The following is a 56,382-nucleotide window of genomic DNA, read 5'->3' on the forward strand; positions in this document are numbered from 1 at the left end:
ACCAGGCCCGCCAGGACCGTGACTGGGCGGCCGCCGATGCTGCCCGTGACGCCCTGACCGCTCTTGGTATTACCCTGGAAGACGGCCCACAGGGCACCAGTTGGCGAAAAGCCTGACATTAAAAAAGCCCGGCAGTGCCGGGCTTTTTTTCAGGCAAAAAGGGCCTGGGCTTCGGCAAAGCCAAAATGGTGTTGGTCCATCAAGGGCCAGCGGCCAAGGCTCAAGGCCTGCGCCGCCATGGCATCAAGTAGCCCCAGTACCGCGAGCATTGGCCCAAGGCCCAGGCTGACCCGGGTTACCCCCAGTGAAAACCAATCACCGGCACTGCGGCCGGGCAGGGCCATCAGGTTGATTGGCAAGGGGCTTGCCGCTACCAGCGCTTTGATATCGGCGGGGTTGCTCATGCCCGGCACAAACAGCATATCGGCGCCGGCCTGTTGGTAGGCGCTTGCCCGGCTAAGGGTCTCTTCAAGGGCGCTCTTCGCGCCCAGCAGGTAGGTGTCGGTGCGGGCATTGATAAAAAGTGCCAGGCCAAAGCGCTCCGCGGTATCTCTTGCCAGGGTCAGGCGCTGGCACTGCGCTGCGGCGCTGAGCAGCCCCTGGCCCGGCAGGCTGTCTTCGAGGTTAATGCCAACAGCGCCGGCCTCCAGCACCGCTTCAACCGTTGCTTTTAGGTCGTCATAGCCGCTTTCAATATCAACGCTGACCGGCAGGCTGGTGCCTTGGATGATTGGCGCAAGAGAAGTCAGCATGGCGCCAAGGGTCAGTTGCTGGCCGTCCGGCGATCCCTGGCTGTAGGCCATGGCGGCGCTGCTGGTGCCGAGGGCCAAGTAGCCGTTTTTTTCAAAAAGCCGGGCACTGGCGCCGTCCCACACCCCGGGTAGCAGCAGCGGCTGCTGGTGATGTTGGCGAAAGGTGTTGGCCAAGGCCTGCTGGCGGTGATGGTGCATTGCATCTCTCCTTCATCAATGGGCCTATATGATGAAAAAGCGCGGTGTGGCGGGCTTGCCCTTTTCGGACCTGCATTAAAAAAGAGGCCAAGGCCTCTTTTTTACTGGTTACATGCGGGCGCCGCAGTGGCGGCAAAAGTGCGAGTCAGGCTCATGGCCGCCGCGGCCACATTGATGGCAGGTTTTGCTATAGCGCTGGCGGGCCAACTCGTTGGTTAAAATGCCGGTGGGCACGGCAATCACCGAGTACCCCAGCAGCATTACGATAGACGCCAGCGCCTGGCCAAGGGGCGTGTGCGGGCTGATATCGCCATAGCCCACTGTGGTCATGGTAACGATGGCCCAGTACATGCTGCGCGGGATACTGGTAAAGCCGTTCTCGGGCCCTTCGATAAGGTACATCAGGGCGCCAAAAACGGTGACGGTGCCTAAAAGAGAAGCAAAAAACACGAATATTTTGGGGCCAGATTGCACCAGGGCCTGCACCAGCCGCTGGGAGGCGGTGGAGTATTCCATCAGCTTTAAGATCCGAAACACCCGCAGCACCCTAAGGATGCGCACGATAAGCAGGGTGTTGGCACCGGGGATCAGCAGCGCCAGGTAGGTGGGGATAATGGACAACAAATCCACCAGCCCGTAAAAGCTGAACAGATAACGCCAGCGGTTGGCGCAGCAATAAAGGCGGGTTAAGTATTCGAGGGTGAAAAGGCCGGTAAAGAACCACTCGGCCGCGGCCAGCTCCACCCGCCAATGCTGGTGAATACCGGCCACCGAATCGAGCATTACTGCCAGTACGCTAAAGACGATGGCAAGGATAAGGCACAGATCGAAAGCACGCCCGGCAGGCGTGCTGTATCCAAAGATGATTTCGTTGAGCTTTTCCTTAAGCGTCATGAAAACGTTCGCACGCCTCCAGGGTGTTTTCCATCAGGGTAGCCACCGTCATCGGGCCAACGCCACCGGGGACCGGGGTGATAAAGCTGGCCCGCTTGGCCGCTTCTTCATAGCCCACGTCGCCGCGCAGTTTGCCGTCGCTTTGGCGGTTGATGCCCACATCAACCACGATGGCGCCGTCTTTCACCCAGTGGCCGGGAATAAACTCAGACTTACCTACCGCTACCACCAGGATGTCGGCGCGGCGTACATGGGCTTCCAAATCTTGGGTAAAGCGGTGGCAGGTGGTGGTGGTGCAGCCGGCCAGCAGCAGCTCCAGGGTGGCGGGGCGGCCAACGATATTGGAGGCGCCGACAATCACCGCGTGTTTGCCATGAGGCTGGTAATCGATGGATTCCAACAGGGTGATGATGCCCTTGGGCGTGCAGGGGCGCAGCACCGGAATGCGCTGCGCCAGGCGGCCAACGTTATAGGGGTGGAAACCGTCCACGTCTTTGTCGGGGCGAATTTGCTCAAGCACCTTGGTGGCGTCGATACCGGCAGGCAAGGGCAGCTGCACCAGGATGCCGTCAATGCTGGTGTCACTGTTGAGCTCGTCAATCAGGGCCAGCAGTTCTGTTTCGGTGGTGGTGGCCGGCAGGTCAAAGGATTTGGATAAAAAGCCCACTTCTTCACAGGCGCGGCGTTTGGAACCCACATAGACTTCGGAGGCGGGGTCGGAGCCAACCAGCACCACCGCCAGGCCGGGTTGACGTTTTCCCTGAGCCAGGCGCTGGGCAACGGCATTTTTTACCTTTTCACGAACAGAAGCAGCAACCGCTTTGCCATCGATGATTTGAGCAGACATGCAGCAATAATCCTTGAGGAAATCGTTTTAGTGGGCTTGGGCGGCGCTATTGTCTCAAAGAATAGGGGCTTAGGCCATGCTCTCGTGGCGGTTGACCGGGCCCTGGCATATTTGTATGATGCGCTCCGCTTTTCAGGCCTTGTACTGTGTGTCTGAAGGATTTGCGCCCTTAGCTCAGTTGGATAGAGCAACGGCCTTCTAAGCCGTGGGTCACAGGTTCGAATCCTGTAGGGCGTGCCATTTAGGTATTTATGGTGGGCGTAGCTCAGTTGGTAGAGCCCCGGATTGTGATTCCGGTTGTCGTGGGTTCAAGTCCCATCGTCCACCCCATTCCTTGCTTTGTTTTTCCTCCTTAAACGATCCTTGGTAAGCTCTTCGGCTGTTGCCCTGACGCCGGCCTGCCATGCTGCACATTCGTTTTCTCAATGCCATCAACCAGCTTCCTGCCGAGCAGTGGAATGCCTTGCTTGGCGATACCGATTATCCCTTTATTCAGCACGGCTTTTTATCGGCGCTGGAGCAAAGTGGCGCCGTAGGCGAGGGCACCGGCTGGCAGCCTCATCATCTGTTGGTGTGGGACGGCGAGTCGCTGGTGGCCGCCATGCCCCTTTATCTTAAAAGCCACAGCTACGGCGAATATGTCTTTGATCAAGGCTGGGCCCAGGCCTACCAGCAACATGGTCTGGGCTATTACCCCAAGCTAGTGGCTGCCATTCCTTTTACCCCGGCGCTCGGCCCAAGGGTGCTTTCAAGGCATTGGTCAGGTGAGCTTGCCGAGGCAATTAACCAGGGGCTGGTTAATGAAGCCCAGCGCCTGGGGGCTTCGTCCTGGCATGTGCTCTTTGATAAAGACGCGCGGCTGGCCGGTGAGAGGAGTCAGACCCGCGAAGGGGTGCAGTTTCACTGGTTTAACCGGGGCTATAAAAGCTTTGAGGATTTCCTGGCTACCTTTAAGTCCAGAAAGCGCAAAGCGGTGAATAAAGAACGCCATCTTGCCTGTGAAGGGCTTGAGGTTCGCACCCTTGAAGGAAGCGACATCACCCCGGCGCTCTGGCATCGGTTCTACCTTTTCTACCAGCGCACTTACCTTATTCGAAGCGGCCACGGTGGCTACCTAAGCGACGCCTTTTTCCACCAGTTGGGGGCGGCGCTCCCCGCGCAGCTATTGCTGGTGGCGGCTTTTGACGGCGATGAAATAGTCGCGGCGTCTTTGTTCTTAAAAGACAGCACCACCCTTTATGGCCGTTACTGGGGCGCCCTTGGCGATTTTGACCGCCTGCATTTCGAATGCTGCTATTACCGAGGCATTGAGTATTGTATTCGCCACGGCCTTGCCCGCTTTGATGCCGGCGCCCAGGGTGAGCATAAGGTGGCGCGCGGTTTTGAACCTGTGGTGACCCAGTCACAGCATTGGCTGGCCCACCCAGGCTTTTTTGAGGCGGTCGGCGATTTTGTGGCAGAAGAAAAAGCGGCCCTTGCCGATTACCGCGACGCCCTCACAGAACAGCTACCTTATCGCCAGCCAGAGCCCTGAAACCCTGCATTGTTGCAGAATTGACCAGCTTTGTTGCCCCTTCCTCGACTCTCCCGAAAACCGCCGCTATAATGGCGCGTCATTCTGTATGCCACATGTCGGCCAGGCCTTGATTTGCCTGGGCCGCACGAACATTGAAGCAGGGCAAAGACCGTGCTTTTTAGCTAGAAAAGGCGCTGCACCGGCTGCGCCGATGATCACATTATCGAGGTAAAACGATGCAAGTTTCTGTTGAAACGATTAAAGGCCTGGAGCGCCGCCTGACCATCACTGTGCCGGCTGACACCATTGACAGCGCCGTTGAAGCCGGCCTGCGTGAAGAAGCCAAACGCGCCAAGGTTGATGGCTTCCGTAAAGGCAAAGTACCGGTCAGCATCATCAAAAAACGTTACGGCGCCGCCGTACGTGGTGACGTAACCCAGCGCGTTGTTGAGCGTCATTTCATCGACGCCATCGTCAAAGAAAAACTGAACCCGGCTGGTGCCCCCCGCTTTGAAATCACCAAAGACGAAACCGGCAGCGATTTCGAGTTCACCGCCACTTTCGAAGTCTACCCAGAAGTAGAACTCAAAGGCCTGGACACGGTAGAAGTAGAAAAGCCGGCCGTTGAGATCAAAGACGAAGACATGGCTAAAATGCTGGAAACCCTGCAAAAGCAGCACGCCAGCTGGGTTGAATCCGACAAAGCCGCCGCTGACGGCGACCGCGTGACCATCGATTTCGTTGGCAGCATCGACGGCGAAGAGTTCGAAGGCGGCAAAGCCGAAGGCTTCCAGCTGCAACTGGGCCAAGGTCGCATGATCCCCGGTTTTGAAGACGGCATCATTGGCAAGAAAGCCGGTGAAGAGCTGGTTTCCGAGGTGACTTTCCCCGAGGACTACCACGCTGAGAACCTCAAAGGCAAAGCCGCCAGCTTCGCCATCAAGGTCAGCAACGTTGAAGTTCAGGAACTGCCTGAGCTGACCGACGAGTTCGCTACCCGCTTTGGTATCGCCGAAGGCGGCATCGATGCGCTGAAAGCCGAAGTGCTCAAAAACATGGAGCGCGAGCTGAATAACGTGCTGCGCAACAAGGTAAAAGAGCAGGTTCTGGACGGCCTTATCAAGGCTAACGACGTAGAAGTGCCTGCCGCCCTGATTGCCCAGGAAGTTGACAACCTGCGTCGCCAGGCCCTGTCTCGCTTCGGTGGCAACGTTAACGCCAACAACCTGCCCGAGCTGCCGGCTGAACTGTTCGAAGAACAAGCTCGCCGCCGCGTCCAGGTTGGCCTGCTGCTGGGTGAAGTTATCCGCAGCGAAGACATCAAAGTTGACGATGCCCGCGTTCAAGAGCTGATCGCCAACCAGGCTTCTGCTTACGAAGATCCGGCTGAAGTTATCAAGTACTTCAACGAGAACAAGGAAACCATCGAACAGATGCGTAACCTGGCTCTGGAAGAACAAGCCGTTGACGCCATCCTGGCCAAGGCCAAGGTTTCCGAAAAAGCGGCCGCTTTTGATGAAATCATGAACAACGGAAACCAGGGCTAATCCCCGTCCGTTGACTTGCTTTAATAAAGCGACGTTATAATGGCTCGAGCAACCCTCGAGCCATTTTTCATTTCAGGAACCTTAATGAAGCTAACCGCCGAGAACGACATCATGAACGCCCTGGTGCCCATGGTCATCGAACAGACCGCACGTGGGGAGCGCTCCTTTGATATTTACTCCCGCCTGTTGAAAGAGCGGGTGATCTTCCTGACCGGCCAGGTTGAAGATCACATGGCCAACCTTATCGTGGCCCAGCTCCTGTTCCTGGAGTCAGAGAACCCTGAGAAAGATATCCATATCTACATCAACTCTCCGGGGGGCTCTGTTACGGCCGGCATGGCGATTTACGACACCATGCAGTTCATCAAGGCCGATGTCAGCACCGTTTGTATCGGTCAGGCCGCGTCCATGGGCGCCTTCCTGCTGGCTGGCGGTGCCAAAGGCAAGCGCCACTGCCTGCCCAATGCCCGGGTGATGATCCACCAGCCGCTGGGCGGTTTTCAGGGCCAGGCGTCGGATATCGAGATCCACGCCAAGGAAATTCTGTTTATCAAAGATCGCTTAAATCGCCTGCTGGCAGACCACACCGGGCAGCCGCTAGACACCATCACTCAGGATACTGACCGCGATCGCTTCATGACCGCCGAGCAGGCCAAAGAGTACGGTCTTATTGATTCTGTGCTTGCCAGCCGCTGATTCGGTCGTATCCTACAATTAAGTGAAAGCCGGGCAGGGACGACCTTGAAACCTGCACAGCAAGAGGTAACCAATGACTGAAAGCACTAAAGGTGGTGGCGACGGCAAACTGTTGTACTGCTCCTTTTGCGGTAAGAGCCAACACGAAGTCCGCAAGCTGATTGCGGGCCCGTCGGTTTTTATCTGTGACGAATGCGTGGACTTGTGTAATGACATCATTCGCGAAGAGATAAAGGAAATCGCCCCACGCCAGGCCAAGGACAGCCTACCTGTGCCAAAAGAGATCCGTAATCACCTGGATGATTTCGTGATTGGCCAGGAGCACGCCAAAAAGGTGCTGTCCGTTGCCGTCTACAACCACTATAAAAGGTTGCGTAACCCCAGCCACGATGACGTGGAGCTGGGTAAGAGCAACATCCTGCTGATTGGCCCGACCGGCTCCGGTAAAACCCTGCTGGCCGAAACCCTGGCCCGTTTGCTGGACGTGCCTTTTACCATGGCCGATGCCACCACCCTGACCGAAGCCGGTTATGTGGGTGAGGATGTTGAAAACATCATCCAGAAACTGCTGCAAAAGTGCGATTACGATATCGACAAGGCCCAGCGCGGCATTGTTTATATCGATGAGATTGACAAGATCTCCCGCAAATCCGACAACCCCTCCATTACCCGCGACGTGTCCGGTGAAGGGGTGCAGCAGGCGCTTTTGAAACTGATTGAAGGCACCGTGGCTGCGGTTCCGCCTCAAGGCGGCCGTAAGCACCCGCAGCAAGAGTTCTTGCAGGTCGATACCTCCAAGATCCTCTTTATCTGCGGCGGCGCTTTTGCCGGCCTCGATAAGATTGTTGATGCCCGTACCGCCACCTCCAAAGGCATCGGTTTTGGTGCCGAGGTGAAAGGGGATAAAGACAAGGCCTCCATCTCCGAGCTGTTCCGTAAGGTTGAGCCCGAAGATCTGGTTAAGTTTGGCCTTATTCCCGAGTTCATTGGTCGTCTGCCGGTGGTTGCCACCCTGGACGAACTGGATGAAGCGGCGCTGGTGCAAATCTTGTCTGAGCCGAAAAACGCGCTCACCAAGCAGTATCAAGCCCTGTTCAGCCTGGAAGGGGCGGAGCTGGAGTTCCGTGACGATGCGCTCAAAGCCATCGCCCACAAGGCCATGGTACGCAAAACCGGTGCCCGGGGCCTGCGCTCCATCGTTGAGGGTGTGTTGCTCGACACCATGTATGAGCTGCCCAGCCTCGACAACGTAGACAAGGTTGTGGTGGACGAAGCGGTTATCCGTGGCGAGTCCAAGCCCATCCTGATTTACCGCTCCGAAGAAAAAGTCGCCTCATCTAACTGATTGGGCGGTATCAGAAAAAAACGAGGCTTTTGCCTCGTTTTTTTTCTTGAAATTTGTGAACGGCGTCCCCATCTTGAGCCTATCAGCCTCCCCTGGAGATCCGCATGACTCTAGAGCGTTCAGAACGCATTGAAATTCCCGTACTGCCACTGCGAGACGTGGTGGTCTATCCCTACATGGTGATCCCCCTTTTCGTGGGCCGCGACAAGTCTGTGAACTGCCTGGAAGCTGCCATGGCCCAGGACAAGCAAGTGTTCCTGGTCGCGCAAAAAGATGCTGAGCAGGACGACCCCGAGCTGGACGACATCTACCCCGTAGGGACTGTCGCCACCATTTTGCAAATGCTCAAACTCCCCGACGGCACCGTCAAAGTGCTGGTGGAGGGTAACCAGCGGGCCCAGATCAACAGCCTTGAAACCGCCGACGACTACCTACACGGCGAAGTCACCTTCCTGGAATCTACCCCCATCGAGGATGAAGAACAGGAAGTGCTGGTGCGCACCGCCATCAACCAGTTTGAAGGCTACATTAAGCTCAATAAGAAGATCCCGCCGGAGGTGCTCACCTCTCTGAGCGGTATCGATGAGCCGGCGCGCCTGGCCGACACCATGGCCGCCCACATGCCCATCAAGCTTGAAGACAAGCAGAAGGTGCTGGAGATCATCCCCGTGGGTGAGCGCATCGAGTACCTGCTGGGGCTGATGGAAAGCGAAATCGACCTGCTGCAGATCGAAAAGCGCATCCGTGGCCGCGTCAAAAAGCAGATGGAAAAGAGCCAGCGCGAGTACTACCTCAACGAGCAGATGAAGGCCATCCAGAAAGAACTGGGTGAGCTGGAAGACGCGCCGGACGAATTTGAAGGCCTGCAAACCAAGATTGACGAAGCGGGCATGCCCGAAGAAGTCAAAACCAAGGCCACCAGCGAGCTGTCCAAGCTCAAGATGATGTCGCCCATGTCGGCCGAGGCCACCGTGGTGCGTTCTTACATCGACTGGCTGGTGTCAGTGCCCTGGTCCAAAAAAACCAAGGTCAAAAAGAACATCGCCAAGGCTGAAGAAGTGCTGGACGCCGATCACTTTGGCTTGGAGAAGGTCAAAGAGCGCATCCTCGAATACCTGGCGGTGCAAGCCCGTTCTGCCAAGCTCAAAGGGCCCATCCTGTGCCTGGTGGGACCGCCGGGGGTAGGTAAAACCTCCCTGGGCCAGTCCATCGCCAAGGCCACCGGCCGCAAATATGTGCGGGTAGCTCTGGGCGGGGTGCGTGACGAAGCGGAGATCCGTGGTCACCGCCGCACCTACATCGGCTCCATGCCTGGCAAGCTTATCCAGAAGATGGCTAAGGTTGGCGTGCGTAATCCGCTGTTCTTGCTCGATGAAATCGACAAAATGGCGTCCGATATGCGCGGCGACCCGGCCTCAGCCTTACTGGAAGTGCTGGACCCGGAGCAAAACGGCACCTTTGCCGACCACTACCTGGAAGTGGATTACGACCTATCCGACGTGATGTTTGTGGCTACCTCCAACTCCATGAACATTCCCGGCCCGCTGTTGGACCGTATGGAAGTTATTCGTCTGTCCGGTTACACCGAGGACGAGAAGCTCAATATCGCCCGTAACCACCTGCTGCCAAAACAAATTGGCCGCAACGGATTAAAGAAAGGCGAATTGGAAGTCGCTGATAGTGCCATTATCGGCATTATTCGCTACTACACCCGCGAAGCCGGTGTCCGTAACCTCGAGCGCGAGCTTTCTACCCTGTGCCGCAAGGCCGTGAAGAAGCTGCTGCTGGAAAAGGACACCACCAAGGTGCTCATCGACGGTGACAACCTGCACAACTTCCTGGGCGTAATGCGTTTTGATTACGGCCGCGCCGACGACGAAAACCGGGTAGGGCAGGTAACTGGCCTTGCTTGGACCGAAGTGGGCGGCGATTTGCTGACCATCGAGGCGGCCAGCGTGCCCGGCAAAGGTAAGCTCACCTACACCGGCTCACTGGGAGATGTGATGAAAGAGTCCATCCAGGCCGCCATGACGGTGGTGCGTTCCCGGGCGGATAAATTGCGTATCAACGGCGACTTTAACGAGAAGCGTGATATTCATATCCACGTGCCCGAAGGTGCCACGCCAAAAGACGGCCCTTCTGCCGGTATCGCCATGTGCACCGCGCTGGTTTCCAGCCTGACCGGTAACCCGGTGCGTGCCGATGTGGCCATGACCGGGGAAATCACCCTGCGCGGTGAAGTGCTGCGCATCGGTGGCCTGAAAGAAAAACTGCTTGCTGCCCACCGCGGTGGTATCAAGCATGTCCTGATCCCGTACGAGAATGAACGGGACCTGGAAGAAATCCCGGAAAACGTCAAGCAGGACCTGGTTATTCATCCGGTAAAATGGATTGACGAGGTGCTGAAACTGGCGTTAGCCGAGGATCCGGCGGGCTTTTCACCACAAAGTGCGGCCTGATGATGACTTTTTGCGTCAGAGGGCTTTTCACTGGTGTCCGCTCTGGTATAGCCTAGGTTTGGTCGCTAGGCTGGAGGGCCTGTTCTGTCAGGGTTTGCCGACTCAACAAGCATACTTTTGTATGCTTGCACTAGACAGACAGGCTTGATATAAAAACCTCCGCTAGGCCGCAGTTTCTGGGAGATTTTAACTGCGGAGCAAAAATAACAATTGAAGGGGATGATATTGTGAATAAATCACAACTGATCGATAAAATTGCCGCAGGTGCTGACATTTCCAAAGCTGCTGCTGCTCGTGCACTGGACGCGTTTACTGACGCTGTAACCGAATCCCTGAAAGACGGTGATTCCGTTGCTCTGGTCGGTTTTGGTACTTTCGCTGTTCGTGAGCGTGCTGCCCGTTCTGGCCGCAACCCTCAGACCGGCGCTACCATCAATATCGCCGCTGCTAAAATCCCGTCCTTCAAGGCCGGTAAAGCGCTGAAAGACTCCGTAAACTAAGACGCCTTGCAGGGCGCGCCTCAAGGTTTCGCCTTGGCGCCCAAGGATGTGAGGAGTGGTAGTTCAGTCGGTTAGAATACCGGCCTGTCACGCCGGGGGTCGCGGGTTCGAGTCCCGTCCACTCCGCCAAAGCCAAAGGGCGCATCATCAAGGTGATGCGCTTTTTTTATATAAGAGAGAAAACACAACATGATGGAACAGAAGCGGGAAGGATCGCAGAGCTGGGTAGTGAAAATTATCCTCGGGCTCATCATCCTTTCCTTCGCCCTGACCGGTGTTTATTCCTATCTCAGAGGCGGCCCTGGCGCCAATGCCGCAGCCGAGGTTAATGGTCAATCCATCAGCCGCACCGATCTGGAGAGAGCCTACCAGAACGAGCGCGCCCGCATGGAATCCCAAAGCGGTGACATGTTCAAACAGCTGTCTGGCAACGAAGCCTTTATGCAGCAGCTGCGCCGTGGCGCCCTGGAGCAATTGGTTAACCAGCACCTGGTGGCCGACGCCATCAGCCAGATGGGCCTTAGGGTTTCTGACGAGCAGGTAAAAGAAGCCATTCGCGGCATCGAAGCCTTCCAGGACAACGGCAAGTTCGATAACGACCGTTATCTTGCCGTGCTGCGCAACCAAGGGCTAAACCCCAGCAAGTTTTCCGAAATGATGCGTGCCGATCTTGCCCGTCAGCAGTTTGTTGAAGGCATTCTGGCCACCTCTTTTGTGCTGCCTGATGAAGCCAAAGCCCTGTACGCTGCCAGCCGCCAGACCCGTGATATAGACAGTGTCACCGTCAAAGTGGCGAGCTACCTGGACAAGGTCGCAGTCAGCGACGACGAAATCAAAGCTCGCTACGACAGCGAGCCGCAAGGCTACATGGCCCCTGAGAAGGTGGCGCTGGATTACGTAGAGCTGTCTGCCGACAACCTGGCAAAAGACATTCAGGTTAGCGATGACGAGATTGGCGCTTATTACAACGACAATCCCAACCAGTTCAAACGCCCTGAACAGCGCCGTGCGTCGCACATTCTGTTCACCGGCGACGATGCCGAGGCCAAAGCCAAGGCTGCACTGAAGGAAATCGAAGCAGGTAAAAGCTTTGCCGATGTGGCCAAAGCCGATTCTGCCGACAAGTTCAGCGCTGAAAAAGGCGGCGATCTTGGCTGGAACGAAAAGGGCGTTTACGACCCGGCTTTCGACACCGCCCTGTTCGGCATCAAAAAAGAAGGCGACGTGGTGGGCCCCATCAAGTCTTCCTTCGGTTATCACCTGATTGAACTGACAGGCGTTCGCCCCGAGGCGGTTAAGCCGCTGGCTGAGGTGAAGGACCAAATCAAGGCCGACATCGCCAAGAAGAAGGCTGACGATCTGTTCTACGACAAGCAGGACAAGCTGGAAAAACTGGCCTTCGAGAACCCGGACAGCCTGCAAGGCGCTGCCAAAGCGGCAGGTCTGACCGTTAAGCACGTGGCCCTCTTTGCCCGTGACCAAGCTCCGGCCGATGTGAACTACCCCAAGGTGCTGGACGCCGCCTTCTCTGACAGCGTCAAGCTCGACAAGGTGAACTCTGAAGTCATCGAAGCGGGTAAAGAGCACGTGTTCGTGGTCCGCGCCAGCGACTACAAAGAGGCCCATCGTAAGTCTCTGGATGAAGTCAAAGACGCCATCGCCAAGACCCTGCGCACAGAGAAAGCCGAGGCTAAGGCCAAGGCAACCGCTCAAACCCTGCTGGATAAGCTCAACGCCGGTGACGACGTTAGCGCCTGGCTCGCCGAGCAAGGCCTGACCCTCGAAACCAGCAAAGGCGTGAACCGCCAGGACCAAAAACTGGCCCAGGCTATCGTTCACAGCGCTTTTGAGCAGGAAAAAGGTGGCAAGGAACTGGTGGCCCTGGCTAACGGCGACAGCGCCGTTGTGAAGGTCGATGCCATCCATGCTTACCAGCCTACCGATGCCGACAAACCGGTTATCGAGATGTGGCAAAAGCAGCTGGCCCAGCAGCGCAGCAATGAAGCCAACAAGCAGTTCATTGATGCCCTGAGGGAAACGGCGAAAGTGAAGTACTTCAATATCAGCAATAACGGCTGATAATCTGAAAACCCCGGCTTGCCGGGGTTTTTTTTAAGGAGGCTCTATGAAGAAACTTGCCTTATTGGCGTTACTGCTGCTGAGCGGCTGTGGCGACGACAGCGCCAGGGTGTCCCTGGGCTGGTTGACCACCAAGGATGTGGTGGTCAAAGGCTTTACCGACCCGAAGATCCCCGGCGTGACCTGCCATGTGGCCCATGTGGAAGACGATTTGAGCTTTTCCGATCCCTCGGACATGTCCATCGCCTGCCGCCAGACCGGCCCCATCACCGCTGAGATGCTCAAGGGAATCGACAAGTCCAAATCCGGCGAGTCGGTCTTTAAAGAGTCTTTATCGGTACTGTTCAAGTCCTTGAAGGTAAGGCGGATTTGGGACGGTGAGCACCAAACCCTGATTTACCTTTCCTACTCCACCAAGGAAACTCAGGGCAGCACCCACCATGCCATTTCCACGGTGCCGCTCTATGGCACCCAGGCCTGGCAAAAGCCTGGCTGACGCTACCCTGTACCTCGATAGCGATGAAAAAAGGCCGCGTTTGCGGCCTTTTTCGTTAGAGCTGTGAAAGCCTTTGTGCCGCTTCAATCAAGGTGGCTTCTTCCTTGGCAAAGCAAAGCCGAATAAGGCGTTGGTCCTTAGGCGGGTTTTGGTAGAAAACGCTGACCGGAATGGCCGCCACCCCCACTTCATCCACCAAGCGCTCGCAAAAGCTCACGTCGTCTTCATCGCTGATGGCGCTGTAGTCGAGCAGCTGAAAATAGGTGCCCTCGCAGGGCAGCAGCTTGAAGCGGCTGTCAGCCAGCGCTGCGCGCAGCACGTCGCGCTTTTGCCGGTAAAACGGCCCCAGGGCAAAGGTTTCTTCCGGCAGGGCTGTCAGGTGGCCGGCGATGGCCTGTTGCAGCGGGTTGACGGTGCAAAAGGTCACGAACTGGTGCACCTTGCGAAGCTCGGCGCTGATGGCGGCCGGCGCCACCGCGTAGCCAAGTTTCCAGCCGGTGAGGTGAAAGCTCTTGCCAAAGGATGAGACCACTAGGCTGCGCTCACGAAGCTTGCTATGGCTATGGACGCTCAGGGCCTCCTGGCCAAAGTGGATAAACTCGTATACCTCGTCCGACAGCACGTAAATGTCGCGGCTGGCGATGGCCTGCCACAGGGCGTCAAGGTCGGCGCTCTGCCAACAGCTGCCGGTGGGGTTGTGGGGGCTGTTGATGAGTACCAGCCGGGTTTTCTCAGACAGCAAGGCTTCAAACGCCTGCCAGTCGGGGCGAAAATCCGGCGCGGTCAGTACCAGCCGCTGGCACTGGCCACCGGCGAGGGTTACCGCAGGCTCGTAAAGGTCGTAGGCCGGGTCAAACAGCACCACTTCATCGCCTGGGCGCACCAGGGCGGCAATGGCATCGAATATCGCCTCCGAGGCGCCGCTGGTAACGGTAATTTCGCTTGCTGCGTCCACCTCGCGCTGATAGTGGCGCTCAATGAGGGCGGCAATGGCATCGCGCAGGGCCGGCAGGCCGGTCATGGGGGCGTACTGGTTGTTGCCATGTAGCACCGCGTCTGCGGCGCGTTGCAACAGGCGCTGGTCGGGGGCAAAGTCCGGGAACCCTTGAGACAGGTTCAAGGCGCCTTTTTCGGCGGCCAGGGCCGACATCCGGGTGAAAATGGTGGTGCCAACCTGGGGCAGTTTAGAGCTTGGGGTCACGGCAATTCCAGCCTAAAGAGTTTGGCGACAGGGTAGCAGAATGCTAGGATTTGGCAACTTAGACGTCTATATGCCCAAACGGAGTGCCTATGTCCCGCCCGGGACTTGTCCAAACCCTGCTGCGTCATTGCAACGAGGCGGCCCGCCGCCACTGGTTGCCTGCCACCGGCGGCAATTTGTCACTGCGCCTTGATGAACATCACTGCCTGATCACCGCCTCCGGTGTCGACAAGGCCAACCTGAGCGAAGCCGATCTGGTTAAAGTAGACCTAGATGGCAAAGTAGTCGAGGGCCCCAAACCCAGCGCTGAAACCCTGGTGCACTGCGCCCTGTATGCCAGCGACCCGGCCATTAAAGCGGTGTTTCACACCCACTCGGTGGCCTCCACGCTGTTATCCCGAAAAACTCCCGGCGATACCCTCTGGCTTGAAGGCTATGAGATGCAAAAGGCCATTCGTGGCGTGACCAGCCACCTCGAGCCTCTGGCCATTGCCTGCTTTGACAACACCCAGGACATGCAGGCCTTGGCCCAGGACATTAAAGCCCGTTACGCAGCAGCCCCCTTTGTTGGTGGTCTGCTGCTAAAAGGCCACGGCCTTTATGCCTTTGGCGACAGCGCCGAGGAAGCCTGGCGCCATTTAGAGGGGCTGGAATTTTTGCTGCAATGCGAGTGGGAGTGGCGTAAATGATCAAAGCGGTAGTGATGGATGTGGAAGGGACCACAACCGATATTGCCTTTGTACACAAGGTGTTGTTCCCCTACGCCCGGGCGCGGATGGCCGATTATGTGCGCGGCCACCGTGGCGAGGCGCAAGTTGCCGAGGCCCTGGCGGCGGTAAGCGAAGAGGCAGGCCTGGCTGTTGATGACACCGAAGGTCAGATTGACGCCCTTATCCGCTGGATTGACCAAGACCGTAAAGTCACCCCCCTTAAGACCCTGCAAGGGCTGATTTGGCAGCACGGCTACAAAAATGGCGACTTTACCGGCCACGTCTACCCGGAGGTGCCGGCGGTGCTTAACGCCTGGCAAGAGCAAGGGCTGCGCCTGGCGGTGTATTCCTCCGGCTCGGTGGCGGCGCAAAAGCTGCTGTTTGGTTACTCTGATGCTGGCGATCTGCAAGGGCTGTTTGAGGCCAACTTCGATACCCGTATCGGCCATAAGCGCGAAGAGGCCAGCTACCACAATATCGCCAAGGCGCTGGGCCTGCCGGGTGAGGCCATCTTGTTCTTGTCTGATATCAAGGAAGAGTTGGCGGCAGCCAGAGCGGCCGGTTTTAAGGTCTGCCAACTGGTCAGACCCGGAACTGAGGCCGCAGAGGGTTATCCTCAGGCCCATCATTTCCAAGAGGTGACCCTATGACCACCCTGACCTTATGCAGCGAGAACGGTATTGAGCTGGGCAGCTGGAACGATCGCGCCGTTGTGGCCGAGAAGCTGTCTGCCGTTGGCATCGCCTACCAATACCTGCCCACCCGCAGCCTTGATGACCTTAGCCCCGATGCGGTAATGGCCAGCTATCAAGACGCTATCAACGACTGGCGCCAACAAGGCGGCTACCAGAGCGTGGACGTGGTCTCCATCCAGCCCGACAACCCCAATGCCGGCGAGCTTCGTAAAAAATTCCTCGACGAGCATATCCACGTGGAAGACGAGGTGCGCTTTTTTGCCGCCGGCAGCGGTATCTTCTACCTGCATCTTAATAACCACGTCTACGCGGTTACCTGCACCGAAGGGGATTTCATCTCGGTACCGGCCGGCACCAAACACTGGTTTGACATGGGCACCGAGCCCTATTTTGTGGCGGTCAGGCTCTTTACCAATCCCGATGGCTGGGTAGCCCAGCACACCGGCGACAAACTGGCCGAGAACTTTATCGACGCCGCATGAAAAAAGCCCCTTTCGGGGCTTTTTTATTGGCAGTAACTGACGGTGGCAATGGCCGATACCACCTTGGCGCGGCTGCCCTTGGGCAGCACGAATTCGGTGGGCCCCACTTCGCTGGCGCCGATGTTGTAGTTGTAGGTGTAACCCAGGCGGGTCCAGGGGAAGCCGTCGGCCCGATAAGCGGTGGCTACCTGCTCGGCGTACCAGGCCAGGTGGCTGGCCGGCACCTTGGCTGGGAAACCGGCGGTGCAGCGCAGCTTGCCGGTATCTGGGTCGGCGCAGGGCCTAAACAGCTCTGCCGATTTCACTTCCAAGGTGACAAACTGGCGCTGCTCACCCGCTACCTGGGGCAGCCCCAGCAAGGCCTGGGTTTGGCCAATCTTGTTTTGGTAGGCCTTGCAAAAGCGTTTTACGTCGCCGTCCAAGGTGACCCAGGTGTCGCCCCAATTGGTGGTGACATAACGGCCCCTTGGGAAGCTGTCGGGGTGCTTGGTCCAGGTCACTACCCTGATGGTGCCTTTGGCCGGCGTGGCCAGCGGCACATCTTCGCCGGGTTCTATCAGGGCCGCGTCTTCAAGGGCAGCCTGGTAACGGTCGGCAAGGGTGGGCTGTGGAGCGCTGGTGCTGGCGCAACCGGCCAGCAGCAGCAAGGGAAGGGCAAGCCAGAGTCCTTTGGTCATGATTCCTATCTCTTTTATTGCGAAAAAGCCTCGGGGTTGGTGATCAGCCCCCGGTCGGTGATCCAGCCGCTGATAAGGGTAGCAGGTGTCACGTCAAAACCCGGATTGTAAGTCGCCGTGCCGCTCGGGGCCAGTTGCTTGTTGCCAAGGCTCAGCAATTCGTCGGCCGGGCGGTCTTCAATGGGAATGGCCTCCGCGCCAGGGCAGGCCGGGTCAACGGTGGTCCAGGGGGCGGCAATGTAAAAGGGCACACCAAAATGCTTGGCCAGCACGGCCAGCATCAGGGTACCGACCTTGTTGGCGGTATCGCCGTTGGCGGCAATGCGGTCGGCACCAACCACCACCAAGTCAACCTTACCGGCGGCAAAGAGGCTGGCCGCGGCGCTGTCAGGTTGCAGTTTATGGGCAACCCCCGCTTCTTTTAGCTCATAGGCCGTCAGCCGCGAACCCTGGCCCAGGGGGCGGGTTTCATCGACCCACACAAAAGGGGCAAGGCCTGCTTCCTGGGCACGGGTGATAACCCCAAGGGCGGTGCCGCGCCCGGCGGTGGGCAGGCCACCGGTGTTGCAGTGGGTGAGCACCCGGCTGCCTTTTTTAAAGAGCGGCAGGCCGGCGTCACTGATGCGCTCACAAAGGGCCACGTCTTCGTCAAAAAGGGCAACGGCGGCAGCTTCGATGGTGGCGCTGTCCTTATCCAGCAGCGGGTTGAGCCTGTCCAAGAGGTTCATCAGGTTGACGGCGGTGGGGCGGCTTGCCCGCAGCTGGGCACTGATGGCCTTGAGGGTTTGGGCGTCCTTACCGGCTTTGGCCGCAACCGCCAGAAACAACACCGCAGCAATGCCAATCAAGGGCGCACCGCGAATGGCTAGGCTTTGAATAAGGGCCACAAGATGGTCGGCGTCTTTTACCTCAACCCAAAGGGTTTCGCTTGGCAGGGCGCGTTGGTCGAGGATGGCCAGGGTACCGTTTTGGTAGCGAAGGGCGGTGGCTTGTCGTTGGGTCATGGTCGGTCCGTGGCAAACAAAAGGGCCATTTTGCCATTGAATAAAAGAGAGGTGTAGACGTCTAAACGTTTTTACGTTTAAATCTCCGGGTGTTTATACCGATATACCGGAGTCGTGCCATGCCTTATCAGGCCTTTGACAGCCAAGCCGCTGTCGCTTTTGCCAAACAACGTGGACTCATCGCAGCGGATGCCGATGTCAGTTGCCGCGAGATAGGGGATGGCAATCTCAATCTGGTGTTTCACCTGCAAACGGCCGATGCCAGCTTTATCGTCAAACAGGCGCTGCCTTACGCTCGCTGCGTGGGCGAATCCTGGCCGCTGAGCCTGGAGCGGGCCCGTATCGAGGCCGAAGTACTCAAGGCCCATGGCAAAGTGGCCCCCCAGTGGGTGGTGAAGGTGCTGGATTTTGATCTCGAGCAGTACGCCATGGTCGAGGAGGATTTAAGCCACCTTGAACTGCTGCGAAAGCGCCTCATCAACGCCGAAAAGGTAGATAACATGGGGCAAAACCTGGCCGATTACCTGGCCGACAGCCTCTATGCCTACTCGGATTTCGAGCTCGACCCGAAACAAAAAAAGGCCCTGGTCAGCCAGTTTATCAACCCTGACCTGTGCCTTATTACCGAAGATTTGTTCTTTACCGACCCTTATCGCGAGCACGAGCGCAACGATATCTTCCCGGCCAGCCGCCAAAGCGCCGAGGCCCTTTGGCAAGACGACGAGCTGCTGGCCCGTGTTGCCGAGCTTAAGGCGCACTTTTTGTCCTGCCCGCAATCGCTTCTCCACGGCGACGTGCACTCGGGCTCGGTATTCTCCGGCCCCGGCGAGCTCAAGGTGATTGACGCCGAGTTTGGCTTTTTCGGCCCCATTGGCTTTGATGTGGGCTCGGTGATTGGCAACCTGCTGCTGGCCTGGTGTCGCCACCACACTTTGGGTAATGAAGCGTACGCCGCCTGGTTGGTTGAGCAGTGCCTGGTGTTCTGGCAGTGCTTTGAGAGCCGCTTTAGCACGCTGTTAAAGGGCAATAAGGATGTAGCTCTTGGCAGTGCCCGTTACCAGCGCCGTTTTGTGGCCAAGGTGCTGCAAGACACCCTGGGTTACGCCGGTACCGAGCTTATCCGCCGCACCCTGGGCTTGGCCCACGTGGCCGACATCACCAGCCTTGACGATGAGCTGCGCGCCAAGGCCGAGCAACAGGCGCTGAGCCTTGGCAAGGCGCTGGTACTGGCCAGCGATGAGGCCACCGGCATTGGCCTTCTTAGTGAGCTTTTAAAGAAGGCGCCGGTTAGCGCCGCTGCATGAAAAAGGCCGCATCAGCGGCCTTTTTCAATTGCCCAGCAGGTTCTGGGCCATCAGCATGCGGCGGGTCACCTCATGCTGGGGGTCGCTAAATACCACCTCTGTCGGCCCGCGCTCCACCACCTCACCGTGATGCATCACCAGCACCTGATCGGAGATGTGTTTAACGATACCCATGTTGTGGGACACGAACACGTAAGAGAGCTTGTGCTTTTTCTGCTCGTCGAGCATGAAGTTGAGAATTTGCCCGCGAAGCGACACGTCCAGCGCCGCCAAGGCTTCGTCGCACACCAGTATTTTGGGCCCGAGGATCAGCGCCCGGGCCAGGGCCACCCGCTGCTTTTGACCGCCGGAGATCATATGCGGGTAGTAGTCGGCGTGTTCGGCCAGCAAACCGGCCCGTACCAGGGTGGTTTCGATTTTGGCCTGGCGCTGGGCTGGGGTTAGGTCGGTATTGAGCTTAAGGGGTTCTTCCAGTTGCCGGCCTATGGTCACCCTGGGGTTAAGGGTGGTGGAGGGGTCTTGGAAGATCATGCGGATGGAGCGGCATGCCTGGGGCGAGTGCAGGGTTAACGGCTCGCCGCCCAGTTTGACCTCGCCGCTGCTGGCCTTCTCGGCCCCCACCAAGAGCTTGGCCACCGTGGTTTTACCCGAACCGGTTTCACCGACAATGGCCAGGGTCTGGCCCGCTTCTAAGGTAAAGGACAGGGGGGCGACGGCCATGATCCGGCTTTTTTTGAAAAAGCCGTCGCGGGTCGCGTAGGTCTTGGACAGCTCGTTTACTTCCAAAAGGGCCATGCTCAGTCCTCCATGTTAATGGGGTAGTGGCAGGCAAAACGGTGGCCCTTGAGGTCTTTGACCAGAGGTTTTTCCACGCATTTTCGCTGGGCCCTTGGGCAACGGGGCCCAAGCCGGCAGCCGATGGGCAGGTGCTGGAGCGGCGGAATGGAGCCCGGCAGGGTATGCAAGTGCGACTTGTGCTCCAGCCCTTCTTCAAAATGGGGGATGGAGCGCAGCAGCGCCTGGGTATAGGGGTGATGGGGCCGGGTCAAAATGCTCTGAGTGGGGCCCGCTTCCACGGTTTGCCCCGAGTACATCACGGTGATGGAGTGGCTCCATTTACTGATGGACTCAAGGTCGTGGGTAATGAGCAGCACCGACATGTTGCCCAGCTGATTGAGTTTCGCCAGCAGGCTGAAGATCCGCGCCTCGGTGGTGACTTCCATCTGCGCCGTGGGTTCGTCGGCGATGATGAGCTTGGGGCCGCTGGCAATGGCCATGGCGATCATCACCTTTTGGCACAGGCCCTCTGAAAGCTCATGGGGGTAACTGGCCAGCACCCTTTTGTGCATGGGTATGCCCACCCGGTGCAGCAGCGCCTTGGCTTCCTGGGCGCGCCAGCGATGGCGGCCATAGAGGTTCCAAAACGGCACCGGGCACTGGTGGTGGGGCAGGGCTTCAAAAAGGTGCTGGGCCACGGTCAGCATCGGGTCCAGGCAGCTCATGGGCTCTTGGAAGATAAAACCCAGCTCGCGGCCAATCAGCTCACGGCGGTCTTCCATGGGCAGATCGGAAAGCTCCACTCCCTTCCAGTGCATGCGATCGGCATGGACATGCCAGCTGTCACTTTGCAGGCCCAAAATGGCTTTGGCCACCAAAGACTTACCCGAGCCCGACTCGCCCACCAGGCCCTGGATCTCGCCTTCGTTGATCAGCAAGTTGACCTTCTCTACCGCCTGAACCCGCCCTTGGGGGGTATCGAGGGAAATGGTGAGGTTGCGGATATCCAACAGAGCGCTCATTTATTGCTCCATCCGGGCATTAAGGGCCTGGCGCAGGCCGTCGCCCACCAGGTTGATGGCGATAACGGTGGTAATGATGGCAACCCCCGGCAGGGTGATGGTCCAGGGAGCGAGGTAGGCCAAGTCGGTGGCGCCGGCCAGCATGGTGCCCCACTCAGACAGCGGCGCCTGGGCGCCCAGGTTCAAAAAGCCCAGGGCGCTGATGTCCAGCACCGCCGCCGACAGCCCAAGTGCGTATTGGTGGACGATGGCATCCCCCACGTTGGGGAGGATAACGTCCCACAACAGCCGAAACCGGCCTACGCCGTCCAGGCGCGCCGCGACCACGTATTCCTTTTCCATTTCCGAGGCCACGGCGTCGTGGGTAACCCGCACAAACTGCGGTACCAGCGCCAGCCACACGGCAATCAGCGCCGAGCCCAGTCCCGGGCCCTGAATGGCCACAAAGAAGATGGCCAGCAGCACCGAGGGGATAGACAGCAAGGTGTCGAGAAAATGGTGCAGTATCGAGCCCTGCAGGCCCTTCAGGGTGCCGGAAATGGCCCCCAGCACCACCCCCAGCACCGAGGCGGCGGTCACCACCAGCAGCGCCGAGCCGAAGGTCAGGCGGGCGCCGAACAGCAGCCGCGACAACAAGTCCCGGCCAAGGTCGTCGGTACCGACAAAGTAATCCACATGGCCGTTTTGGGCCCAAGAGGGCGGCACCAAAAGGGCGTCGGGGTGCTGGGCCTGAGGGTCAAAGGGCGCCAGCCAGGGGCCGAAAATGGCGGCCAGCAGCAAGGCGGCAATGATGTACAGGCCCACCATGGCCTGGGGGCTTTTACGAAACGCCCGCCAGGTATGCACCAGCGGCGACGGGATGCGCTCTTCGGCGTAAAGGTTAGGACTCTGCATGGAGGCGTTTTCGGTGTAAGGGGTCCATGGCGGTAAAGACGATGTCGTTCACCACGCTGACCAGGATAACAAAAGTGGAGATCATCAGCAGGCAGCCTTGGATGGCCGGGTAGTCCCGCGAATAAATGCTGTTGATAAGGTAGTTGCCCACCCCAGGCCAGTCGAAAATGCTCTCGGTGATAATGGCGCCGGAAATGAGCGCCGAGAATTGCAGGCCCAAAATACGCCCTACCGGCAACAAGGCATTATGCAGGCCGTGGCGGCGTACCACCCGCCACATGGAGCCGCCCCTGGCGCGGGCGGCGCGAATGTAGTTCTTTTTCAGCACGTCCCGAAGCGAAGTGCGGGTCAGGCGCGCCACCACTGCGGTGGGCACCGTGGCCAGCACCAGGGTCGGCATCACCAGGTGCTCTAGGGCGTCGCGCAAGGCTTCAAGGCGATAGGGCACCTTGGAGAGCCAAATGTCCACCAGCAAAAAGCCGGTCTTGGCGGGAATTTCATACAGAAGGCTGAGCCTTCCCGACACCGGCAACCAACCGAGTTTCAAGGAGAACAGCATCACCAGGATCAGCGCCCACCAGTAAATGGGAATGGAATAGCCGAACAGCGCCAGGCCCTGCACCGCGTAATCGGTACCGGATTTTCGGTACACGGCGGCAAAGGCGCCGGTCGGGATGCCAAACAGCAAGGCCAGCAACATGGCCGCCAAAATCAGCTCCAGGGTGGCCGGCAGGGTACGGGTCAGCGCCGCAAACACCGGCTCGCTGTTACTCAGCGAATAGCCCCAGTCGCCGGTGAAAATGCGCTCCAGGTAATAGCCAAACTGCACCACCAGGTTGTCATCAAGGTGGTAATGGGTACGCAGCGCCGCGATTTGCCCCGGCCCCAGGCCGTCGGTGTTGGCCAGATGGCTAAGGCCGCTACCCGGCCCCAGGTGGGTCAGGCTGAACGACACCACCGCCAACAGCAGGAAGGTGATGATAAAAAGGTTGAGGCGGCGAAGGGTGTAGTACAGCACTTATTGCACCCTCCGGGCCTTGGCAAAGCTGATGGCCCCAAAAGGATGCAGCTGCACGCCGTCGATGTTTTTGCGGCTGGCCAAAAAGCGCAGGCCGTGGGCGATGGGCACCACCGGCACCGCCTTGGCAATATACTGCTGGGCCTCCAGGTAGTAGGCCTTACGTTTATCCCGGTCCGGGGTAAGCAGGGCCTTGGCCAGGATGGCGTCAAAGTCCGGGTCGCACCAATTGGCCCTGTTGTTGCCGCTGGCCATGGCGGCGCAGCTTAGGGTGGGGGTAAAGAAGTTGTCCGGGTCGGTGTTGTCGGCTGACCAGCCAATCAGCACCGAGTCGTGCTCGCCACGGGCCAGGCGCCGGCGAAAGGTGTTCCAGTCGTAGGTGACGATGCGCACTTTAACGTTGATGGCGGCCAAATCCGACTGGATAAGCTCGGCCATCTTGCGGGCATTGGGGTTGTAGGAGCGCGATACCGGCATCGCCCACACATCGAGGTTAAAGCCGTTCTCCAGGCCCACGTCTTTTAACAGCTCCCGCGCCTTGGCCAGGTTTTGCTTGTTCTGGGGCAGATTGTCGTCATAGGCCCAGGAGCTTGGCGGCAGCAGCGAGTTGGCGGCAGAGCCAGTGCCGTAATAGACCGCCTGCATGATGGTGTTGTGGTCGATGGCCAGCGACAACGCCTGGCGCACTCTCGGGTCGTTAAGGGGCGGGCGCTCGGTGTTAAAGGCCCAGAAGCCAACGTTAAGGCCGGGCTCTGATTGCAACTTCAGCTCTTTGTGCTTTTGAATTTCGCCAATTTCCGAGGCCAGCGGCAAGCCCATCACGTCGCATTCGCCGGTCACCAGTTTGGCCAGGCGCCGCGAGCTTTTCTTGGTGATGTCGAAGATAAGCGGGTTTACCGCTACCTTGCCGTCCCAGTAGTCGGGGTTGGCCTTGAAGCGGATAAAGCTGTCTTTGCGGTAGCTTTCGAAAATAAAGGGGCCGGTGCCGATGGGCTCGTTGTCGATTTGCTCGGGGTGGTTTTCGGCCAGCAGGGTATTGGCGTATTCGGCCGAAAGAATAACGGCGTAATCGGTGGCAAGATTCGACAAAAACGAGGCGTTGGGCCGGTTAAGAACGAAGGTCACCTGGTAGTCGTTGTCGCGGATAATGCTGTGCAGCTGCATCCCCAGGCCCACGGCATCAAAGAAAGGGTAATCGCCCCCTGAAACGTTGTGATAAGGGTCGTTTTGGTCCCACTGGCGGCGGAAACTGAAAATCACATCGTCGGCATTAAAATCGCGGCTGGGGGTGAAATAAGGGGTGGTGTGAAAATGCACACCCTTTCTCAGCTCAAAGGTGTAACGCAGGCCATCGGGGCTCATCTGCCAGCTTTGGGCCAACCGGGGAATGACCTTACCGGTCTTGGGGTCGATATCGATGAGCTTGTCATACAACTGATTGGCGGTGGCATCGGCGGTGGTGCCGGAGGTGCCAAGCTGGGGATTAAAGGTTTCGGGGTTGCCCTCTGAGCAATAGATAAGGCCCTGTTGCACAAGGCTTTTATGATTGTCAGAGCAGCCACTGAGCAACAGGCCCAGCACGCCCAACACCAGGATACGGTTAGCCAGCATAACCCATGCCGTCAGTCGATGTTAAAGAACGGGAGGCGAACTCTACCACTGTTGACTGACTCCTTCCAAACCCTTGGCGTCCTTTACCTTTAATGTCATCTGTCAGCTCTCGTCTGCGCCCAGTAATTCGTACTTACGCAGTATGCCCCGCAATTGGTGGTAGGTCAGCCCCAGGGCGTCGGCGCTGCGTTTTTGGTTGTACTGGTTGGCCTTTAGCGCTTCGGTGAGCACCTGCACCTCAAACTCCTGAGTGAGGGTTTTAAAATCCAGCGGAAAACTCAGCGCCGCCCCATGGCTGGCGCCCTGGCTTTGGGGGGCAGAAGGAGAGGCGGCCTGCACGGCTCTGTCCTGGGTGCGCACCTGGTGCTTTGGCCGCCAGGGCGACTCGAAGGGGTCGAGGATGATTTGGTGTACCGGCAAATCCGGGTTGTTGTGGCGATAGACCGAGCGCTCCACCACGTTTTTAAGCTCCCGGATATTGCCGGGCCAGTGGTGATCAAGGAGCAGCTGCTGGGCTTTTTTGGTAAAGCCAGAGAACAGCGGCTGATCCAATTGGCGGGCCATGTTGATGGCAAAGTGCTCGGCCAGCACCATGATGTCTTCGCGGCGTTCGCGAAGGGGCGGCAGGGTTATTACGTCAAAGGCCAAGCGGTCTAAAAGGTCGGCCCGAAAGGCGCCGCGCTCGGCCAGGGTGGGTAAATCTTCGTTGGTGGCGCACACCAGGCGCACGTCGGATTTTAAGGTTTGGCTGCCGCCAACCCGCTCGTACTCACCGTATTCGATGACCCGCAGCAGTTTTTCCTGAATAAGCCCGGAGGTATTGGCCAGTTCGTCCAGAAACAAGGTGCCGCCGTCGGCCCGTTCAAAGCGGCCGCTGTGGCGTTTGGCGGCGCCGGTAAAGGCCCCTTGCTCGTACCCGAACAATTCGGATTCCAGCAGGTTTTCATTGAGGGCGGCGCAGTTGAGCTTGAGGTAGCTCTGGTCCCAACGGCTCGACAAAAAGTGCAAACGCTCGGCAATGAGTTCCTTACCGGTACCCCTTTCCCCTATGATGAGCACCGGCTTATTGAGGGGGGCGGCCCTGGAGACCTGCTCTATTACCTCAAGGAAGCTATTGGCCTGACCGAGCAGGTTGTCGTGTTTTCTGGATGCCATGAGTGGTGATTTTCGCCAAATAGTGGTTGAACCTATGATAAGCCAATTTAGTTAACAGTATTCAAACATAATTTTCTATTAAAATTCAGTGTGTTATATTTTTTGCCAAAGTGGCACGCTTTTCGGATAAGGGAAAACAAGGAACTCCCTTAGATCAGACGAGGAACATGATATGGGTATTTTCTCTCGCTTCACTGACATCGTGAATGCCAACCTGAATGCCTTGTTGGACAAGGCCGAAGACCCCGAAAAAATGGTGCGCCTGATCATTCAGGAAATGGAAGACACCCTGGTGGAGGTCCGCTCCCTGTCTGCCAAGGCCCTGGCCGAGCGCAAGGATCTGGAGCGTCGCATCGCCAAGCTGGCTGAAAAGGCCCACGACTGGCAAGCCAAGGCCGAACTGGCCCTGACCAAAGACCGTGAAGATTTGGCCAAAGGCGCGCTGATTGAAAAAAGCCGCGCTGAAGAGGCCATGACCACCCTGCAGGCCGAGCTGGTGCACGTGGAAGAGTCCATCGCCAAACTCAGCGAGGAAGTGGCACAGATCAACGAAAAGCTGACCGACGCCCGGGCCCGTCAAAAGAGCATTATCCTGCGCAAGCAGTCCGCTCAGACCCGCCTGGATGTGCGCAAGCGCTTCGACGGCTCAAAGGTGGAAGACACCATGGCCAAGTTCGACCAATACGAGCGCCGTATTGACGATATCGAAGCCCAGGTCGAAGCTTATGATTTAGGTAAAGGTAAATCCCTGGACGCCGAGTTTGCCGCCCTGGCCGCCGATGAAAAGGTCAACCAGGAACTGGACGCCCTCAAGGCCAAGATGGCCAAAAAGAAATAACACAGGAGTAAATGATGGAGGACGTGCTGCAATTGATTATCGCGCCATTGATCGTGTTCATGGTGATAGTGGCGCCCATCTGGCTCGTCCTGCACTATCGCAGCAAACGGCAGGTAGGGCAGGGCTTGAGTGAAACCGAAAGGGCACAACTGGTCGCATTGTCCCAGACCGCCGAGAAAATGGCCGAGCGTATCGCCACCCTCGAACGGCTGTTGGACGAAGAAAGCCCCCAGTGGCGTAACAAGGCGTAAGGAGCATCTGATGAACAGTTCACGAGGCACCCTGTACCGTTACCCCGAAGAAGGCAAAGTGGCCGGCGTCTGCGCCGGCATCGCCCACCACTTCAACCTCGAACCCTGGCTGGTGCGGGTGTTGGTGGTAGCCGGGGCGATACTGTCAGGCTCGTTCTTCATCGTTGGCTACGTGGCCCTGTGGTTTATCCTCGATAAGGCCCCGGCCAGCGCTTCCAGCGCCGAGAAGTCGGTACAACTGAAAAGCCAGATTTGGCAGGCCGGAGAGCCGCCCCGCCAGGCCATGAGAGACCTGAACGAACAGTTCTCCCGCCTTGAAAAAAGGCTCAGAAGCCTGGAAGGTCATGTCACCTCGACGGAGTTCCAGCTCAACCGGCAGATAAGCCGCTTGTAAGGTAATGAGGCGCCCACCGGCGCCTTCTTGTTATTGGGGAAAGGGATGCAAGGCAGCACATTGTTTAAAAACCTCGCCAGAACCGCCACCGACACCCTCAAAAGGGGCCTGGATCAGCAGGTCAGGCTGGCGGTAACGGGCCTCTCCCAGGCCGGTAAAACCGCCTTTATTACTTCCCTTACCGACCAGCTGCTGCACGGCAGCCCTCGCCACCTGCCGTTTTTCCCGGTGCAGGCCGAAGGGCGCTTTCTGGGGGCAAGGGAAATGCCCCAGCCCCATCCCCTGGTGCCCCGGTTTCGCTACCGCGATAACCTCGCCACCTTGCAGGCCGAGCCGCCGCGCTGGGCGCCATCCTCCCACGGCATCAGCGAACTGCGCCTGCACCTTAAATACAAGCCAGATAGTGGCCTTCGCAGCTTTTTAGGTGAGCCGGTCACCTTGGTGCTCGATATTGTCGACTACCCCGGCGAGTGGCTACTGGACCTTGCCATGCTCGAGCAAAGCTACGGCCAGTGGAGCGCCCAGCAGCAACAGCTCCTTGGCCAAAAGCCAAGGGCCGACCTTGCCGCCAGTTGGTGCCAGGATGCCCGCGCGTATTGCGAGCAAGGGGAGCAAGACGAGCTGAAAACCGAGCAACTGGCAGAGCGTTACGCGGCGCTTTTGCAAGATTTTCGCGAAAGCCTGGGCCTTTATTTCCTGCAGCCGGGGCGCTTTTTGCTGCCAGGCGAGCTAAAAGGCGCCCCGGTGCTGGGCTTTTTCCCCTGGCAAGGGGAGGCCGGTAGCGACTCGGCGCTGTACCGGCAGCTTGAAAAGGTCTTTGAGCAATACAAAAGCGAGGTGGTCAAACGCTTTTACCGCGACCACTTTGCCAGCATGGACCGCCAAGTGGTGCTGATTGACACCCTGGCCGCCCTTAACCACTCACGGGCGGCGTTTTTAGACTTGCAACTGGCCCTGACCGAGGTGCTGAAAAGCTTTCAGTATGGCCAAAGCGGCTTGCTGTCACGGCTCTTTTCGCCCCGCATCGACAAGGTGCTGTTTGCCGCCACCCAGGCCGACCGCTTAACGCCCGATCAACGCCCGGCGCTTTCCAGCCTGCTCTCGGAGCTGATAAACCCGGCCCTTGAGCCCATTCGTTTTGCCGGTATCGACGTTGGTGTTGAGACCCTGGCGGCCATTTGCGCCACCCAGGCCGGCAGTGGCCAGCTGGACGGCGAGACCCTGCCTTGCCTGCGCGGCCGCCTGGCCGATAACCGCCAGGTCACGCTCTTTCCCGGCGATATTCCGGCCAGCCTGCCACCGTCCGATTTTTGGGAAAGCCAGGGCTTTGCCTTTCCGTCCTTCGCGCCGCCCTTGGGGCTCACCTCGCCGCTGCCGCACCTTCGCATGGATAAAGCCCTGGCCTTTGTTTTGGGAGACAAGCTCAAATGACCTTAAGACCGAGCCGCCTGATTGACGATGCTCCAAAGGGCCCGGTGCTTCGCGAGGCGGCAGAGCTCACCGGCGACGATTTCGTGCCGGACCAAGACGGCGCTGTGGAGCAGCAACTGACCCAGGCCCTCAGCACCAAGCGCCGCCCCTGGCTTGCCTGGGGCTTGGTGTTTTTACTGCTAGGCGCCCTTGGCCAAACTGGGCTTTGGCTCTATGAGCTGTGGCAAAGGGTGCCGGTGCTGGCACTCCTTTTTACCCTGGCAACGGCGCTCCTTGGCGCTGGCGCCCTGCGGGCACTTTTTCGTGAATGGCGGGCGCTTAGGCGCTTAAAACGCCTGGAGCGAGACAGCGCCCGGGCTGCCAATGCCGCTACCGGCGATGACGCCCTCACCGTACTTGAGCACAGCATGAAGATGCGGGGCCTTAACCAAAGCACCGCCATGGAGCAGTTTTTAAGTGAAGTGGGCAGTCACGACAGCGGCGAGGAAGTGCAGGGGCGCTTTCGCCAGCGGGTGCTGACCGAGCTTGACGACAAAGCCCAGCTGCTGGTGCGCCGCTACGCCCTTGAGGCCACGGTCATGGTGGCGGTGAGCCCCTTGGCTCTGACCGACATGGCCATTATCGCCTGGCGCAACCTGCGCCTTATCCGCGAGGTGGCCAAGGTGTACGGCCTGCCCCTTGGCTATTGGAGCCGGGTGCGGCTGGTGCGCCAGGTGTTTATCAACCTGCTTTACGCCGGCGCCTCCGAGCTGGTGATGGATATCGGCATGAGCACGGTCGGCGCCGATTTACTGGGCAAGCTCTCGGGCCGCGCCGCCCAAGGGCTGGGGGCCGGGCTATTAACGGCGCGCCTTGGCTGGCAGGCCATGCGCCTTAGCCGCCCGCTGCCGATGGATGAGACCGAAAACAAGCGCCTTGGCAAAGCCCGGGCCCGGCTGCTGGTGGACATGGGCAAAGATCTGATGAAGCTGCCCGGCATGATGCTGAGCCGCAAAAAGACCTCGGTGATGGTGGAAGACGAGTAAAAACCAAGGGCGCCGTCGGCGCCCTTGGTTTTAGCTATCGGCCCAGCGGCGGATAAGGTTGTGGTAGATGCCGGTCAGTTCGGTCACTTCGCCGTGCTGCTCGCCGGCCAGGCGCTGAATGCTGTTGTCCAACTGGTACAGCAACCGGCGCTGGCCTTCGTCGCGGACCATGCTTTGCAGCCACATAAAGGCGCTGGTGCGGGCGCCTCGGGTAACAGGTTCCACCCGGTGCAAGCTGGTGGAGGGGTAGAGCACCAGGGAGCCGGCTGCCAGTTTGACGCTGTGGCTGCCGTAGGTGTCTTCCACCACCAGCTCGCCACCGTCGTACTGGTCTGGCTCGGTCAGGAACAAGGTGGCGGAGAGATCGGTGCGCACCATGCCGTCCGGGGTGTGGCGAATGGCGTTGTCGATATGGTTGCCGAAGGTCTGGCCGGCCTGGTAGCGGTTAAAAAGCGGCGGGTAGAATTTTAACGGCAGCGCGGCCGAGATAAAGCGGGCGTCGCTCAGCAATCTCTCAACAATGGCCTGGCCCACTTCGTTGGCGCTGGCGTCGTCTCGGGGCAGTTGCTGGTTGCGTTTTTGGCTGGCGGCCAGGGGGCCTGAGGTCTGGTTGCCGTCAATCCATTCAAGGCCGTCGATAATGGCTCGGCACTGGGCCACTTCTTCTTTACTGAGCACGTTGTCGATTGCGAGCAGCATGATGTCTCCTTACAGGAAAACACCGCCGGATGGCGGTGTTTTTTGGTCAGTGTGCCTGGCTTAGAAGCTAAAGTCAGCGCTCAGGCTCGCAAAGCGGCCCGGGGCCACAGTCGCAAAGTGCGCGGCATAGGCTTTGTCGAAGTAACGCTCGTCGGTGAGGTTCTGCACGTTAAGGCGCAGGGTCACCCAGTTGTTCACTTCATAGCTTGCCATGGCATCAAAGCGCCAGTAGGAGGGCACATACAGGGTGTTGGCGGTGTTGCCGTACACCTTGGACATGTAATAGGCGCCGCCGCCCACTTTGAACGCTTCGGTGATGGCGTAGTTGGTGAACAGGCTCAGGCTCTGCTTGGCGGTGTTGGGGAAGCGGTTACCGTTGTAGTCGCTGTTGATGCCGTTGCTTTCCAGCTCGCTGTCCAGGTAGGTGTAGCCACCAAAGGCCTGCCAGTTTTCGGTAATTTTGCCGGAAATTCCCAGCTCGATCCCCTGCACCTTCTGTTTGCCTACGTTCTCTTGCGGCGCGCCGCGGCCAGCTTCGGTCGAGACACGGGCGTTGTCCTTGTTGATTTTGAACACAGCCGCGGTCAAAGACAGGCGCTCGCCCATCAGATCCCACTTGGTGCCCAGCTCCAGGCTGTCAGTGTCTTCCGGCTTGAGGTCGTCATTGCTGGTGGAAAGGCGGTCGGCGCCGTCACCGTTGGAAGTGCCAGGAGGGTTGGAAGAGGTACCCCAGGAGATGTAAACGCTGCCGTTACTGGCTGGCTTGTACACCAGGCCCAGTTGGTAGTTCAGGAAGTCGTCGCTGTTGGAGAGGCTGGCGGTGGCGCTGTCGCTTTGGGTGTCGTAATCGTCCCAGCGCAGGCCAAGGCTCAGCAGCCAGGCGTCGTTAAATTCGGTGGTGTTAAAGCCGTACACCGAGCGGGTGGTGGTTTTGGTCAGGGTTGGGGTGTTACGGCGCTCAATGCTGCCCACCCAGGGGTCGTTGGGGTTGGGGTTAACCAGCGGCGTACAGAAGTAGCCTTCGAGCATGCCGGCGTCACTGCAATTGGTGGACATGGAGCCGCTTGGCAAGGTAACGCCGGTGGTGACGTTGTAGCCGTCAGCGTCGGTTTTCTCGTGCGAAAGCTCGATGCCGGTGGCAAAGCGGTTGGTGATACCGGCCAGTTGGTAAGAGCCGGAAAGGTCAAACTGGGTGGCCAGGTTATCGGTGACCGAGTAGCGGGATTTTACGCCGCGATACACGTAACCGTTGGCCACGTTGCCTTTGGAGTCGTCCGGGTTGGTGACCACATAATCGTTGGTGGAGCGGCCATAGACGGTGGTGTTGGTAAAGAGCAGGTTCGGGGTAAGGTCGTGCTCAATCTTGATAAGGCCACTGTCGACCTCGTTACGGCGAAAATCGCGGTCTTTGAGGCCGTAGAAGCTGTCTTTATCCACGTCAGCCGGCTTGCCGGTGGCCTGATCGTAAGGAATGCCGTAGTCGGGCATGTCGTGGCTTTCAAAGTGGTAATAGGCCAGCTTGGCGCGGGTGCGGGTGGTGAGCCCCAGGGCGATGGAAGGAGCGATACCCCAGCGGTCACCGTCAACGCCATTACGGCCAGGCATGTCGGCGTCGTGGCTCATCAGGTTCAGGCGCACCGCCGCTTCGTCTGAAATCACCTTGTTAACGTCCAGGGTGGCGCGCTTCATGTCGTCGGTGCCGGCGGTCAGGGTCAGGTGGTTAAAGTCCTGCATGCCCGGGGTTTTGGTGACGATGTTAATGGAGCCGCCCACGGCGCCGCGCCCGGCATAGGTGGAGCCCGGGCCTTTAAGCACTTCAACCTGCTCGATGTTGAACACTTCGCGGCTTTGGGAGCCCACGTCACGCAGGCCGTCGACAAAGGTGGAGGACTGGGCGTCGTAACCACGGATAAAGGGGCGGTCGCCGTAAGGGTTGCCACCTTCACCGCTACCCAGGGTAATGCCGGGGGTGGCGCGCAGGGTGTCGCTGAAGGTCAGGGCGCCCATGTCTTTGATAAGGTCGCTGCCGATGACGGTAACGGATTTCGCGGTATCGGACAGGGATTCGGTGAACTTGGACGATTGCACCCTGTTGATGTTGTACCCGTCTTGCTGGCCTTTTACCTCGATATGCTCGACCGGCTTGGTGGCCTCGTCGGCCATGGCCGGGGCGGCAACCACCGACATGCCAAGGGCAATGGAGGCAAGGGAACGGCTATTAAATTGCAGTTTGTTGTTGCAAGACTTGGTCATGCGAAACCCATCCGTGATTCTAAATGAAAATAATGTGCATTTACGGTGAAAGTGGGCGGATGATAATCAGGATTTAACATGCAATCAAGAATGTTTCTCATTAGTGATTCTTTGTTGCTGGTTTAAACAGCAATGCTAAGGTGGGCAAACGTTGCGTTTTTGCCAGCTTTCTTTGCTATTTCATTGGCTTGAGATGGTTGTGTATTTAATTGTTTACGGCTGTAAAGCCATCTGACCAGTGTCGGGGGCTTTTGCCGGCAAGGGGGGCTGCGTACTCTCGGGGAAGATTCAGAGATTGAAGTACGTTATGGCTAAAGGCACTAAATACACCTCGAAAATGCCCGACGCAGCGGGCGTTATCCACTACAGCGCCGAAGAAAACGCCGTGTGGCAGACCCTTATCACTCGCCAGATGGCCTGTGTACAAGGGCGCGCCTGCCAGGAGTACATCGACGGCCTGGCGCTTTTGGACCTTCCCACCGACCGTATTCCCCAGCTTGGAGAGATCAACGCCGTGCTGGGGCGCACCACCGGCTGGCAGGTGACTCAGGTTCCGGCCCTTATTCCTTTTGACGAGTTCTTCCGGTTGCTGGCCAACAAAGAGTTCCCGGTGGCCACCTTTATCCGCACCGAAGAAGAGCTCGACTACCTGCAAGAGCCCGATATCTTCCACGAGATTTTTGGCCACTGCCCCTTGCTGACCAACCCCGATTTTGCCCACTTTACCCATCTGTACGGGCAGCTTGGGCTTAAGGCCAGCAAAGAAGACAGGGTGTTTCTGGCCAGGCTTTACTGGTTTACCGTGGAGTTTGGCTTGGTCAATACCGAAGAGGGCCTTCGCATCTACGGCGGCGGCGTCCTCTCCTCGCCTGGGGAAACCCGCTACGCCCTGGAGTCGGACAAACCGCTGCGCCAACCGTTTAGCGCCTTGGATGCACTTCGCACCCCTTATCGCATCGACATCATGCAGCCGGTCTATTATGTGCTCGAGAACGTGCACCAACTGTTTGATATCGCCCAGCTCGATATCATGGCGCTGGTGAGCGAGGCCCGGCAACTGGGCCTGTTCGAGCCCCGTTTTGCCCCTAAAGAAAAGAAAGCCAGTTAAGGAGAGACAAGTGACGGCACTTGCCAACCAACAATGTGAGGCCTGCCAGGCCGGCGCGCCCAAAGTCAGCGATGACGAGCTAAAAACCCTGATGCGCGAAATTCCCGATTGGGCGCCCATGGCCCGCGACGGCGTGCTGCAACTGGAACGGGTCTACAAGTTCAAGAACTTCAAGCAGGCCTGGGCCTTTGCCAACAAGGTGGCGGAGCTTGCCGAAGAAGAGTTTCACCACCCGGGCATTTTGATGGAGTGGGGCAAGGTCACCGTTACCTGGTGGACCCACGCCATCGGCGGCCTGCACCGCAACGATTTCATCATGGCCGCCAAGACCGATCAGCTGCTCTAAGCCGGTTTTAAGGCCCTGAAAATGCCGCACTCAGTGCGGCATTTTCTTTATTACCCATAGCGTTATATTATCGCCGTCTTGGGAAAAGCCCTTTGTGAGCACCATGCGTCTGGAGATTTTTTGCGAAGACAGGCCGGGTATCGCCCGGGAGGTCCTCGACATCCTCGCCGAAAGGCACATCGATTTGCGCGGTATCGAAGTCGATCCGGTAGGCAAGATGTATCTGCATCTGCCGGACTTGAGCTTTGACGAACTCAAAACCCTGCTGCCGGCCATTCGCCGCATCAAGGGAGTTGAAGATGTGCGCACCACTGCCTTCATGCCCACCGAGCGTGACCACTACGAGCTGGCCACCTTGCTGCAAACCCTGCCAGACCCGGTGATTTCGGTCGACAACAAGGGCCGTATCCTCATCATCAACCCGGCGGCGGCGCGGCTGCTCAAAGGCGATGTTCAAGGGTTGCAGGGCCAGCAGTTATCCCTGTGGCTTGGCGGCTTCAACCTGCCGCGCTGGCTCGAAGAAGACGAGCCGGCGCCCATCAGCATGCTGGTAAAATTGGGCGGCCAGCGATTGTTGACCGATTTTCTGCCGGTGTGGGTCAGTGACGAGCTTGAGCGGCGCACTCTGGCGGGCGCCGTGGTCACCGCCAAGACTCCTCATCGCCTTACCACCCAGCTTAATCAGGCCCGGGAAGGCACCGCCTCTCTTGATGCCATCCTGGCCGAGTCGGCCCAGACCAAACGCCTTATTCGCCAAGCCAAAAAGCTGGCGCAGCTGGACGCGCCGTTACTTATCCAGGGCGAAACCGGCACCGGCAAAGAGCTGCTGGCCCGGGCTTGTCATGACAGCTCCTTGCGCCATCAAAAGCCGTTTTTGGCCCTTAACTGCGCCTCTTTGCCGGATAACGTCGCCGAGACCGAGCTATTCGGTTACGGCCCCAATGCCTTTTCCGGCGCCAATGCCACCGGCAAGCGCGGGGTGTTTGAAGTGGCGGACGGCGGCACGGTGTTTTTGGATGAGGTGGGGGATCTCGCGCCAGCCATCCAGGTGAAATTGCTGCGGCTTTTGCAAGACGGCACCTTCAGGCGGGTAGGGGATGAGGCGGAGCGCAAAGTTAATGTGCGCATTATCTGCTCGACCCAGCGCGACCTGGGCGCCCTTTGCCAAACCGGGCAGTTTCGCCAGGATTTGTACTATCGCCTTAACGTACTGAGCCTGACCCTGCCGCCGCTTCGGGAGCGCCCGGACGATATCCTGCCGCTGGCAGACTTGTTCCTCGACCGCCACTGCGCCGCCCTTGGCCGCGAAAAAGCGCAATTGTCGCAAGCCACCCAGAACCTCTTGGTCAACTACCCCTGGCCCGGCAACGTGCGCCAGTTGGAGAACAGCCTGCTAAGGGCCGTGTCTTTGCTGGACGGCGGCCAGATTGAGCCCAAACACCTTGAGCTGCCCAGCCAAACGCCGTCGGTAAGCCTGGGTGACGCGGCCCTGGAAGGCACCTTGGATGAGGTGATGAAGCGCTTTGAAAAAAGCCTGCTCGAACGCCTGTATCCGGCTTACCCCTCGTCGCGGCAACTGGCGAAAAAGTTGGGGGTGTCCCACACCGCCATTGCCAACAAGCTGCGCGATTACGCCATCAACAAGAAAAAGTAAGGCGGCCTCGGGCCGCCTTTTTTACAAGCCCAGCTCGCTAAGGCCAGGGTGGTCGTCCGGGCGACGGCCCTGGGGCCAGTGGAATTTGCGCTCGGCCTCGGTGATGGGCAGATCGTTGATGCTGGCGTGGCGGTTTACCATCAGGCCGTTGTCGTCAAATTCCCAGTTCTCATTGCCGTAAGAGCGGTACCAGTGGCCGCTGTCGTCCCGCCATTCGTAGGCGTAGCGCACCGCAATGCGGTGACTGTCAAAAGCCCAAAGCTCCTTTATCAGCCGATAGTCCAGTTCCTTGTGCCATTTGCGGCTTAAAAAGGCCTCGGCCTGGTCGCGGCCCACCACAAACTCGGCGCGGTTACGCCAGCGGGTATCCAGGCTATAGGCCTTGGCGACTTTGGCCGGGTCGCGGCTGTTCCAGCCGTCTTCGGCCAGGCGCACCTTCTCGATGGCGCTATCACGGGTAAAAGGCGGCAGGGGCGGGCGTATCTGTGACATAACAAACTCCTGGGTCGATAAAGCCGCATGGCGGCCAAGTAAGGATGTGCTGCCGGGAGCTACCCGGCAAAACTCAAAGCCCGTGGCGCATCAGCAGCAGCTCGGCAAGCTGCGCCGCGGCCTCGGCGCTGGCCGGGCGGGCAAAGATCAGGGCCTGGGTAATGGCGCCATCGATAAGCAGCAGCAGCTGATCGGCCATCACCGCTGGCTCTTTGGCGCCCAGCGCCTCACAGCGCTGCATCAGGCTCTGGTGCAACCGGCCTTTATGAAAGCGTGCCTCTTGGCGCACCGGATCGTCATGGTCCGCCACTTCGCCGGCGCCGTTGATAAAGGCGCAGCCGCAAAAATCTTCGCTGGCAAACCAGCCGGCCAATACCTCAAAAGCGCCAAGCAGTTGGGCTCTTGGGCCGTCATAGGCGGCAAGGCCGGCTTCAAACCAGGTCATCCATTTGTCGTCGCGGCGCCTAAGGGCGGCGGCAACCAAGGCGTCTTTGGTGCCGAAGTGCTTGTAGATGGTTTTTCGGGAAACCCCGCTTGCCTTAACGATGGCGTCCATCCCGGTTGCACTGATGCCGCCCCGGTAGATAAGGGTTTCGGTGGCGTCTAAAAGACGGTTTATCGGTTCTTGGGTGTCGATGTTTTGCATGTCTAGATGGTAGAACGATCGTTCTCTTCGGTGCAAGGGTTTATTTGTGTGGGTTCGGATTGAAATAAATAATTGATATTGCGATAACTGTTTTGTTTTAATTCAATACTACAATTCAGCTGTGTAACGCACAGGGAATTGCGAATTTGGCCAGTTATTGGCTTGTTGTTTCGTTAAACCCAGCCCGGAGTTCTTGGACAGATGAAGACGGTGGCTATCGTTGTATTCCCTGACTTTTTAATGCTCGACATGTCGGGCCCGGCTGAAACCTTCACGGTGGCGAACCGCTACCTGCCGGCCGATGAGCGCTACCGTATCGTGCTGGTCAGCACCGATGAGCTTGAAGTGCAGGCTTCCAACGGTATCAGGGTAAAGACCGATACCACCATCTTGGATACCACCGAACCCTTTGATTTCTTGCTGGTTGTTGGCGGCCCTGGCGCATACAGCGGCAGCCATCCCAATCTTTGTACCTGGCTTCGGGATATGGAAGGACGGGTAGGGCGCCTGGTGTCGGTCTGTACCGGCGCTTTTTTGATGGGCGAGGCCGGTTTGCTTGATGGCAGGAGGGTGACCACCCACTGGAGCTACACCGAGCGGCTGGCCCAGACCTACCCCAAGGCCAAAGTCGAACAAAACCAAATCTTCATCAATGACGAACAGGGGCTGGTGAGCAGTGGCGGTATTACCGCCGGTATTGACTTGGCTCTGTCGCTTATCGAGGCCGATCATGGCCGGCAAGTCGCCTTGCAGGTGGCCAAGGTGCTGCTGGTGGTGATGCGCCGCCAGGGCGGGCAGGTACAATTCAGCCCGCTCCATGCCGAGGCTAATACTGACGAATCCCCCATCGGCAAGGTACAGCGCTACGTGCTGGACAACCTCCATGAAGACTTCACCGTCGAGCGGCTGGCGGACCTAGCCGCCATGAGCCAGCGCCATTTTGCCCGCAGTTTTGCCCAGGAAGTCAAAATGACGCCCATGGAGTTTGTGCGGGCAGCCAGGGTGGACTCGGCTAGAAAAATGTTAGAAAACAGCGCGTTGCCGCTAAAAACCATCGCCTATCAAAGCGGCTTTGCCAATAGCCGCCAGATGCGTCAGCAATTTAATGACAAGCTGGGGGTTACCCCTGCCCAATATCGGCGCCAATTTGGTTAACTGGCCGTTAACTGACTTAGGATGGCCGTAATTGTCCTTTAATCGTCGTCACTTCTCAGCTGAGATCAGTAATCATTACCTGTGACCTTTAAAAAGGTTCAAGGATTGCCGCCCGTGGTTTCGGTGGCCAGGAAGCTGATTGCGTTAGATGACAATGCAAATTAAAACCCCAACTGACAACTTGGCGCTGCGTTTCGGGCCCTTTTTGTTCTATCCCGAGCAGCGCCTGCTGACCGAAGACGGCCGTGCCCTTAGCCTGGGGGGACGGGCGATGGATATGCTGCTGGTGCTGATTGAGCGCCGTGGCGAGACGGTCAGCAAAGAAGAGTTGATGAAGGCTGTTTGGCCCACCTCCGTGGTGGACGAGATAAGTGTCAGGGTCCATATCGCGGCGCTACGCCGGGCTCTGGGAGACAGCCACCGCAAAGAGCTCTATATCACCACCTTGCCGCAAAAAGGCTACCGTTTTAGCCGCGATGTCACCCTTGTCGCCGCTTCAGAGCCCCCAGCCGGGCCCCGCAGGTGCAACCTGCCAGCCCTGCTCAGTACCACCGAAGGCCGGGAAGTCGAGATAGACAAAGTGGCTAACTTGCTTACCCAACGCCGTTTGCTAACCATTACCGGCCCTGGCGGCATAGGTAAAACGACGGTGGCTATCCGGGCGGCGCAGCGCCTTAAAGACTTCTTCAGTGATGGCATTCATTTCCTCGATTTGGCCTGCCTTGACAGCAATGACGATCTCACCCAAAGCCTTTGCGAGCTATTGCGGGTGGAAAAAAGTGCCTTGCCGGGGTATTTGGCAAAGCAGCACATGCTGTTGGTGCTGGATAACTGCGAGCACTTGGTCAGCGAGTCAGCTTTACTGGCTGAATCCCTGCTGGGAAGCGCTGATAACCTCACCATCGTTGCCACCAGCCGAGAGCCCTTCAGAGCCGACGGCGAGAGCGTAATGCACTTGGGCCCACTGCCTTATCCGGTTGCCTCAGACGTTCTCACGGCGCAGGAAGCCCAAGGTTATGCGGCAGTGCGCTTGTTTGTCTGCCGCTGCCAATCCAGGCTGCCAGACTTTGTACTGAACGACGACAATGTTGCCGATATCTGCGCCATTTGTCGCCGTTTAGACGGCTTGCCGCTGGCGCTGGAGCTGGCGGCGGTACATATCGATGTGCTGGGGCTCAGAGGCATTGCCCTGCAACTGGAAGAGGGGGTTAAGGTCCTTAGCCAGGGTAAGCGCACGGCCATGAAGCGCCACCAAACCCTGCAAGCGGCCCTGGACTGGAGCTATGGCATGCTTGAAGCGTGCGAGCAGTCCTGCTTTCGCACCCTGTCTATCCTCAACGGCTCGTTTTCACTGGAGCAAGCGCTGGAGCTGCTCGATGTCCTGGATTGTGGCTCGCGCTCCCGGGCGAGGCTGCTGGAGGCGGTTACCCAACTGGTGACCAAGTCCTTGGTGGAGGTTGAACGCGGCAGCGAGGAGGTGCGTTACCGCCTGCTGGACACCACCCGCAGTTACGCCTTGGACAAGCTAAAACAGCGGGAGTTGGCCGAGAGCTAACTGGCTGATTTGTAATCATTATTTGAGGCCGGCCTTTGCTGGCCTTTTTTGTCTTTAATCCTGCCTTGTGTCCGTTAATCGCAGGCTTCTTTTAATATCAAAGGGTTAGATTCGCTTTGGGGCGTAGTGGCCGATTCTCGTTAACCACAAATAACGGTACTTAATCCATCGATGGGTCAAGCTCAAAAGTGTAGCAAGATGGTTTTTGAACTGAGCTGGAGTGGTGATGATTTTAACGGGCCGTTTTCGCCCCTTTAACTTTTCGAGTGCTTGCCGCGCCGGCTTTCTCTTTGTGTCTTCTGTGCTGCTGACACACCCCATACCCCATCGCCTCAGAAAAACCGCCGCGTTAAAGGCGGTCCTTCCCTGGTTGTATTTTACTTTTCCTGGTTAGCCAGGCGCGTTGAAGAGGAATGTTCGATGAATGCTGATGTAATTTTCAAAAATGGCCGCATCCATACCGTGGACAGGGAAAAACCCCAGGCCAGCGCTGTTGCCATCAAAGACGGGCGTTTCCTGGCAGTGGGCAATGACGCCGATGCCATGATGTTCTGCGGTAAGGAAACCGAAGTGGTGGACTTGCAAGGCCGAACCGTCGTTCCCGGCCTTAACGACTCGCACCTGCACCTTATTCGTGGTGGCCTCAATTACAACCTGGAGCTGCGCTGGGAGGGCGTGCCGTCCTTGAGCGACGCCTTGGCCATGCTCAAAGCCCAGGCCGACCGCACCCCGACCCCCCAATGGGTGCGGGTGGTGGGGGGCTGGAACGAGTTCCAGTTCGCCGAGCGCCGTATGCCCACCATTGACGAGCTGAACCGCGCCGCGCCCGACACTCCGGTGTTTGTACTGCACCTTTATGACCGGGCGCTATTGAACCGCGCCGCCCTTAAGGTGGTGGGGTATGACAAAAACACCCCCAACCCGCCGGGCGGTGAAATTGTCCGCGATGCCAGCGGCAACCCCACCGGCATGCTGATCGCCCGGCCCAACGCCATGATCCTCTACGCCACCCTGGCCATGGGGCCCAAGCTGCCGCTGGAATACCAGGTCAACTCCACCCGCCAGTTTATGCGCGAGCTAAACCGCCTTGGGGTGACCAGCGCCATCGACGCCGGCGGCGGTTTCCAAAACTACCCGGACGACTATCAGGTGATCCAGGAGCTGGCCGACGCTGACCAGCTCACTATCCGCATCGCCTACAACCTCTTTACCCAAAAGCCCAAGGAAGAGCTGGCGGATTTTCAAAGCTGGACCAAACAGGTCAAACCGGGGCAGGGCAGCGATTTCTTCCGCCACAATGGCGCCGGCGAGATGCTGGTGTTTTCCGCCGCCGACTTTGAAGACTTCCTCGAGCCAAGGCCGGACTTGGCCCCCAGCATGGAAGCAGAGCTTGAGCCCGTGGTGCGCCACCTAGTGGCCGAACGCTGGCCGTTTCGCCTGCACGCCACCTATGACGAGTCCATCTCGCGGATGCTGGATGTGTTCGAGAAGGTCAACCGTGACATTCCCTTCGACGGCTTGCCCTGGTTCTTCGACCACGCCGAAACCATCAGCCCCCAGAACATTGAGCGGGTTCGCGCCTTGGGCGGCGGCATTGCCATCCAAGACCGCATGGCCTTCCAGGGCGAATATTTTGTTGACCGCTACGGCCCTAAAGCCGCTGAACAAACGCCGCCCATCAAGCGAATGCTGGCCGAAGGGGTGCCGGTAGGCGCCGGTACCGACGCCACCCGGGTGTCCAGTTACAACCCTTGGACCTCCCTTTATTGGCTGGTGTCAGGCAAAACCGTGGGTGGCCTCAACCTCTACCCCGAAGGCTTGGACCGCGAACAAGCCCTGGCGCTCTTTACCCATGGCAGCGCCTGGTTCTCCTCCGAGCAAGGCAAGAAGGGCCAAATCAAGGTGGGGCAACTGGCCGATATGGTGGCGCTATCCAGCGATTACTTCCGTATCGACGAGGACGAAATCAAATGGCTTGAATCGGTACTGACCGTGGTGGGCGGCAAAGTGGTGTACGGCAGTGATGAGTTCACCAAGCTGTCGCCGCCGGTATTGCCGGTGCTGCCTGACTGGTCACCGGTGGCCATGGTGCCCGGTCACTGGCGCCCCAATCTTGCCGAGATCCAGGCCACCATGCACCAGTGCTGCGGCTCTTGCGCCGTACACGGCCATGACCACAACAAAGCGCGCTTCTCTGACGTACCGGTCAGCGATTACCAGGGATTCTGGGGCGCGTTAGGTTGCTCCTGCTTTGCTTTTTAATCTTGCCAAGGCCCTGTCACACAGGGCCTTTTTCTTAAACGAGGATTTGCGGTGAACGGTTATCTGCTTTTAGTGCGCGTCTTTATGAGCGCCGTGTTTTTATTCAGCGGTTTTGACAAGCTCTTTGATTGGGCTGAAGCCCTACGGGAAGTGGTGGGCTTTGGCCTGCCGATGCCGGCTTTTTTTGCCGCCGCCACCATCGTGGTGCAGCTGGGCGGTGGCTTGAGTGTATTGCTGGGCTTTTATACCCGCCTTGGCAGCTTGCTACTGATGGCCTTTACCGCCGCGGCGACACTGCTGGTGCATTGGCCTGTGGGCGCCCCCAACCCCACCATGGCGCTTACCACCAGCCTTGAGCACCTAGCCATTATTGGCGGTTTTGTGCTGCTGATGGTGACCGGCCCTGGAACCTTGGCGCTGGACGGCAAGCGCTGATGCTGCTGGTATCCCTGCTACTGACCGCCCAAACCCTATCGCCACCGGCGCTGACAAAGCTGCGCCAAGACGAGGATTGGTCGGCCTGGTGCGCCGATAAACCGCAGGGGTACCCCTATAAATGCCTCAGACCCATCGCCGACAGCCTATTGAGCCTGGGCGGTGAAGTGCGCTATCGCTATGAATTTACTGACGATCCTGTTTGGGGTGGCGATCCGCAGGACGATAACGGCGTTTTTATGCAGCGCTACGTGGGCTTTGCCGATTGGCACCTTGGCTCCCGTTGGCGTCTCTTTGGCCAAGTAACCAGCGCCATTGCCGACGGCAGGGCTGCCGGGCCTTCGATACCGGACCAAAATCGCCTGAGCGTGCAGCAATCCTTTGTGCAATATGCGGCGAAGGAATATAGCCTGACCCTTGGCCGCCAAGAGCTAAACCTTGGCTCGGGCCGGCTCTTGGATGTGCGAGAAGGCCCTAATGTCCGGCGCCGCTTTGACGCCGGCGTGGTGAACTGGCAGCTTGGCAACTGGCATTGGCAGGGCTTGGTGGCAAGGCCTTGGCGCTTTAAAATCGGTAATTTTGACGACCGGGTTGATCACAGCCAGGGGCTGTGGGGCTTTTACGGCACCACCCGCGCGCCACTATCCGGCAACCTTGACCTTTATTACCTTGGCTATCGCAACGAGCATGCCCGCTATGCCCAAGGACAAGGGGTTGAGCTTCGCCACACCCTCGGCACCCGGTTCTTTGGAGACCAGGGCCCCTGGTCCTGGAACTGGGAGTTTATCTACCAGTTTGGCCGCTTTGACGGTGGCGACATTCGTGCCTGGAGCCTGGCAAGCGATACCCGCTATCGCTTTAGCGCGCCACTTGCCCCCGAACTTGGCCTCTCTGCCAACGTTGCCAGCGGCGATAAAAACCCCAACGACAACAAGCTGGGGTCTTTTAATGCCCTGTTCCCACGAGGCAATTACTTTTCGGAAATGGCGCTCTTGGGGCCGCGCAATTTTTACAACCTGCACCCCTACTTGGGGCTGAACCTGACCCCGACCCTGGTGCTGACCACCGAGCTCGATTTCTTCTGGCGCCTTGAAAAGGGCGACGGCATCTATGGCCCTGCCGGCCAGCTGCTGCGCCCCGCTTATTCGCCTGGCTCGCGCTATGTGGGCACTGAGTTTGCCGCCAACTTCACCTGGACGCCCCTTCGCGGCCACCTGCTGACTGCCATTTACGGCCACTCTTTCCCTGGCCCCGCCCTTGGGGATGCCCAAGACGAAGACTTCCTCGAGCTGACCTGGCAGTACCGTTTTTAACCCCCTGTAGCGTTAAGTTGCCACCCTTGGAGGCTCCCCAGGGCCTGCTGGCTGGGCTTTTGACGGCTGTATTTCTAAGTTGACGCATTGCTGGTTGACGCGCACGTAAAGCGGGGTGTTCCCCCAGGCTGAGCGGCGCGTTATACCAAAGAAAAGGCAAAGACCTGAACTCAACGAGGAATGCAGCATGTCAGTCGATACCACCTACAACCCCCTTGGCACAGACGGCTTCGAGTTTGTCGAATACACCGCCGCCGACGCCGAAGGCATTGAGAAGCTCAAAGCCCTCTTTACCTCCCTTGGCTTTGCCGAAGTGGCCAAGCACAAGCACAAGGATGCCTGGCTGTATCGCCAGGGGGATATCAACTTCATCGTTAACGGCCAGCCCCACAGCCACGCCCTGGAATTTGCCAAAAAGCACGGCCCCTCGGTGTGCGCCATGGCGTTTCGGGTTGCTGACGCCAAAAAAGCCTTCGAGCATGCGGTCGCCAGCGGCGCCAAGCCCTATCCCAACCCGGTAGGGCCAATGGAGCTCAACATCCCGGCGGTTTACGGTATCGGCGAGTCCTTGCTGTTCTTTGTGGACATGTACGGCGAGAAAGACATCTACCGCATCGACTTTGATTTCTACGGTGACTACAAGGCGCGCATGGCCCGTGCCAATGCCGGCCTTTTCGAAGTGGACCACCTGACCCACAACGTGCACCAAGGCAACATGGCGGTGTGGGCTGATTTTTACGAGCGCATCGGTAATTTCCGCGAAATTCGCTACTTCGACATCGAAGGCAAGCTCACCGGTTTGGTGTCCAAGGCCATGACCGCCCCGTGCGGCAAAATTCGTATTCCCATCAACGAGTCATCCGACGACAAGTCGCAAATCGAAGAGTTTTTGCGCGAATACAACGGTGAAGGCATCCAGCATATCGCCCTGACCACCGACAACATCTACAAGACCGTGGCCGATCTGCAGGCCCGCGGCACCAAGTTCATGACCACCCCGGTAACCTACTACGAGCGGGTAAACGACCGGGTGCCCGGCCACGGCGAAGACTTGGCTCGCCTGCAGGAGCTCAACATCCTGATTGACGGCATGCCCAGCAAAGACGGCATCTTGCTGCAAATTTTCACCGAAACCGTGATTGGCCCAGTGTTCTTCGAAATCATTCAGCGCAAGGGCAACGAAGGCTTTGGCGAGGGCAACTTCAAGGCCCTGTTCGAGTCCATCGAAGAAGACCAAATTCGCCGCGGAGTGCTGAGCGATGCGTAAATGGGCGTCCATTCCTCACCGCGAGGGTATCCATTCCCGCCAGGCCCATGCGGACCTGCCCGAAGAGGGCCTCTATGAGCGGGAGATGGGCAAAGAGGGCTTTTTCGGCCCCACCGCCCATCTGCACCATCGCCATGCCCCCACCGGTTGGGTGAGCTGGGAGGGGCCGCTGCGGCCGCGGCTTTTTGATCTCAACCAGGTGAAGGGGGAGGGCAACTCCCCCTGGCATGCCGATTTAATTTTGCACAACGCCCATTGCCGTTACCGGCTGTGGCGCCCGAGCGGCAAGATGGAGCGCCTGGCCCGTAACGCAGACGGCGACGATCTGCTGTTTGTCCATGACGGCGAAGCCGAATTTTTCTGCGATTTTGGCCACCTGACGCTTCGTGACGGCGATTATCTGATGATCCCCCGTGGCACCATGTGGCGCCTCGAGCCCAAGGCCCCGATGACGGTGCTGATGATAGAAGCCACCAACGGCAGCTATCAGCTGCCCGACAAGGGCCTGGTGGGGCCGCAAGCCATCTTCGACCCGGCGGTGCTGGATGTGCCGGCCATGGACGAGGCCTTCAAGGCCCAGCAGGGCGAGGAAAGCTGGCAGCTGGAGGTGAAACGCCACAACCAGGTGAGCGTTATTACCTACCCGTTCAACCCCTTGGATGCCATCGGCTGGCATGGCGAGCTGTGCGTGCTGCGCCTTAACTGGCGCGATATCCGGCCGCTGATGAGCCACCGCTATCACCTGCCGCCAAGCGCTCACACCACTTTTGTGGCGCCGCGCTTTGTGGTCTGCACCTTTGTGCCACGGCCCATTGAGTCGGACCCCGGCGCTCTTAAAGTGCCGTTCTACCACTCCAATGACGACTATGACGAAGTGCTGTTCTACCACGCCGGGGATTTTTTCAGTCGCGACAACATCGAGCGCGGCATGATGACCTTCCACCCGGCCGGTTTTACCCACGGACCTCATCCCAAGGCCTTTAAAGCCGGCATGGAGTACAAGAAAAAGGCCACCGACGAAGTGGCGGTGATGCTCGATACCCGCGACGCCCTGGACGTAGGCGACGCCGCGTCGGTGACCGAGAACGCCAATTACGTGAACAGCTGGAAGGGAGAGGGCAAGTGAAGCTGGCAACAATCAAGGACGGCAGCCGCGACGGCTGCCTGGTGGTGGTCAACAAGGCCCTCAATAAAGCGGTGAAGGTGGCAGACATCGCCCCGACCCTGCAATACGCCCTGGATAACTGGCAAGCCCTGGCGCCGCGCCTAAGCGAGATGTACTTCGCCCTCAACCAGGGCGCGCTGGCCGGCGCTTTTGCCTTTGACGAAACCCAGTGCCACTCGCCGCTGCCGCGCGCCTACCAGTGGGCCGACGGCTCAGCCTATGTGAACCATGTGGAGCTGGTGCGAAAGGCCCGTGGCGCCGAGATGCCGGCAACCTTCTGGACCGATCCCTTGATGTACCAAGGGGGCTCTGACAGTTTTATCGGCCCCCGTGACGACATAGCCCTTGGCAGCGAAGACTGGGGCATCGATTTTGAAGCGGAAGTGGCGGTCATTACCGATGACGTGCCCATGGGCGTCAGCGCCGAGGACGCCGGCCAGCACATCAAGCTCATCATGCTGGTTAACGATGTGTCGCTGCGCGGCCTTATCCCCGGCGAGCTTGCCAAGGGTTTTGGCTTTTTCCAGTCCAAACCCTCCAGCAGCTTCTCGCCGGTGGCCATCACCCCCGACGAGCTGGGCGATGCCTGGCAGGGCGGCAAGGTGCAGCTGCCGCTGGTTAGCCACCTTAACGGCAAGCTCTTTGGCGAACCCGATTGCGGGGTCGATATGACCTTTAACTTCGACACCCTTGTGGCCCACGCCGCCAAAACCCGGCCGCTGGGCGCTGGCGCCATTGTTGGCTCCGGCACCATCTCCAACTACGACAGGTCCAAGGGGTCATCCTGCTTGGCCGAAGTGCGGATGCTCGAAACCCTGGAGTTTGGCGCGCCAAAAACCCCCTTTATGCGCTTTGGGGACCGGGTGCGTATCGAAATGCTGGACGCGCAGGGCCAGAGCCTTTTTGGCGCCATCGACCAGCAGGTGGTTAAGGGATGATTCTCTACGGTTACTGGCGGTCATCGGCCGCCTACCGGGTGCGGATCGCCATGGCCATCAAGGGCATTGATTGCGAGCAGCGCGCCGTGCATCTGGTTAAAGATGGCGGCGAGCAACATGGCCCGGGTTACCGGGCCTTAAACCCGGCCGAACTGGTGCCCACCCTGGTGGACGGTGAACTGGTGCTGAGCCAGTCCCTTGCCATCATGGAATACCTGGAAGAAACCCAGGGCGGCCCGGCACTGTTGCCGAGCGCCCCTGCCGAGCGGGCCCAGGTGCGGGCCTTTTGCCAGGACATTGCCTGCGACATCCACCCGGTCAACAACTTGCGGGTTCTGCAATACCTGCAAGGGGAGCTGGGGCTGAGCGACGGCCAAAAAGACGACTGGTATCGCCACTGGCTGGCCGTTGGTTTTAGGGCTCTAGAACAGCGCCTCGAGGCCAGCGCCGGGCGCTACGCTTTTGGCGATACCCTGACTCTGGCCGATTGCTGCCTGGTGCCTCAGGTGTATAACGCTCGCCGTTTCAAGGTGGACATGGCACCGTACCCGACCCTCAATGCCGTCTGTGCCCGGCTTGAGACCCTGGATGCCTTCATTGCCGCCGCCCCCGAGCATCAACTGGACGCTCATTGAAAAAAGTCGGCGCTATGCCGACTTTTTATGCACTTCTGCTTCCCCTTAATTTTTCTCCTGCTAACCTCTGAGTGGATCGCCGTCGGCAGGGAAAAACGATGACAATAAAGAACTTAACGCTAAGACAGCGCTTATTGGCCAGCCATATTGCGGTGGTGGTGATGGTGCTGGCGGTTTGCGCAGTTTTGATTGTCGCCCTGGGCCGGCCCGACAAAAGCACCTCGGCCATAGAGCACAAGGCCGAGCACCTTACCGAGCTGATTGAACAAGCCGCCAGGGTGGCCGAAGACAGCGCCCGTATCCTGGAGCTGGCCGACCTTGGCAGCCCTTCCTTTCGAAGCGGCTTGGTCAAACAGAACGTGGGCAGCCATCAAATGGTGTTTGGCTCAGCCCTGGCCTTTTTACCGGAATTTCAGCCCCCCGGCCCCATCAAGGCACCCTACGCCTATCGCAGCGGCAACAAGATATTGCTGACCGATCTTCGTGAAGCCTACGACTTCACCCTCGGCTCCCAATGGTTTATCGAGCCGGTCAGGGTGCGCCAGCCAAGATGGTCGGCCCCGTATTTTGACGACGGCGGCGGCAACATCTGGATGATCACCTATTCGGTGCCCATTTTCCGAGGCGAAACGGTGCTGGGGGTGATGACCATCGATATCGCTATCGACGAGCTGGCGGCGGCCAATGGCGACGGTAAAACCGAGCTGCTGGGCCCCAAGGGCCAACCCCTTAACCAGCTCAATGAAGAGTTAAGTGGCCCGGCGCTGCCTATTGGCCACACAGGTATTTCCATGCGTTGGCAAGGGCAAGAAGAGCAGCGCAATCTTTGGGCCTATCTGGCCAGCCTGCTGGTGTGCCTGGGCTTGGCGCTGCTGGCGATGCGGCTGTTAATCCGCTTTCATACCAAGCCGCTTTACTCCCTGGCCTGGGGCTTTCGCCAGCTGCAACAAGGCAAACCCACCCAGCCCCTGGTGCCAGGTGGCGCCCCTGAGCTAAAAGAGTTGGCGGTGAGCTTTAACCGCCTGCAGGGGGGCGCTCAAATATCCGATAAAGCCACCATTGCCAGCGCCTTTATCGAGCATCTCCCCGGGGTGGCCTACCGCGCTGATGGTAGCGGGCAGATCCAGTTTATTAACCCTTATATCTTTGATTTAACAGGCTTTGGTGAAGACGAGTTCCTTAAGGGTGAGCGCTTGTTGCTGTCCCTTGTGCACGGCGACGATCGGGCTCGGGTCCAAGAAACTATCGATGAGGCCATCAAGCGCCGGGTGCCTTATGCCGTTGAATATCGCCTTGAGCACCGCCTTGGCTCCCAGCGCTGGGTATCGGAGCGGGGCGACCCGGTGATAGGCGACGATGGCCAACTGCTGGGATGGGACGGCGCCATCTTCGATATTGCCGACAAACAATCGGCGCGCGAGCGTCTGGAGCGGCGCGAGCAGCTATTAACCGCCATCTTCAAGGAAGTGCCCACCGGCCTTGCCATGGTCAGCGAAGACGGCAAGGTGGTTGAGTCCAACCCGGCCTTGGCCGAGCTGCTGGGCCTTTCCGGCAGCCAACTCAAAGGGGCTTTGGTTAGCGCCTTTTTCCGCCCCAAAGACATGCACTTTATCCGCGGCCAGTTGGAGCAACTGCAAAAAGGGGAAGGGGACTTTACCTGGGAAGGCGAGCTTATCAGCGCCCAGGGCAAGGGCCGCTGGGTGCAGCTTGCCTGGCGTAGCCTGAGCCTAGGCCGCAGCGTGCTGGTGGTGACCGACATGGACACCCGGCGCGCCATGGAGAAGCAAATTCAAGAGGCCAAAGAAGAGGCCGACCATGCCTCCAAGGCCAAAAGCGATTTCCTGGCCAATATGAGCCACGAGATTCGCACCCCCATGAACGCCATCCTCGGCTTTGCACAATTGGCCCAAGAGCAAGAAGGGGCCAGCCCCTACCTGGGGAAAATTCAGCAGGCCTCGAAAACCCTGCTGCGGATCCTCAACGACATCCTGGATTTCTCCAAGATTGAAGCGGGCAAGATGTCTGTTGAGAATGTTGAGTTCCGCCTGGACGACACCCTGGCCAACCTGCGGGACATCTTTGCCGATACTGCCGCCCAAAAGCATATCGAGCTGGTGCTGAATCTGATGCCAGATTGCCCCAATCAGCTCAAGGGCGATCCCCATCGGCTGACCCAGATCCTGATGAATCTGGTGTCCAACGCCCTTAAGTTCACCGAAAAGGGGGAAATCGTCATAGGGGTGCAGCAAAGCAAGCCCGGTTGGCTGCAATTTAGCGTGCGCGACACCGGTATCGGCATGACCCCGGATCAGATAAGCAAACTCTTTGGCGCCTTTAGCCAGGCCGACAGCTCCACCACCCGCCGCTACGGCGGCACCGGGCTGGGGCTCGCCATCTGCCAGCGGCTTTGCCAGCTGATGGGCGGCGAGATAGAAGTGCGCTCCGAGTTTGGCCGCGGCACGCTCTTTAGCTTCTCCCTGCCCTTGGTACCCGAAGGCAGCCAGAGCGACTTGACCCAGGTGGCGGCCTTGCAGGGCTGCCAGGCCCTGGTGGTGGACGACAACGAAACCCAGTTGGCGGTGCTCGAAGGGCTGCTGAGCGCTTATGGTTTTGTGGTGCGCAGCGCCCTTGATGGCCGCAGTGCCTTGCAGATGATGAGCCAGTCTATGCCGCAGCTACTGCTGGTGGACTGGCAAATGCCGGGCATGGATGGCATCGAGCTTATCGAGACGGTTAAAACCCTGCCCAGTCAGCCCAAAGGCATATTGATGGTGTCGGCCTTTACCGACGATGCCTTGGTGCAGAAGGCCACGCCCCTTGGGGTCAAGGAAGTGCTGCTCAAACCGGTCAGCCCCTCCACCTTGTTTGATGCGGTTTGCGAGGCCCTTGGCGAAGGCACCGGCCGCTTGCCGGTGCGCCGGGCCCTGGACGGCAACAGCCTGCGCTACCCGGCCCTGGCCGGTAAAAAGGTGCTGCTGGTGGACGATAACGATCTCAACCGGGAAGTGGCCCAGAGCTTCCTGACCAAGGCAGGCATTCAGGTGCTGGTGGCCAAAGATGGCCAGGACGCCCTGGACCGCCTGACCAACCGCGACGTTGACCTGGTGCTGATGGATTGCCAGATGCCAATAATGGACGGCTTCGAGGCCACCCGCCGGCTGCGCCAATCGCCCAAGTGGCAAGACTTGCCGGTGATTGCCATGACCGCCAACGTGATGGACAGCGACAAGAACCTCTGCCTGGCAGCGGGCATGAACGACCATATCGGTAAACCGCTGGACGTGCCGGTGATGTTTGAGGTGATCGCCCGCTGGCTGGGGGTGGAGGCCGAAGTGGAGGCGCCCGCCACGCCGGATGCCGCGCCCGACTGGCCGCAGCACCCACAGCTAAATGTCAGTGAGGGGCTAAGGCGGGTGATGAACGATGCCGGGCTTTACACCAAAGTGCTGAGCCGCTTTGCTGGCCAGGCGCCCACTATGCTGACCCCAACCGACCCACAGAGCGACCTTCGCCAGCTCCACACCCTCAAGGGCTTGCTGGGCAGTCTTGGTGCCAACGCCCTGGCCGAAACGGCGCGTCAGCTTGAAGGCCGCGCCAGAGGCGGCGAACCCACGGCGCCGCTACTGGCCAGCCTTAATGAAGAGATGGCGGGGCTGCTGGCCGCCATTGACGCTTGGCTGCCCGAGGCGCCGCCGCAATCTGTGCTGGTCGCCCTTGAGGACGATATCAAAGCGCGCCTTGGCGCTTTGCGCCCGGCCCTGCAAGCGGCCGATGCCAGCGCTCTTGACCAGTTGGAGCAGCTCTTGGCCGAGCAGCCCGAGCTGGGGGCTACCCTTAATGAACTGCGCGCAAGGCTTGAACGCTTTGACTTTGACCTGGCGCTGGCCGAACTGGATACCTTGCTGGAGGAGGCATGAAAGAAGCCACGTTGTTGCTGGTGGACGATGTGCCGGAGAACCTGCATATCCTTCGCGAGTCGCTAAAGGATCTGTACCACATCAAGGTGGCGACCCAGGGCACCAAGGCCCTGGCGTTGGCCAAGGCAGAGCCGAGGCCCGACCTTATCCTGTTGGACATCATGATGCCGGACATGGACGGTATCGCCGTTTGCCAGGCCCTCAAGGCCGATCCCTTGACCCACAGGGTGCCGGTTATTTTCGTTACCGCCATGGGCGAGGTGGAAGACGAGGCCAGGGGGCTCTCGGTCGGGGCGGTTGATTACATCACCAAACCCATCAGCCCGGCCATAGTACGGGCCAGGGTGGCCACCCACCTGCGGCTTTATCAGCAGGAGAAAAACCTCGAAGCCCTGGTGCGAGAGCGTACCCGCGAACTGGAAGAAACCCGCGAAGCGATCATCGTGCGCCTGGGGCGAGCGGCGGAGTACAAAGACAACGAAACCGGCATGCACGTGCAGCGCATGAGCCATTACGCCTATGAGCTGGCGCGGGTGCTGGGCATGCCAGAAGACTGGGCAGTGCTGCTGCGTATGGCCGCGCCCATGCATGATGTGGGCAAGATTGGTATCCCCGATGCCATCTTGCAAAAGCCGGGCAAGCTCGATGACAGCGAGTGGCTGGTGATGCGCACCCACCCGGCCATTGGCGCCGAGATTTTAAAAGACGACACCTCGCCGCTGATGACCATGGCCTGCAAAATCGCCCTGACCCACCACGAGAAGTTCGACGGCAGCGGCTACCCCAACCGGCTCAAAGGGGAGCAAATCCCCCTGGAGGGGCGGATAGTAGCGGTAGCCGATGTTTTTGACGCCCTGACCTCAGAGCGCCCCTACAAAAAGGCCTGGTCTATCGAAGAGGCCATGGCTCTTCTCAAAGAGGAAGCGGGCCGGCATTTCGACCCGCAAGTGGTGGCGGCCTTTGACCAGGTGGTGGACAAGGTGCCGCAAATCCGCGCCGCCTTTGCCGATGCTCAGGAAAAGGCGTAGCAGTCCATGGCAAGGATGCCGTGGCTGATGGAGTGATGTAACAGCTCAGCTTTGCCCCCCGCGCCCATGGCCACCAACAGCGGCAGGAAATGCTCTGGGGTAGGGTGGTTGGCAAGGGCTTGTGGCCCTTGTTGCCAATTGAGCAGCGCGTCGTTATCCCCTTTTGCCAGGCGCTCGCCAACCCAATCGCTAAAGGCCGTCACCCAAGGCGGCGCCGCGCTGCCGTCTGGTTGCAAGGCGCGAAGGTTATGGGTGAGGCTGCCCGAGCCGATAACCAACACGTTTTTTTCCTTGAGGTACTTGAGCTTCTGGCCAAGGGCGTAAAGCTCGCTGTTGCTCCAGTTAAGGGGCAGGGACAGGCTCAGCACCGGGATGTCGGCATTGGGGTAGAGCAAAGACAGCGGCACCCAGGCGCCGTGGTCCATGCCCCTGTCCACCGAGGTGGCGCCCAGGGTTTGGGCCAATTCTTCGGCCAGGGCCGGCGCCCCTTGGGCCGGGTATTGCTGCTGGTAGAGAATGGGCGGAAAACCGTAAAAATCGTGGATGGTTTCCGGCTTTTGGCTGTGGCTTACCGCCAAGCCCCGGGTGGCCCAATGGGCTGACACCACCAAGATTGCATCAGGCTGATAACGCTTTCCCAGCGCAATTAAAAAATCCCGAGCGGGCCCTGGGGTCAGGGCCAGCATCGGGGAGCCATGGGAGATAAAAAGGCTCGGTAACATGGTATGTGCCTCAGGCGAAACGTTTATTAAGGACCAGGGCGCCGCCGCCAAGACCGGCTTGCACCAGCAGAGCCAGGGCCCAGAAGGCAGGGAATTCCCAGCCGCCACCGGTATTTGAGAACACCCAGCCGTTAGCGGCGTGCACCGACAAGGCGCCCAGCAGCAGCGGGATAAAGGCCAGGCTCACCCAGCGGGTATAAATGCCGAGGATAAGGGCGGCGCCGCCGGCCACTTCGGCAAAGATGGTCAGGTAGGCGAAAAAGCCGGGAAAGCCCACCGATTCGAAGTACCCCACGGTACCGGGAAGGGTGAAGACAAAGATTTTCATCAGGCCGTGGGCCAGAGCCATCACCCCAAGGGAGATGCGAAGCAGAGAGGCGGCGTAACTGTTCATGGTGTTGCTCCAAATTCGTGTCAGGAAGATGGTGTTCACTTTAGGCGTGATTGATTTGTAGATAATCACCATGAACGGAACATCATTGGTTCTTATTTGCGGATAATGTCCTTTTCCCAATAGGGCGGGGAGCCCCAGGCGGCCGCCAGGAAGTCTAAAAACACGCCTACCTTGGCCGGCAGGTGATGGCGGGCCGGGTAGATGCCGTAAATACCGATTTGCGTCTCCACCTGCTCGGCCAACAGCACCTTGAGCCGGCCACTGCGGATACTGTCATCCACCAAAAAACTGGGCTGATAGGCAATGCCAAGGCCGGCTTCGGCGCCGTGATTAAGTACTTCGCCGTTGTTGCTCTCAAGGGCGCCAGCCATGGTGATGCTGGTTTCACCGAGCTGCCAGTGGGTACCCCGCGAGCCGCGATAGCGAAGCCCCAAGTGGTGGCCTAGGTCGGCAATGCTTAAAGGCTCGCCGTTGGCGGCAATATAGGCCGGGGAGGCCACCAGCAGCATCCGGCAGCTTGTCAGTGGCCGGGCCACCAGGCTTGAGTCTTCTAACGCGCCGATACGAATGGCCAGATCGAAACCTTCTTCGAGCAAGTCTACCTGGCGGTCGCTCAAGTCCAGCCGCACCTCAAGCTCGGGGTGCTGGACCATAAACTGGGCCACCAACGGTGCCAGATAACGGGTGCCAAAAGACATGGGACCGTTGACCCTGAGCCGGCCAGACACCTGGGTGCTGCTTTGGTGCAGCTCGGTTTGGGCGTCATCGAGCTGCTGCAAAATGGCCTGGGCTCGGGCAAGGTAGCGCTCGCCGGCTTCGGTCAGGTGCAGGCGCCGGGTGGTGCGCTGCAACAGCCGCACCTTGAGGTGCGCCTCCAGTTGCATCACCAGTTTTGATAGCTGGGTGCGAGACATCTCCAGCTGCTCGGCGGCGCGGGTGTAGCTCTCCAACTCAGCCACTTTGACAAAGGCCTGCATGGCGGCCAGCAGGTTCATGGCGCCTCTCCAAAAGGCGGCGGCGCCTGGGTGATGAAATCTGGTGCGGCGGTGATGGTTACCTGCTCGCCAAAAGCCTCAAAAGACAAGGCATAGGCGTGGAGACACACCCGCTCAAAGGCGCTGCCACCGTACAAGTCGTCCCCTAAAATTGGCGCGCCCAGGCTCTTCATGGCCACCCGCAGCTGGTGGGTCTTGCCGGTTTGCGGCCACAATCGGTAGAGGCGGCGGCCATCGCCAAGGGCGGTGGAGTCAAAGCGGGTGATGGCGGGGTTCGCTTGGCTGCGCAGTAAGCGCCAGGCTCCGCGGCGGGCCTTGGTCATGTCGCCTTTGATAAGGCCTTGCTTCTTGCCTGGCTTTTTGTCGGAAAGGGCGAGATAGCACTTGTTTATCTGCCGCGCTTCAAAGAGGCGGCCCAGTTCGGCGGCGGCGTCGCTGTCTTTGGCAAAGAGCACCAGGCCGGTGGTGACTTTGTCCAGGCGGTGCACCGGCCAGAGCTTGCAGCCGAGGGTGGATTCCACCTCGACGAAAAATCCCGGCCCTTGTTCGGCATGAAAACTGGCCGCTTGGGTCTTGTTGACGATGACAAAGCGCGGGCAGTCGTAAATCAGCTCAAACAAAAGCCACCTCCGGTAATTGATGAAAACGGGCAAAGTCCTTGAGCGCCTTGTGAAAGCTGGCCTCAAGGGCAGCGCCGGGCTTTTGCTGCCAGTGCAGGGCTTTTACCCGCAGCACACCGGCTGGCCGGTCGGCCTTGAGATCGGTGATGCCCACCAGGGCGTCGCCATAAAGAATGGGCAGGCCAAAGTAGCCGTAGCGGCGCTTGGCTTCCGGCAGGTAGCACTCCAACTGGTAGTCAAAGCCAAAGAGGCGGTTAAGGCGCTTTCGCTGAAGGACCAAAGGGTCAAAAGGGGAGAGCAGCCGCACCTTGCGAGGCGCCGGTGGCGGCTCGTGTTGGGCGTCACTGGCCAGCATCAGCTCGCCGGCCTTTTCCACCAATTCGCCACTTTTGCGCATGGCCGCTACCGCCGCTTTCACCAAGGGGCCATCGCCCCGGCGAAGGTAGGCTATCTCTTCTACCCGCCCCAGCCCCTGGCTTGCCATAAAGCAGTGCACCAAGTGGCGGCCGTAGTCGAGGTCGCTGGCGCGGTGGGTGACCACTGTGCTTGGGAGCAGGCGCTCGGGCAGGTCAAACACCTTTTGAAAGCCGTCTCTGTGGCTAACCATCAGCTCCCCTTCGTGAAAGAGTTGCTCAAGGGCCTTTTTTTCGTCCGACCATTGCCACCAGCCGCCTTTGGCTTTGACAAAATCCGAGGCTTTAAGGGGGCCTTCGGCGCGGATCCTATCCAGTACAAAGCGGCACAGCTTGGCGTTTTTCTCAAACCAGTGGCGCTGGCCCTCGCGAATGCGGTCCATCCGTATCCGGGCAAAACGGTAGCTGCTCATGGGCAGGTAGGCGGCGGCGTGAGACCAATACTCGAAGATCTCCCGGCGCTGCTCGGCGCTGGCCAGCGCGCTTTCTTGGTAGCGGGGCAGGCGGTTATAGAGCTGGTGGTGATGGGCGCGGCAGATCACCTGGATGGCA

The 56,382-nt window shown here is 58.9% G+C and carries 53 protein-coding genes and 3 tRNA genes (2 of these 56 running past the window's edge); 35 read left to right on the forward strand and 21 right to left on the reverse strand.

Annotated features, from left to right (window positions below):
• Positions 1-116, forward strand: the 3' end of a protein-coding gene (gene cysS, locus AC22G1_RS07745) for a cysteine--tRNA ligase (RefSeq protein ID WP_487316244.1). Its footprint begins 1,258 nt before the window's first position; 116 of the gene's 1,374 nt are visible here — the last part of the coding sequence; its start codon lies off the left edge, out of view; its stop codon occupies positions 114-116.
• A gap of 33 nt (positions 117-149) precedes the next feature.
• On the opposite strand, the gene AC22G1_RS07750 is transcribed toward cysS, so the two are convergent.
• From AC22G1_RS07750 to folD, 3 genes are all read right to left on the reverse strand, one after another.
• Positions 150-950: an isocitrate lyase/PEP mutase family protein gene (locus tag AC22G1_RS07750; RefSeq protein WP_487316245.1), complete on the reverse strand. Its 801-nt coding sequence runs from the start codon at positions 948-950 to the stop codon at positions 150-152.
• A gap of 108 nt (positions 951-1,058) precedes the next feature.
• On the reverse strand, positions 1,059-1,844 hold the full coding sequence (locus tag AC22G1_RS07755; RefSeq protein WP_487316246.1) for an ion transporter: 786 nt from the start codon (positions 1,842-1,844) through the stop codon (positions 1,059-1,061).
• Positions 1,834-2,691 carry a bifunctional methylenetetrahydrofolate dehydrogenase/methenyltetrahydrofolate cyclohydrolase FolD gene (gene folD, locus AC22G1_RS07760; RefSeq protein ID WP_487316247.1) on the reverse strand — a complete coding sequence of 286 codons (858 nt, stop codon included), beginning with the start codon at positions 2,689-2,691 and terminating at the stop codon, positions 1,834-1,836. Before folD ends, AC22G1_RS07755 begins: the two co-directional genes overlap by 11 nt.
• 163 nt (positions 2,692-2,854) lie before the next feature.
• On the opposite strand from folD, the gene AC22G1_RS07765 reads away from it, so the two are divergent.
• From AC22G1_RS07765 to AC22G1_RS07815, 11 genes are all read left to right on the forward strand, one after another.
• Positions 2,855-2,931 (forward strand) — tRNA-Arg (locus AC22G1_RS07765).
• Between the two features lie 14 nt (positions 2,932-2,945).
• Positions 2,946-3,021: transfer RNA gene (locus tag AC22G1_RS07770), tRNA-His, on the forward strand.
• A gap of 73 nt (positions 3,022-3,094) precedes the next feature.
• Positions 3,095-4,225 (forward strand): GNAT family N-acetyltransferase, encoded by a 1,131-nt coding sequence (locus tag AC22G1_RS07775; RefSeq protein ID WP_487316248.1) that lies wholly within the window; start codon positions 3,095-3,097, stop codon positions 4,223-4,225.
• 218 nt (positions 4,226-4,443) lie between these two features.
• Positions 4,444-5,754, forward strand: a complete 1,311-nt coding sequence (tig, locus tag AC22G1_RS07780; protein ID WP_487316249.1) for a trigger factor — start codon at positions 4,444-4,446, stop codon at positions 5,752-5,754.
• An 84-nt stretch (positions 5,755-5,838) separates the two neighbouring features.
• Positions 5,839-6,450 carry an ATP-dependent Clp endopeptidase proteolytic subunit ClpP gene (gene clpP / locus AC22G1_RS07785; protein WP_050658654.1) on the forward strand — a complete coding sequence of 204 codons (612 nt, stop codon included), beginning with the start codon at positions 5,839-5,841 and terminating at the stop codon, positions 6,448-6,450.
• 73 nt (positions 6,451-6,523) lie between these two features.
• Positions 6,524-7,795, forward strand: a complete 1,272-nt coding sequence (gene clpX, locus AC22G1_RS07790; protein ID WP_487316250.1) for an ATP-dependent protease ATP-binding subunit ClpX — start codon at positions 6,524-6,526, stop codon at positions 7,793-7,795.
• Positions 7,796-7,899: 104 nt separating this feature from the next.
• Complete coding sequence (lon, locus tag AC22G1_RS07795; RefSeq protein ID WP_487316251.1) at positions 7,900-10,254, forward strand: endopeptidase La; 2,355 nt, start codon at positions 7,900-7,902, stop codon at positions 10,252-10,254.
• A gap of 227 nt (positions 10,255-10,481) precedes the next feature.
• Positions 10,482-10,754 carry a nucleoid-associated protein HU-beta gene (gene hupB, locus AC22G1_RS07800; RefSeq protein WP_050658651.1) on the forward strand — a complete coding sequence of 91 codons (273 nt, stop codon included), beginning with the start codon at positions 10,482-10,484 and terminating at the stop codon, positions 10,752-10,754.
• Positions 10,755-10,806: 52 nt separating this feature from the next.
• Positions 10,807-10,883, forward strand: a tRNA-Asp gene (locus tag AC22G1_RS07805).
• A gap of 99 nt (positions 10,884-10,982) precedes the next feature.
• Positions 10,983-12,833 (forward strand): SurA N-terminal domain-containing protein, encoded by a 1,851-nt coding sequence (locus tag AC22G1_RS07810; protein WP_487316252.1) that lies wholly within the window; start codon positions 10,983-10,985, stop codon positions 12,831-12,833.
• Between the two features lie 46 nt (positions 12,834-12,879).
• Positions 12,880-13,329, forward strand: coding sequence for a CreA family protein (locus AC22G1_RS07815; protein ID WP_487316253.1), 450 nt, complete (start codon positions 12,880-12,882; stop codon positions 13,327-13,329).
• Between the two features lie 55 nt (positions 13,330-13,384).
• Here the strand turns inward: AC22G1_RS07815 and AC22G1_RS07820 are convergent, their stop codons facing one another.
• On the reverse strand, positions 13,385-14,479 hold the full coding sequence (locus AC22G1_RS07820; RefSeq protein WP_487316704.1) for a methionine aminotransferase: 1,095 nt from the start codon (positions 14,477-14,479) through the stop codon (positions 13,385-13,387).
• A gap of 140 nt (positions 14,480-14,619) precedes the next feature.
• On the opposite strand from AC22G1_RS07820, the gene AC22G1_RS07825 reads away from it, so the two are divergent.
• From AC22G1_RS07825 to AC22G1_RS07835, 3 genes are read left to right on the forward strand one after another with little or no spacing between them, the layout of a single operon-like run.
• Entirely contained in the window at positions 14,620-15,219 is a 600-nt protein-coding gene (locus AC22G1_RS07825) for a methylthioribulose 1-phosphate dehydratase (RefSeq protein ID WP_487316254.1), read from the forward strand.
• Positions 15,216-15,890: an acireductone synthase gene (gene mtnC, locus AC22G1_RS07830; RefSeq protein ID WP_487316255.1), complete on the forward strand. Its 675-nt coding sequence runs from the start codon at positions 15,216-15,218 to the stop codon at positions 15,888-15,890. Before AC22G1_RS07825 ends, mtnC begins: the two co-directional genes overlap by 4 nt.
• A complete protein-coding gene (locus AC22G1_RS07835) occupies positions 15,887-16,417 on the forward strand; it encodes a 1,2-dihydroxy-3-keto-5-methylthiopentene dioxygenase (protein WP_487316256.1) in 531 nt (176 codons plus the stop codon). The genes mtnC and AC22G1_RS07835 overlap by 4 nt, the downstream gene beginning before the upstream one ends.
• A gap of 23 nt (positions 16,418-16,440) precedes the next feature.
• Here AC22G1_RS07835 and AC22G1_RS07840 read toward each other — a convergent pair whose 3' ends face one another.
• Positions 16,441-17,094 (reverse strand): hypothetical protein, encoded by a 654-nt coding sequence (locus tag AC22G1_RS07840; RefSeq protein WP_487316257.1) that lies wholly within the window; start codon positions 17,092-17,094, stop codon positions 16,441-16,443.
• 14 nt (positions 17,095-17,108) lie between these two features.
• Positions 17,109-18,098, reverse strand: a complete 990-nt coding sequence (gene mtnA, locus AC22G1_RS07845; protein ID WP_487316258.1) for an S-methyl-5-thioribose-1-phosphate isomerase — start codon at positions 18,096-18,098, stop codon at positions 17,109-17,111.
• Positions 18,099-18,217: 119 nt separating this feature from the next.
• Here mtnA and mtnK point away from each other — a divergent pair, with 119 nt between their 5' ends.
• On the forward strand, positions 18,218-19,402 hold the full coding sequence (mtnK, locus tag AC22G1_RS07850) for an S-methyl-5-thioribose kinase (protein WP_487316259.1): 1,185 nt from the start codon (positions 18,218-18,220) through the stop codon (positions 19,400-19,402).
• 24 nt (positions 19,403-19,426) lie between these two features.
• On the opposite strand, the gene AC22G1_RS07855 is transcribed toward mtnK, so the two are convergent.
• From AC22G1_RS07855 to pspF, 6 genes are all read right to left on the reverse strand, one after another.
• Positions 19,427-20,197, reverse strand: a complete 771-nt coding sequence (locus AC22G1_RS07855; protein ID WP_487316260.1) for a peptide ABC transporter ATP-binding protein — start codon at positions 20,195-20,197, stop codon at positions 19,427-19,429.
• Positions 20,198-20,199: 2 nt separating this feature from the next.
• Complete coding sequence (locus AC22G1_RS07860) at positions 20,200-21,201, reverse strand: peptide ABC transporter ATP-binding protein (RefSeq protein WP_487316261.1); 1,002 nt, start codon at positions 21,199-21,201, stop codon at positions 20,200-20,202.
• Positions 21,202-22,095 carry an ABC transporter permease subunit gene (locus tag AC22G1_RS07865; protein ID WP_050658639.1) on the reverse strand — a complete coding sequence of 298 codons (894 nt, stop codon included), beginning with the start codon at positions 22,093-22,095 and terminating at the stop codon, positions 21,202-21,204.
• Complete coding sequence (locus AC22G1_RS07870; RefSeq protein ID WP_487316262.1) at positions 22,082-23,113, reverse strand: ABC transporter permease; 1,032 nt, start codon at positions 23,111-23,113, stop codon at positions 22,082-22,084. The genes AC22G1_RS07865 and AC22G1_RS07870 overlap by 14 nt, the downstream gene beginning before the upstream one ends.
• A complete protein-coding gene (sapA, locus tag AC22G1_RS07875) occupies positions 23,114-24,724 on the reverse strand; it encodes an ABC transporter substrate-binding protein SapA (protein ID WP_487316263.1) in 1,611 nt (536 codons plus the stop codon).
• Between the two features lie 102 nt (positions 24,725-24,826).
• Positions 24,827-25,879, reverse strand: coding sequence for a phage shock protein operon transcriptional activator (gene pspF, locus AC22G1_RS07880; protein ID WP_487316264.1), 1,053 nt, complete (start codon positions 25,877-25,879; stop codon positions 24,827-24,829).
• A 172-nt stretch (positions 25,880-26,051) separates the two neighbouring features.
• On the opposite strand from pspF, the gene pspA reads away from it, so the two are divergent.
• From pspA to AC22G1_RS07905, 5 genes are read left to right on the forward strand one after another with little or no spacing between them, the layout of a single operon-like run.
• Complete coding sequence (pspA, locus tag AC22G1_RS07885) at positions 26,052-26,717, forward strand: phage shock protein PspA (RefSeq protein ID WP_050658636.1); 666 nt, start codon at positions 26,052-26,054, stop codon at positions 26,715-26,717.
• Positions 26,718-26,728: 11 nt separating this feature from the next.
• The gene (gene pspB / locus AC22G1_RS07890; protein ID WP_336407648.1) at positions 26,729-26,968 is read left to right on the forward strand and encodes an envelope stress response membrane protein PspB; all 240 of its coding nucleotides are present in this window, start codon (positions 26,729-26,731) and stop codon (positions 26,966-26,968) included.
• A gap of 10 nt (positions 26,969-26,978) precedes the next feature.
• Complete coding sequence (gene pspC, locus AC22G1_RS07895) at positions 26,979-27,362, forward strand: envelope stress response membrane protein PspC (protein WP_487316265.1); 384 nt, start codon at positions 26,979-26,981, stop codon at positions 27,360-27,362.
• 60 nt (positions 27,363-27,422) lie between these two features.
• Positions 27,423-28,793: a YcjX family GTP-binding protein gene (locus AC22G1_RS07900; protein ID WP_487316266.1), complete on the forward strand. Its 1,371-nt coding sequence runs from the start codon at positions 27,423-27,425 to the stop codon at positions 28,791-28,793.
• Positions 28,790-29,818 (forward strand): TIGR01620 family protein, encoded by a 1,029-nt coding sequence (locus AC22G1_RS07905; protein ID WP_487316267.1) that lies wholly within the window; start codon positions 28,790-28,792, stop codon positions 29,816-29,818. Before AC22G1_RS07900 ends, AC22G1_RS07905 begins: the two co-directional genes overlap by 4 nt.
• Positions 29,819-29,848: 30 nt before the next feature.
• Here AC22G1_RS07905 and AC22G1_RS07910 read toward each other — a convergent pair whose 3' ends face one another.
• Both AC22G1_RS07910 and AC22G1_RS07915 read right to left on the reverse strand, forming a co-directional pair.
• Positions 29,849-30,517, reverse strand: a complete 669-nt coding sequence (locus tag AC22G1_RS07910; protein ID WP_487316268.1) for a Fe2+-dependent dioxygenase — start codon at positions 30,515-30,517, stop codon at positions 29,849-29,851.
• Between the two features lie 60 nt (positions 30,518-30,577).
• Complete coding sequence (locus AC22G1_RS07915; protein WP_487316269.1) at positions 30,578-32,770, reverse strand: TonB-dependent receptor; 2,193 nt, start codon at positions 32,768-32,770, stop codon at positions 30,578-30,580.
• 307 nt (positions 32,771-33,077) lie between these two features.
• Between AC22G1_RS07915 and phhA the strand changes: the two genes are divergently transcribed.
• The 3 genes from phhA to tyrR all read left to right on the forward strand — a co-directional run bounded on the left by phhA (position 33,078) and on the right by tyrR (position 35,878).
• On the forward strand, positions 33,078-33,878 hold the full coding sequence (phhA, locus tag AC22G1_RS07920; protein ID WP_487316270.1) for a phenylalanine 4-monooxygenase: 801 nt from the start codon (positions 33,078-33,080) through the stop codon (positions 33,876-33,878).
• Positions 33,879-33,888: 10 nt separating this feature from the next.
• Positions 33,889-34,224 carry a 4a-hydroxytetrahydrobiopterin dehydratase gene (locus AC22G1_RS07925; RefSeq protein ID WP_487316271.1) on the forward strand — a complete coding sequence of 112 codons (336 nt, stop codon included), beginning with the start codon at positions 33,889-33,891 and terminating at the stop codon, positions 34,222-34,224.
• Positions 34,225-34,327: 103 nt separating this feature from the next.
• A complete protein-coding gene (gene tyrR, locus AC22G1_RS07930; protein ID WP_487316272.1) occupies positions 34,328-35,878 on the forward strand; it encodes a transcriptional regulator TyrR in 1,551 nt (516 codons plus the stop codon).
• A 21-nt stretch (positions 35,879-35,899) separates the two neighbouring features.
• On the opposite strand, the gene AC22G1_RS07935 is transcribed toward tyrR, so the two are convergent.
• Complete coding sequence (locus tag AC22G1_RS07935; RefSeq protein ID WP_487316273.1) at positions 35,900-36,370, reverse strand: nuclear transport factor 2 family protein; 471 nt, start codon at positions 36,368-36,370, stop codon at positions 35,900-35,902.
• 73 nt (positions 36,371-36,443) lie between these two features.
• Entirely contained in the window at positions 36,444-37,016 is a 573-nt protein-coding gene (locus tag AC22G1_RS07940; RefSeq protein ID WP_487316274.1) for a TetR/AcrR family transcriptional regulator, read from the reverse strand.
• A gap of 201 nt (positions 37,017-37,217) precedes the next feature.
• Here AC22G1_RS07940 and AC22G1_RS07945 point away from each other — a divergent pair, with 201 nt between their 5' ends.
• The 11 genes from AC22G1_RS07945 (at position 37,218) to AC22G1_RS07995 (ending at position 52,686) form a co-directional block, all read left to right on the forward strand.
• Positions 37,218-38,171, forward strand: a complete 954-nt coding sequence (locus tag AC22G1_RS07945; protein ID WP_487316275.1) for a GlxA family transcriptional regulator — start codon at positions 37,218-37,220, stop codon at positions 38,169-38,171.
• Between the two features lie 154 nt (positions 38,172-38,325).
• On the forward strand, positions 38,326-39,726 hold the full coding sequence (locus AC22G1_RS07950; RefSeq protein WP_487316276.1) for an ATP-binding protein: 1,401 nt from the start codon (positions 38,326-38,328) through the stop codon (positions 39,724-39,726).
• Positions 39,727-40,146: 420 nt separating this feature from the next.
• Positions 40,147-41,988 (forward strand): amidohydrolase, encoded by a 1,842-nt coding sequence (locus AC22G1_RS07955; protein ID WP_487316277.1) that lies wholly within the window; start codon positions 40,147-40,149, stop codon positions 41,986-41,988.
• 51 nt (positions 41,989-42,039) lie between these two features.
• Positions 42,040-42,423 carry a DoxX family protein gene (locus AC22G1_RS07960; RefSeq protein ID WP_487316278.1) on the forward strand — a complete coding sequence of 128 codons (384 nt, stop codon included), beginning with the start codon at positions 42,040-42,042 and terminating at the stop codon, positions 42,421-42,423.
• Positions 42,423-43,736, forward strand: a complete 1,314-nt coding sequence (locus tag AC22G1_RS07965; RefSeq protein WP_487316279.1) for an alginate export family protein — start codon at positions 42,423-42,425, stop codon at positions 43,734-43,736. Before AC22G1_RS07960 ends, AC22G1_RS07965 begins: the two co-directional genes overlap by 1 nt.
• A gap of 187 nt (positions 43,737-43,923) precedes the next feature.
• Entirely contained in the window at positions 43,924-45,003 is a 1,080-nt protein-coding gene (gene hppD / locus AC22G1_RS07970) for a 4-hydroxyphenylpyruvate dioxygenase (RefSeq protein ID WP_487316280.1), read from the forward strand.
• Complete coding sequence (locus AC22G1_RS07975; RefSeq protein WP_487316281.1) at positions 44,996-46,129, forward strand: homogentisate 1,2-dioxygenase; 1,134 nt, start codon at positions 44,996-44,998, stop codon at positions 46,127-46,129. The genes hppD and AC22G1_RS07975 overlap by 8 nt, the downstream gene beginning before the upstream one ends.
• The gene (locus tag AC22G1_RS07980; RefSeq protein WP_487316282.1) at positions 46,126-47,106 is read left to right on the forward strand and encodes a fumarylacetoacetate hydrolase family protein; all 981 of its coding nucleotides are present in this window, start codon (positions 46,126-46,128) and stop codon (positions 47,104-47,106) included. Before AC22G1_RS07975 ends, AC22G1_RS07980 begins: the two co-directional genes overlap by 4 nt.
• The gene (gene maiA / locus AC22G1_RS07985) at positions 47,103-47,741 is read left to right on the forward strand and encodes a maleylacetoacetate isomerase (RefSeq protein WP_487316283.1); all 639 of its coding nucleotides are present in this window, start codon (positions 47,103-47,105) and stop codon (positions 47,739-47,741) included. The genes AC22G1_RS07980 and maiA overlap by 4 nt, the downstream gene beginning before the upstream one ends.
• Positions 47,742-47,839: 98 nt before the next feature.
• Positions 47,840-51,658, forward strand: a complete 3,819-nt coding sequence (locus tag AC22G1_RS07990) for a response regulator (protein ID WP_487316284.1) — start codon at positions 47,840-47,842, stop codon at positions 51,656-51,658.
• Positions 51,655-52,686, forward strand: coding sequence for an HD-GYP domain-containing protein (locus AC22G1_RS07995; RefSeq protein ID WP_123420721.1), 1,032 nt, complete (start codon positions 51,655-51,657; stop codon positions 52,684-52,686). The genes AC22G1_RS07990 and AC22G1_RS07995 overlap by 4 nt, the downstream gene beginning before the upstream one ends.
• Here AC22G1_RS07995 and AC22G1_RS08000 read toward each other — a convergent pair.
• From AC22G1_RS08000 to AC22G1_RS08020, 5 genes are all read right to left on the reverse strand, one after another.
• Entirely contained in the window at positions 52,671-53,408 is a 738-nt protein-coding gene (locus AC22G1_RS08000; RefSeq protein ID WP_487316285.1) for a dioxygenase family protein, read from the reverse strand. The two genes, AC22G1_RS07995 and AC22G1_RS08000, sit on opposite strands and share 16 nt — an antisense overlap.
• Before the next feature lie 10 nt (positions 53,409-53,418).
• Positions 53,419-53,802 (reverse strand): DoxX family protein, encoded by a 384-nt coding sequence (locus tag AC22G1_RS08005; RefSeq protein WP_487316286.1) that lies wholly within the window; start codon positions 53,800-53,802, stop codon positions 53,419-53,421.
• Positions 53,803-53,894: 92 nt separating this feature from the next.
• A complete protein-coding gene (locus AC22G1_RS08010; RefSeq protein WP_487316287.1) occupies positions 53,895-54,797 on the reverse strand; it encodes a LysR family transcriptional regulator in 903 nt (300 codons plus the stop codon).
• Positions 54,794-55,417 carry a TIGR01621 family pseudouridine synthase gene (locus AC22G1_RS08015; protein WP_050658611.1) on the reverse strand — a complete coding sequence of 208 codons (624 nt, stop codon included), beginning with the start codon at positions 55,415-55,417 and terminating at the stop codon, positions 54,794-54,796. Before AC22G1_RS08015 ends, AC22G1_RS08010 begins: the two co-directional genes overlap by 4 nt.
• Positions 55,410-56,382 carry the 3' portion of a winged helix-turn-helix domain-containing protein gene (locus AC22G1_RS08020; protein ID WP_487316288.1) on the reverse strand. It continues 104 nt past the right edge of the window, so 973 of the gene's 1,077 nt are visible here — the last part of the coding sequence; its start codon lies beyond the right edge, outside the window; it ends in the stop codon at positions 55,410-55,412. The genes AC22G1_RS08015 and AC22G1_RS08020 overlap by 8 nt, the downstream gene beginning before the upstream one ends.

It is taken from the genome of Gallaecimonas zhanjiangensis (genome assembly GCF_057624825.1).

Coding starts and splice junctions, on each gene's coding strand:
- AC22G1_RS07990 (WP_487316284.1), top strand. CDS start 47,840: ATGACAATAAAGAACTTAACGCTAAGACAGCGCTTATTGGCCAGCCAT.
- AC22G1_RS07965 (WP_487316279.1), top strand. CDS start 42,423: ATGCTGCTGGTATCCCTGCTACTGACCGCCCAAACCCTATCGCCACCG.
- AC22G1_RS07815 (WP_487316253.1), top strand. CDS start 12,880: ATGAAGAAACTTGCCTTATTGGCGTTACTGCTGCTGAGCGGCTGTGGC.
- lon (WP_487316251.1), top strand. CDS start 7,900: ATGACTCTAGAGCGTTCAGAACGCATTGAAATTCCCGTACTGCCACTG.
- AC22G1_RS07940 (WP_487316274.1), bottom strand. CDS start 37,016: ATGCAAAACATCGACACCCAAGAACCGATAAACCGTCTTTTAGACGCC.
- sapA (WP_487316263.1), bottom strand. CDS start 24,724: ATGCTGGCTAACCGTATCCTGGTGTTGGGCGTGCTGGGCCTGTTGCTC.
- AC22G1_RS07995 (WP_123420721.1), top strand. CDS start 51,655: ATGAAAGAAGCCACGTTGTTGCTGGTGGACGATGTGCCGGAGAACCTG.
- tyrR (WP_487316272.1), top strand. CDS start 34,328: ATGCGTCTGGAGATTTTTTGCGAAGACAGGCCGGGTATCGCCCGGGAG.
- AC22G1_RS07910 (WP_487316268.1), bottom strand. CDS start 30,517: ATGCTGCTCGCAATCGACAACGTGCTCAGTAAAGAAGAAGTGGCCCAG.
- pspA (WP_050658636.1), top strand. CDS start 26,052: ATGGGTATTTTCTCTCGCTTCACTGACATCGTGAATGCCAACCTGAAT.
- AC22G1_RS07855 (WP_487316260.1), bottom strand. CDS start 20,197: ATGGCCCTTTTGGAAGTAAACGAGCTGTCCAAGACCTACGCGACCCGC.
- tig (WP_487316249.1), top strand. CDS start 4,444: ATGCAAGTTTCTGTTGAAACGATTAAAGGCCTGGAGCGCCGCCTGACC.
- mtnC (WP_487316255.1), top strand. CDS start 15,216: ATGATCAAAGCGGTAGTGATGGATGTGGAAGGGACCACAACCGATATT.
- mtnK (WP_487316259.1), top strand. CDS start 18,218: ATGCCTTATCAGGCCTTTGACAGCCAAGCCGCTGTCGCTTTTGCCAAA.
- pspB (WP_336407648.1), top strand. CDS start 26,729: ATGATGGAGGACGTGCTGCAATTGATTATCGCGCCATTGATCGTGTTC.
- clpP (WP_050658654.1), top strand. CDS start 5,839: ATGAAGCTAACCGCCGAGAACGACATCATGAACGCCCTGGTGCCCATG.
- folD (WP_487316247.1), bottom strand. CDS start 2,691: ATGTCTGCTCAAATCATCGATGGCAAAGCGGTTGCTGCTTCTGTTCGT.
- AC22G1_RS07955 (WP_487316277.1), top strand. CDS start 40,147: ATGAATGCTGATGTAATTTTCAAAAATGGCCGCATCCATACCGTGGAC.
- AC22G1_RS07860 (WP_487316261.1), bottom strand. CDS start 21,201: ATGAGCGCTCTGTTGGATATCCGCAACCTCACCATTTCCCTCGATACC.
- AC22G1_RS07975 (WP_487316281.1), top strand. CDS start 44,996: ATGCGTAAATGGGCGTCCATTCCTCACCGCGAGGGTATCCATTCCCGC.
- pspF (WP_487316264.1), bottom strand. CDS start 25,879: ATGGCATCCAGAAAACACGACAACCTGCTCGGTCAGGCCAATAGCTTC.
- AC22G1_RS08010 (WP_487316287.1), bottom strand. CDS start 54,797: ATGAACCTGCTGGCCGCCATGCAGGCCTTTGTCAAAGTGGCTGAGTTG.
- clpX (WP_487316250.1), top strand. CDS start 6,524: ATGACTGAAAGCACTAAAGGTGGTGGCGACGGCAAACTGTTGTACTGC.
- AC22G1_RS07750 (WP_487316245.1), bottom strand. CDS start 950: ATGCACCATCACCGCCAGCAGGCCTTGGCCAACACCTTTCGCCAACAT.
- AC22G1_RS08005 (WP_487316286.1), bottom strand. CDS start 53,802: ATGAACAGTTACGCCGCCTCTCTGCTTCGCATCTCCCTTGGGGTGATG.
- hppD (WP_487316280.1), top strand. CDS start 43,924: ATGTCAGTCGATACCACCTACAACCCCCTTGGCACAGACGGCTTCGAG.
- AC22G1_RS07825 (WP_487316254.1), top strand. CDS start 14,620: ATGTCCCGCCCGGGACTTGTCCAAACCCTGCTGCGTCATTGCAACGAG.
- AC22G1_RS08000 (WP_487316285.1), bottom strand. CDS start 53,408: ATGTTACCGAGCCTTTTTATCTCCCATGGCTCCCCGATGCTGGCCCTG.
- AC22G1_RS07775 (WP_487316248.1), top strand. CDS start 3,095: ATGCTGCACATTCGTTTTCTCAATGCCATCAACCAGCTTCCTGCCGAG.
- AC22G1_RS07905 (WP_487316267.1), top strand. CDS start 28,790: ATGACCTTAAGACCGAGCCGCCTGATTGACGATGCTCCAAAGGGCCCG.
- AC22G1_RS07945 (WP_487316275.1), top strand. CDS start 37,218: ATGAAGACGGTGGCTATCGTTGTATTCCCTGACTTTTTAATGCTCGAC.
- AC22G1_RS07755 (WP_487316246.1), bottom strand. CDS start 1,844: ATGACGCTTAAGGAAAAGCTCAACGAAATCATCTTTGGATACAGCACG.
- maiA (WP_487316283.1), top strand. CDS start 47,103: ATGATTCTCTACGGTTACTGGCGGTCATCGGCCGCCTACCGGGTGCGG.
- phhA (WP_487316270.1), top strand. CDS start 33,078: ATGGCTAAAGGCACTAAATACACCTCGAAAATGCCCGACGCAGCGGGC.
- AC22G1_RS07950 (WP_487316276.1), top strand. CDS start 38,326: ATGCAAATTAAAACCCCAACTGACAACTTGGCGCTGCGTTTCGGGCCC.
- AC22G1_RS07865 (WP_050658639.1), bottom strand. CDS start 22,095: ATGCAGAGTCCTAACCTTTACGCCGAAGAGCGCATCCCGTCGCCGCTG.
- pspC (WP_487316265.1), top strand. CDS start 26,979: ATGAACAGTTCACGAGGCACCCTGTACCGTTACCCCGAAGAAGGCAAA.
- mtnA (WP_487316258.1), bottom strand. CDS start 18,098: ATGACCCAACGACAAGCCACCGCCCTTCGCTACCAAAACGGTACCCTG.
- AC22G1_RS07835 (WP_487316256.1), top strand. CDS start 15,887: ATGACCACCCTGACCTTATGCAGCGAGAACGGTATTGAGCTGGGCAGC.
- AC22G1_RS07840 (WP_487316257.1), bottom strand. CDS start 17,094: ATGACCAAAGGACTCTGGCTTGCCCTTCCCTTGCTGCTGCTGGCCGGT.
- AC22G1_RS07915 (WP_487316269.1), bottom strand. CDS start 32,770: ATGACCAAGTCTTGCAACAACAAACTGCAATTTAATAGCCGTTCCCTT.
- AC22G1_RS07935 (WP_487316273.1), bottom strand. CDS start 36,370: ATGTCACAGATACGCCCGCCCCTGCCGCCTTTTACCCGTGATAGCGCC.
- AC22G1_RS07820 (WP_487316704.1), bottom strand. CDS start 14,479: ATGTCGGCCCTGGCCGCCGAAAAAGGCGCCTTGAACCTGTCTCAAGGG.